Below are 56179 nucleotides of genomic sequence, written 5' to 3' on the forward strand. Positions count from 1 at the left end.
ACGGAACCGCTGACGACACCCTGCTCAAGGGGCTGGGACACCTGGAGGGCACCTCACTGCCGGTCGGGGGAGAGGGGACCCGCTCGGTCATCACCGGGCACCGCGGCCTGGCCGAGGCCACCATGTTCACCAACCTGGACAAGGTGAAGAACGGCGACAGCCTCATCATCGAGGTTTTCGGTGAGGTCCTCACCTACCGAGTCATCAGCACTAAGGTCGTTGAGCCCGAGGAGACCGAGGCACTGCGCGCCGAGGACGGCAAGGACCTGCTCACCCTGGTGACCTGCACGCCGCTGGGTATCAACACCCACCGCATCCTGCTGACCGGCGAGCGCATCTACCCGACCCCGGCCAAGGACATCGCGGCAGCGGGCAAACGCCCCGACGTTCCCCATTTCCCCTGGTGGGCCGTCGCGCTGGCGGGTGGCCTCATCGTCGTGGGGCTGTACCTGTGGCGCTCGGGCTATGCGGCTGCCCGGGCCAAGGAGCGCAAGGAACGAGCGTTGGCCCGCAAGCGGGACGAGGAGCAGGAGCCGCGCCCCCAGACCTGGGAGGAACAGATGCAGAAATGGATGGACGACGACGCCGGCGTCGAGCCCCGGCGCTGGTTCACCGACCTGCCGATCCCGCCGCAGCCCTCCGAGGCGGAGAACCTGGAGCTTCTGGAGGAGATCGCGTCTCTGTCGAAGCCGTCGGGTAGGTCGGATGTTCAGGAGCTCATCGACACCACGGAGATCCCGGTGATAGGTGCGACACGCCCGAGCGCGGGTGCCAGTGGGCGGACTCACAGGCCCTAGGCCCCTTCTTGGGTTCCGCTGCCGGTGCGGGCCCTGATAGCGTAATGCGGCCGGCTACGGGCGTGCTCCTGCATGCTCCCGAGCTGTGCCACCCCGGGGGTCACCCGGGATTCATTCTGACGGACCCGTTCCTCCTGAACGGGTTTCCGTGTGTCCAGACCGGTCACCGCCTCCCGCCAACGGGAGAGGTGCGCGTCGCCCTGCGACACGCCCGAGCGCGTGGACCGGCCAGAAGCAAGTACAAGAGAGGTTAGGCGCCATGGCGGGACAGAAGATCCGCATCCGGCTCAAGTCCTACGACCACGAGGTCATCGACTCCTCGGCGCGCAAGATCGTCGACGTCGTGACCCGCGCTGGTGCGACGGTCGTGGGCCCGGTGCCGTTGCCGACCGAGAAGAACGTGTTCTGCGTGATCCGGTCGCCGCACAAGTACAAGGACAGCCGCGAGCACTTCGAGATGCGCACGCACAAGCGGCTGATCGACATCGTCGACCCGACGCCCAAGGCCGTCGACTCGCTCATGCGTCTCGACCTGCCCGCTGACGTCAACATCGAGATCAAGCTCTGAGGACTGCCATGACAACGCTTAACACGCCGGCTGCCGCCGCGCCTGCCAAGGCGCTGCTCGGCACCAAGCTCGGCATGACGCAGATCTGGGACGAGAACGGGGTCCTGCGCCCGGTGACCGTCGTCCGGGTCGACACCAACGTCGTGACCCAGGTCCGCACCATCGAGACCGATGGCTACGAGGCCGTTCAGCTCGCCTTCGGCGACATCGACGCCCGCAAGGTCACCAAGCCGCTCGCCGGCCACTTCGCCAAGGCCGGGGTTGCCCCCCGTCGCCACGTGGCCGAGGTGCGCACCTCCCTGGCGTCGGAGTTCACCCCCGGCCAGGAGCTGGCCGCAGACACCTTCGAGGTCGGCCAGCTGGTCGACGTCACCGGAACCTCCAAGGGCAAGGGGTTCGCCGGTGTCATGAAGCGCCACGGCTTCGCCGGTGTGGGCGCCTCCCACGGTGCTCACCGCAACCACCGCAAGCCCGGCTCCATCGGCGCCTGCGCCACCCCCGGCCGCATCTTCAAGGGGCTGCGCATGGCCGGCCGCATGGGCCACGCGCGCCGCACCGTCCAGAACCTCAAGATCCGCGGCATCGACGTTGACAAGGGCGTTCTGCTCGTCAACGGCGCGATCCCCGGCCCCAAGGGCTCGGTCGTCGTCGTCCGCACCGCCGTGAAGGGAGCCTGAGACCATGACTGAGGCACTCACCGTCGACGTCGTCGACTCCGCGGGCAAGAAGACCGGCAGCGTCGAGCTGCCCGCCGAGGTCTTCGACGCCCCCCTCAACATTCCGCTCATGCACCAGGTGGTCGTCGGCCAGCTCGCCGCGGCCCGGCAGGGCACCCACGCCACCAAGACCCGCGGCGATGTCCGCGGCGGCGGCCGCAAGCCCTACCGCCAGAAGGGCACCGGTCGTGCCCGTCAGGGCTCGACCCGCGCCCCGCAGTTCGTCGGAGGCGGCACCGTCCACGGCCCCCAGCCACGCGACTACACCCAGCGGACCCCCAAGAAGATGAAGGCCGCCGCCCTGCGCAGCGCCCTGTCCGACCGCGCCCGCAATGGCCGCGTCCACGTCATCACCGAGTTCGTCACCACCGCAGTGCCCTCCACCAAGAACGCCCTGGTCGCGCTGCGCAACCTCACCGACCGCAAGGCCCTGGTGATCGTGGACCGTCAGGACGACCTGTCCAGGCTCAGCCTGCGCAACGCCCCCGAGGCGCACGTCCTGTGGGCCGACCAGCTCAACACCTACGACGTTCTCAAGTCCGACGACGTTGTCTTCACGGCCTCTGGCCTGGACGCGTTCCTGGGCAAGGGTGAGGAGGAGTCCAAGTGAGCCTCGAGAAGTCCAAGAACCCCCGCGACGTCATCATCGCGCCGGTGGTCTCCGAGAAGTCCTACGCCTGCATGGACCGTGGCCAGTACACGTTCATCGTGGCGCCGGGCTCCAACAAGACCGAGATCAAGCAGGCCGTCGAGGCCATCTTCAACGTCAAGGTCTCCTCGGTGAACACCATCAACCGCAAGGGCAAGACGCACCGCACCCGCACCGGGATCGGCAAGTCCAAGGACACCCGCCGTGCGATCGTCACCCTGCGCGAGGGGACCATCGACATCTTCGGTGATGTGGCCTAGTGCGCCACGGAAGGTAAAGGACCGATATGGGAATCCGTAAGTACAAGCCCACGACCCCGGGTCGTCGCGGCGCCTCCGTGGCCGACTTCGTGGAGATCACGCGCAGCACGCCCGAGAAGTCGCTGGTGCGCCCGCTGAGCAAGTCCGGTGGACGTAACTCCTCCGGCCGCATCACCACCCGCCACAAGGGCGGTGGCCACAAGCGCGCCTACCGTCTCATCGACTTCCGTCGTCACGACAAGGACGGCGTGCCCGCCAAGGTCGCTCACATCGAGTACGACCCCAACCGCACCGCGCGCATCGCCCTGCTGCACTACGTCGACGGCGAGAAGCGCTACATCATCGCCCCGAACAAGCTCCGTCAGGGCGACGTCGTCGAGGCCGGTCCGGGCGCGGACATCAAGCCCGGCAACAACCTGCAGCTGCGTCACATCCCCACCGGTACGGTCGTCCACGCGGTCGAGCTGCGTCCTGGCGGCGGAGCCAAGATCGCCCGCAGCGCCGGCACCTCCGTCCAGCTGGTTGCCAAGGAGGGCAAGTACGCGCAGCTGCGCATGCCCTCCGGCGAGATCCGTAACGTGGAGGCCGCCTGCCGCGCCACCATCGGCGAGGTCGGCAACGCCGAGCAGTCCAACATCAACTGGGGTAAGGCCGGCCGCATGCGCTGGAAGGGCGTGCGCCCGACTGTCCGCGGTGTCGTCATGAACCCGGTGGACCACCCGCACGGTGGTGGTGAGGGCAAGACCTCCGGTGGTCGTCACCCCGTCTCGCCGTGGGGCAAGCCCGAGGGCCGCACCCGTCGTCCCAACAAGTCCAGCGACCGCCTCATCGTGCGTCGTCGTCGGACCGGCAAGAAGCGCTGATAGGAGCCTGAATCATGCCGCGTAGTCTGAAGAAGGGTCCCTTCGTCGACGACCACCTCCTCAAGAAGGTGGACGCTCAGAACGAGAAGGGCACCAAGAACGTTATTAAGACCTGGTCCCGCCGTTCGGTCATCACGCCGGACTTCCTGGGGCACACCTTCGCCGTCCACGACGGTCGCAAGCACGTGCCGGTCTTCGTTACCGAGTCCATGGTGGGCCACAAGCTCGGTGAGTTCGCTCCGACCCGCACCTTCCGCGGGCACGTCAAGGACGACCGCAAGTCGCGTCGCTGACGGACGTCGGAAAGTTTGAGAGGCAGAGAACATGGAAGCCAAGGCGCAGGCCAAGTACGTGCGCTGCACGCCGATGAAGGCGCGCCGGGTCGTGGACGTCGTCCGCGGCAAGCGCGCCGTCGAGGCCGTCAACGTGCTCCGTTTCGCCCCGCAGGCCGCTGCGGTGCCGGTGCGCAAGGTCCTCGAGTCCGCAATCGCCAATGCCCGGTTCAAGGCTGAGCGTGACGGTGAGCGTTTCGATGAGAACGACCTGTTCATCATCGAGGCGTTCGCCGACGAGGGTCCCACCCTCAAGCGGTTCCGTCCCCGGGCACAGGGCCGGGCCAGCAGGATCCTCAAGCGCACCAGCCACATCACCGTCATCGTCGGGGACAAATCCGACGCCGCAACGAAGGAAGGAGCCCGGTAATGGGGCAGAAGGTCAACCCGACCGGGTTCCGCCTGGGCATCACCACGGACCACCGCTCGCGCTGGTTCGCCGACTCCACCAAGCCCGGTCAGCGTTACCGCGACTTCGTGGAGGAGGATGTCAAAATCCGCCGCCTCATGGAGGACGGCATGGAGCGGGCCGGTATCTCCAAGGTCGACATCGAGCGCACCCGTGACCGCGTGCGCGTCGACCTGCACACCGCCCGCCCCGGTATCGTCATCGGTCGCCGCGGAGCCGAGGCCGAGCGCCTGCGCGGTCAGCTCGAGAAGCTGACCGGCAAGCAGGTCCAGCTCAACATCCTCGAGGTCAAGAGCCCCGACCTGGACGCCCAGCTGGTCGCCCAGGGCATCGCCGAGCAGCTCGCTTCGCGCGTGTCCTTCCGCCGCGCGATGCGCAAGGGCATGCAGTCCGCGATGCGCGCCGGCGCCAAGGGCATCCGGGTCCAGTGCTCCGGCCGCCTGGGCGGCGCCGAGATGAGCCGCAGCGAGTTCTACCGCGAGGGGCGCGTGCCGCTGCACACCCTGCGCGCGAACATCGACTACGGCTTCTACGAGGCCAAGACCACCTTCGGCCGCCTCGGCGTCAAGGTGTGGATCTACAAGGGCGACATCACCGAGCGCGAGTTCGCCCGCCAGCAGGCCGAGTCCGGCTCCCGTGGCCGGGGCCGGGGCGAGCGCCGCGGCGGCCGTCGTGGCGACCGCGGTGAGCGCGGTTCGCGTCAGAACACCGAGCAGCAGCAGGCAGCCGAGCAGACGCCGGCCGCCGAGACCGCTGCCGCAGACCAGGGAACGGAGGCCTGAGCCGTGCTCATCCCCCGCCGGACCAAGTTCCGCAAGCAGCACCGCCCGCACCGCACGGGCCTTTCCAAGGGCGGCAACCAGATCGCCTTCGGTGAGTACGGCATCCAGGCTCTCGAGCCCGCCTACATCACCAACCGCCAGATCGAGGCGGCCCGTATCGCCATGACCCGCCACATCAAGCGTGGCGGCAAGGTGTGGATCAACATCTTCCCGGACCGCCCCCTGACCAAGAAGCCCGCCGAGACCCGTATGGGTTCCGGTAAGGGTGCACCCGAGTGGTGGATCGCCAACGTCAAGCCCGGACGCATCCTGTTCGAGCTCGGCGGCGTCGACGAGGCCCTCGCCCGCGAGGCCATGCGCCGCGCACAGCACAAGCTTCCGATGAAGACCCGTTTCGTGACTCGTGAGGGTGGTGACGTCTGATGGCAATCGGTTCCAAGGGCCTGACCCCCGCCGACCTCGACGGCATGGACAACGAGCGCCTCGCCGAGGAGCTCTCCAAGGCCAAGGCCGAGCTGTTCAACCTCCGGTTCGCCTCGGCGACCGGCCAGCTCGAGGACCACGGACGTCTCAAGGCTGTGCGTCGCGACATCGCCCGTATCTACACGATCGTGCGCGAGCGTGAGCTCGGTATCCGCACCGCCCCGAGCACGGAGGAGTCCAAGTGAGCGAGCAGACCAGCACCGAGAACGTCGAGCAGGCCACCGAGCGCCCCCAGCGCAAGGTGCGTCGCGGCTACGTCGTCTCCGACAAGATGGACAAGACGGTTGTCGTCCTCGTCGAGGAGCGCTACAAGCACTCCCTGTACGGCAAGGTCCTCCGTCGTTCCAAGAAGGTCAAGGTCCACGACGAGCACAACGAGGCCGGCGTCGGCGACCTCGTCTCCATCATGGAGACCCGTCCGCTGAGCGCCACCAAGCACTTCCGCCTCCTGGAAATCCTCGAGCGCGCCAAGTGACCCTCGGCTGAACGCCGCTCTCGACGACATCGGGACGGCTTCCGACGCCGCAGCATCCCACCCGGGAGGCTGCGGCGTCGGCGTTGTTGCCGTGTGTGCCTAGCGTCTTCCCTCCTGTTCGTAGGAGGGGCTCTGGGCACGTACCTTGGAGGGATCGCTTCAGTAGGTGGGGTGGGCGCGAGCGACTCGGGACGCGAACACCCCCGTGCAGTCGCGCTCAGCCTCGGCTGGGAGCGCTCTGCAGCGTTGCTCTGCTTGGAAGTCGCTGGGTCTGCGACGCCGTCGGCCGGCATCTTCGGGAACCGGACCTGGAGCGTGCCGCTCCTGGCTGGTCCCGGCCGTGGTGCAAGGCTGCTAGTCAGGCGGATCGGGAACTGCGTTCTCCGGCCAGAACGTACTTCTCCCGCAAACGATGGTGCTGGTACCCCAGTTGTCTGCAGGAAAGCGCAGTCCTCGATGGAAAGGTAAGTTGCCGATCAGGGCCGGCCCGGGGCATCAATGCCGGAAGGCCGGGAAAAGCCGGTGAGCAAAGGCACAGGGCGGGGTGTCGGTCTCAGGTACCGCTCGATGCGGCGGCTGGACTAGGCTAATGGAGTTGTGCGCGTCCTCGGTGCGCCCGGCAGAGACCTCGTGCAGTCTGCGCCTGTGTCTGCCGGGAGAGCGTACCGCGGACATCCCCTATCCCTGGGTCGGCCTCGTGCGGCCTGCGGCCGGGGGAGACGTGTGCAAGACCAGAAGAACGTTCGGCCAGGCTCGGGAGCTTCCTGAGAACCGGCTCGACGACAGGAGAACACTCAATGATCCAGCAGGAGTCGCGACTGAAGGTCGCCGACAACACCGGTGCCAAGGAGATCCTTTGCATCCGTGTTCTCGGTGGATCGGGTCGGCGCTATGCGGGTATCGGCGACACCATCGTCGCCACCGTCAAGGACGCCATTCCCGGCGGCAACGTGAAGAAGGGCGAGGTCGTCAAGGCCGTCGTCGTGCGCGCCCGCAAGGAGCGTCGTCGTCCTGACGGCTCGTACATCCGCTTCGACGAGAACGCCGCCGTCATCCTCAAGAACGATGGGGAGCCGCGCGGTACGCGCATCTTCGGCCCCGTCGGCCGTGAGCTTCGCGAGAAGAAGTTCATGCGCATCGTCTCGCTCGCCCCGGAGGTGATCTGAACATGGCACGCATCAAGAAGGGCGACCAGGTCATCGTCATCGCCGGTAAGGACAAGGGCAAGACCGGCCGCGTCCTGGAAGTCCTCAAGGACGCTGACCGCGTCATCGTCGAGGGCGTCCAGCGCGTTACCAAGCACACCAAGGTGGGGCAGTCCCAGCAGGGAGCCCGCACCGGCGGTATCGAGACCGTTGAGGCGCCGATCCACGCCTCCAACGTCATGCCCGTCGACCCCAAGACCAAGAAGCGCACCCGCGTGGGCTTCCGCGTCGAGGAGGGCGTGCGTCCCGACGGCCGCAAGCGCACCGTCCGCGTGCGCTACGCCAAGAAGAGCGGGGAGGACCTGTGACCATGGCCGATAAGATCACCCCCCGTCTCAAGACGAAGTACACCGAGGAGGTGCGCCCCGCCCTGCTTAAGGAGTTCCACCACGAGAACGTGATGGAGGTTGGGCGCGTCGTCAAGGTCGTCGTCAACATGGGTGTGGGCGAGGCCGCCCACGACTCCAAGATGATCGAGGGCGCCGTGCGCGACCTCGCTGCCATCACGGGTCAGAAGCCCCAGGTCACCCGGGCCCGCAAGTCCATCGCGCAGTTCAAGCTGCGTGAGGGCATGCCGATCGGCGCGCACTCGACGCTGCGCGGCGACCGCATGTGGGAGTTCCTGGACCGCCTGGTGTCCATCTCCCTGCCCCGCATCCGCGACTTCCGCGGTCTGAGCCCCAAGCAGTTCGACGGGAACGGCAACTACACCTTCGGGCTGACCGAGCAGGCCGTCTTCCACGAAATCGACCAGGACCAGATCGACCGCGTCCGCGGCATGGACATCACCGTGGTGACCACGGCCAAGACCGATGAGGAGGCCCGCTCGCTGCTCAAGCAGCTCGGCTTCCCCTTCAAGGAGAAGTGACATGGCGAAGACCGCTCTGATTGAGAAGGCGAACCGCAAGCCCAAGTTCGGTGTCCGTGCCTACACGCGCTGCCAGCGCTGCGGCCGCCCGCACTCGGTGTACCGCAAGTTCGGCCTGTGCCGTATCTGCCTGCGCGAGATGGCCCTTCGTGGCGAGCTCCCGGGCGTGAGCAAGTCCAGCTGGTAAGAACTTACGTCGCAGGTCCGGTAAGGAAACCACGACGAGGAAGGGCCAAGGCCCACTCATGACAATGACAGACCCCATCGCAGACATGCTGACCCGTCTGCGCAACGCAAACAGCGCCTACCACGACACCGTGTCGATGCCGTCGAGCAAGCTCAAGGTGAACATCGCTGAGATGCTCAAGGCCGAGGGCTACATCGCCGGCTACGAGGTCACGGACGCCGAGGTCGGCAAGACGCTCACGCTGAGCCTCAAGTACGGAGCCAACCGCCAGCGGGCCATTCAGGGCCTGCGCCGGATCTCCAAGCCCGGCCTGCGCGTCTACGCCAAGTCCACCAACCTGCCCAAGGTCCTCGGCGGCCTGGGAGTGGCGATCCTGTCCACCTCCTCCGGCCTCCTGACCGACAAGCAGGCCGAGTCGCGCGGCGTGGGCGGCGAAGTCCTCGCCTACGTCTGGTAAGAGAAGGAACGGAGGAAAACCATGTCTCGTATTGGACGGCTCCCCGTTCCGGTCCCTGCCGGAGTGGACGTCACCATCGACGGCCAGGATGTGACGGTCAAGGGCCCCAAGGGCACCCTGTCCCGCACGATCAGCGAGCCCCTGAGCGTCACCCGCCAGGAGGACGGCTCCATCCTGGTCACGCGTCCCGACGACGAGCGCCGCTCGCGCTCGCTCCACGGACTGTCGCGCACCCTCATCAACAATATGGTGATCGGCGTCACCGAGGGCTACTCCAAGAAGCTCGAGATCGTCGGCACCGGTTACCGCGTCGCCGCAAAGGGCCAGGGCATCGAGCTCTCCCTCGGCTTCTCCCACACCGTGACCGTCGAGCCCCCCGAGGGCATCACCTTCACGGTCGACGGCAACTTGAAGATCACCGTCTCCGGTATCTCCAAGGAGCAGGTCGGCGAGGTCGCGGCGAACATCCGCAAGATCCGTCCGCCGGAGCCCTACAAGGGCAAGGGCGTGCGCTACGCCGGCGAGAACGTGCGCCGCAAGGTCGGAAAGGCTGGTAAGTGACCATGGCTTACTCGATCAAGAGGGGCAAGGGCAATTCACGCGCCATCGCCCGCAAGATCCGCCACCAGCGCGTGCGCAAGCACATCTCCGGTACGCCCGAGCGCCCCCGCCTGGTGGTCACCCGGTCAAACCGTCACATGGTGGCTCAGGTCGTGGACGACACCATCGGCCACACCCTGTGCGCCGCCTCCACCCTGGAGGAGGCCGCCAAGGGCGTCGAGGGCCACAAGGTGGGCGCCGCCCGCAAGGTCGGCGAGCTCATCGCCGAGCGCGCCAAGGCGCTGGGCATCGAGGCAGTCGTGTTCGACCGCGGCGGCAACAAGTACCACGGCCGTGTCGCGGCCGTCGCCGAGGGCGCCCGTGAGGGCGGCCTGAAGCTGTGAGCACTAAGACGACGAGAAAGCAGAGGAACATCTGATGGCTGCACCGCAGCGAGACAGGTCCGCGTCGTCCGACGGCTCGGCCCAGCGCGAGAACGACGAGCGCCGGGGCGAGGGCCGCGGCCGCCGCGACCGCAACAACGACCGCCGCGACCGTGGTCGCGGCAACGACGACAAGTACATCGAGCGCGTCGTCACCATCAACCGCGTGTCCAAGGTCGTCAAGGGCGGCCGCCGCTTCACTTTCACGGCCCTCGTGGTCGTCGGTGACGGCGAGGGCACCGTCGGCGTGGGCTACGGCAAGGCGAAGGAAGTCCCCGCCGCCATCGCCAAGGCCGTCGAGATCGCGAAGAAGAACTTCTTCCACGTCCCGATGATCCGCCGCACCATCCCGCACCTGGTTCAGGGCGAGGACTCCGCCGGAGTCGTCCTTCTGCGCCCGGCGTCCCCCGGTACCGGTGTTATCGCCGGCGGCCCGGTGCGCGCCGTGCTGGACTGCGCCGGTGTCCACGACATCCTGTCCAAGTCGCTGGGCTCCTCCAACGCGATCAACATCGTGCACGCCACGGTGGACGCCCTCAAGCAGCTCGAGCAGCCCGAGGCCGTCGCGGCCCGCCGCGGCCTGCCCCTGGAGGACGTCGCCCCGCAGTCCATGCTGCGGGCCCGCGCCGAGGGCGAGGCCGACAAGCGCGCTCAGGCCGAGAAGCAGGAGGCCGAGAAGGCCGCTGAAGGAGTGGGTGCGTGATGGCTGAGTCCGCATCGAAGCAGATGACCAAGCAGCTCAAGGTCACTCAGATTCGTTCCGGCATCGGGGGCACCCGCCGCCAGCGCGAATCCCTCAAGACCCTTGGCCTGCGCAAGATCCGCCAGTCCGTCGTGCGCGAGGACACCCCCAGCGTGCGCGGTCTGATTGCCACGGTGCACCACCTGGTCGCCGTTGAGGAGGTCTGAGATGGCTGACACCGAGAACACGCAGGAGGAGAAGGTGCGCATCGTCAAGCTGCACCACCTGCGTCCCGCCCCCGGCGCCAAGAAGGCCAAGACCCGCGTGGGTCGTGGTGAGGCGTCCAAGGGTAAGACCGCCGGCCGTGGTACCAAGGGAACCAAGGCCCGCTACCAGGTCCGTCCCGGTTTCGAGGGTGGCCAGATGCCGCTGCACATGCGTCTTCCCAAGCTGCGCGGCTTCCGCAACCCCAACCGGGTCGAGTACCAGCCGGTGAACGTCGGCCGCATCGCCGAGCTGTTCCCCGAGGGCGGCACGGTGACCGTGGAGGACCTCGTCGCCAAGGGCGCGGTTCGCAAGAACCAGCTCGTCAAGGTCCTCGGCGGCGGTGACGTCACCGTGGCCCTGACGCTCACGGTCGACGCCTGGTCCGGCTCCGCCAAGGAGAAGATCGAGGCCGCCGGCGGCACCATCACCGCGCGCTGAATGTCCGGACGTACCTCGGCGGTGCAATGACCCCCGCTGAGGAACGGCGATGACGAGCAGCGATACGCTGTTGACCCCGGCGGCCCAGGGAAACCTGGGCCGCCGGGGTCTTTCGCGCTCCGACGTCGAGCGGCATGAGCGGCTAAATGGTGGCCGGAAGCAGATTGCGGTGGTCTGTGGCGGCCTGCGGGAGCCTGTAGATGCCCTAAGGGGCTCATAGTGGGGTGCGCTGGATCACCCGATGGTGCAGAACAGGGGAGGGACGTGACAAAACCCGCACCCCATCGGCGTTGCGGGGCTGTCTCAGCGCCCAGGCCGGGGCATCGGCGGGGTAGTCTGGGGCGAGCGCAGCTCCCCTGCGCTCGACCTTGCTGCCTGCAGGGCGAAACCCAACCCCGAGTCCACAGGAGATCGAGTGCTCAGCGCGTTCACCCAGGCGTTCAGAACGCCAGACCTCAGGGCGAAGCTGCTCTTCACCCTTGGCATCATGGCCCTGTTCCGGCTCGGGTCGATCCTGCCGGCGCCCGGTGTCAACCTGGCCAACGTCAAGACATGTATCGGTCAGACCCAGGACCAGGGCTTGCTCAGCCTCGTCAACGTCTTCTCCGGTGGTGCGCTGCTCCAGCTGAGCGTCTTCGCGCTGGGCATCATGCCCTACATCACCGCCTCCATCATCATCCAGCTTCTGCGGGTGGTCATCCCCCGCTTCGAGGAGCTCCACAAGGAGGGCCAGGCGGGCACCGCCAAGCTCACCGAGTACACCCGCTACCTCACCATCGGACTGGGGCTGCTCCAGTCGAGCACCATCGTGGCCACCGCCTCCAGCGGCCGCCTCTTCCCGGGCTGCACCGCTGAGATCATCCCCGGCGGCTCGGTCATCACCATGCTGCTCATGATCATCACCATGACCGCCGGCACCGGCCTCATCATGTGGCTGGGCGAGCTCATCACCGAGCGCGGCATCGGCAACGGTATGTCCCTGCTGATCTTCACCTCCATCGTGGCTCAGTTCCCCTCCAACATGTTCTCCATCGCCGGCGGCAACGGGGGTACGGCCAAGTTCCTCATCGTCGTGGGCGTCGTCCTGGTCGCCACCCTCGCCGTCGTGTACATCGAGCAGGCCCAGCGACGCATTCCCGTGCAGTACGCCAAGCGGATGATCGGGCGTCGCCAGTACGGCGGTTCGACCACCTATATCCCGGTCAAGATCAACACCGCAGGCGTCATCCCCGTCATCTTTGCCTCCTCGATCCTGGCCATGCCCCAGCTCATCGCCGGCTTCGGCGATCAAAGGAGCAAGTGGGTGCAGTGGATTATGACGCACCTGCAGCAGACCCACCCGGTCTACCTGACCGCCTACGGCTTCCTCATCCTTTTCTTCGCCTTCTTCTACACGGCCATCACCTTCGACGCCGAGGAGATCGCGGACAACATGAAGCGCTACGGCGGCTTCATCCCCGGCATTCGCGCCGGCGAGCCCACCGTGCGTTACCTGTCCTACGTCATTAACCGCATCACGACGGCGGGCTCCATCTACCTGGTGGTCCTCGCCCTCATCCCGACGCTTGCCGTGATCTGGCTGGACCTGTCCCAGCACCTGCCCTTCGGTGGAACCACTATCCTCATTATGGTGGGTGTGGGCCTCCAGACGGTCAAGGAAGTCAACTCCCAGCTGCAGCAGCGTCACTATGAAGGGTTCTTGTCATGAGCGCACGCATGGTTCTTCTCGGTCCCCCCGGAGCGGGCAAGGGCACCCAGGCCGCCCGGATCGCCGAGCGCCTGGGCATCCCGGCCATCTCCACCGGAGACATCTTCCGCGCCAACGTCGCCGGCGCCACCGAGCTTGGCACTCGGGCCAAGGCCTACATGGACAAGGGCGAGTACGTGCCCGACTCCATCACCAACGCCATGGTCGCCGACCGCATCGCCCAGGCCGACTGCGAGGGCGGCTTCCTGTTGGACGGCTACCCACGCACCACCGCCCAGGTCGGCGAGCTCGACTCCATGCTGAAGGACTCGGGCCTCGCTCTCGACGTCGTCATGGAGATCACCGCCGACGCCGAGGCCGTCGTCGCCCGCCTGCTCAAACGGGCCGGCGAGCAGGGACGCGCCGACGACACCGAGCCCGTCATCCGCCGCCGCCTCGAGGTCTACGCCGAGTCCACCGCGCCGCTGGCGGGCATCTACGCCGAGCGCGGCCTGCTTGTCCAGGTCGACGGCATGGGCGAGATCGACACCGTCACCGGCCGCATCATGGAGGCCCTCGCCGCCCGCGGCATCACAGCCTGAAGCCCGGCCTCTCCGGCGGGCCGTCCGCTCACGCGGACGGCCCGCTCGCGCATGTCCCGGCCCGTTCCGGCGACTCCGGAGCGCCCCGGCAGTCCCTTCCCGCCACCACAGGAGGCAGCGTGCTCTCACGCGAGCAGATCCAGATCAAGACCCCCCAGCAGATCCGTCTCATGCGCCGGGCCGGGCTCGTCGTCGCCGACATCCACACAGCCCTGCGCGAGGCGGTGCGCGCCGGGATCACGACCGCCGAGCTCGATGCCGTCTCGGCCGGCGTCATCGAGGCCGCCGGCGCCCATTCGAACTTCCTGGGCTACCATGACTACCCGGCCACCGTGTGTATCTCCGTCAACGACGAGGTTGTCCACGGCATCCCCGGCGAGCGGGTCCTCGACGACGGCGATCTCGTCACCTTCGACTGCGGCGCCTACATCCTCGACGACAATGGCACCCAGTGGCACGGCGACGCCGCCTTCACCACCGTCGTCGGCGGTCACTACCGCAGCGGGACCGACCGGCTCGTGGACACCACCACGCGCCGGGCCCTGTGGGAGGCCATCGCCGCCGTCGCCCGCGCCGCGGCGGGGGAGGGGAACGGACGCGAGCTGCGCCTCAACGCCGTCGGTGACGCCGTCGAGGCCGTGGTGGCGGATGTGGCCGAGCGCGAGGGCCACGAGCTGGGGATCCTCCAGGAGTACGTTGGCCACGGCATCGGCACGAGCATGCACATGCCCCCCGACGTCCTCAACTACTCGGTCAAGCAGCGCGGGCCGCGGCTGCGCCCCGGCATGGTCCTGGCCATCGAGCCCATGCTCACCGCCGGCAGCCCGGAGACGCGAGAGCTCGACGACGGCTGGACCGTCGTCACCCGGGACGGTTCCCACGCCGCCCAGTGGGAGCACACCGTGGCCATCGTGCCCGGCGGCGTGTGGGTCCTCACCGCGCCCGATGGCGGCGCCGAGGGGCTGGCCCCCCACGGTATCGAGCCCAGGCCGCTGAACTAGCCAGACGCGCTGCGTTCGGTCGCCGGTCGCCGTCGGGCGGATTACCGCTTTATCGGGGCTATTGCGGTCACGTCGGCAACCGCGGCGGTGTGTCGGGAAACACCGCGTCATCTCGCCATCTAGCATGGTGGAGCCCGGGCCGTCTGCCGTAAAGTTATCCGCTGGACGCGCGTCCGTCGATAACTCATGCCCTCATACCGCATCCGAGGCCCTGGAAACTTGGGCCCGCCCGTGGTAGGGCCTCTGCAGCGGCGACCGCGACTGCCCGGCGACGTCGTCGTCGGGGTGAACTCGAGCGAGAAAGCACCGATGGAGGAACATGGCTAAGAAGGACGGAGTCATCGAGGTCGAGGGATCGGTCGTCGAGGCCCTTCCGAACGCGATGTTCCGGGTGGAGCTGAGCAATGGGCACGTCGTGCTCGCGCACATCTCCGGAAAGATGCGGCAGCACTACATCCGCATCCTCCCCGAGGACCGGGTGGTCGTGGAGCTGAGCCCCTACGACCTCTCCCGCGGCCGAATCGTCTACCGGTACAAGTGACATGTCGGCTCTCAGAGCCGGCGGAGGAACATCATGAAGGTCAAGCCGAGCGTCAAGAAGATCTGTGACAGCTGCAAGGTGATTCGTCGCCACGGCCGCGTCATGGTCATCTGCGAGAACCCGCGGCACAAGCAGCGTCAGGGCTGAAGTCCCGGCGTCGGGCCGCCCAGAGACCTGGACGGCCCTTTCCAGCACCCATCCCAGCGCACCCGTTCGGCGGGTCCGCAACCCCCGGTTCTCGGAGGCCGGGGCCACCAGGCGAGGTGGGGGAGGTGGGTGACGACCTCCGGGAGCACACAGGAGAACCACACCGTGGCACGCATTTCCGGTGTCGACCTGCCTCGCGAGAAGCGAGTCGAGGTCGCACTCACCTACATCTTCGGGATCGGACGCACCCGCGCGGACGAGACCCTGAAGGCGACGGGCGTCAACCCCGACACCCGCGTCAAGGACCTCACCGAGGAGGAGCTGGTCAAGCTCCGCACCCACATCGACGGCAGCTACCGCGTCGAGGGCGACCTGCGTCGTGAGGTCCAGGCGGACATCCGCCGCAAGATCGAGATCGGCTGCTACCAGGGCCTGCGCCACCGCCGCCACCTGCCGGTGCACGGTCAGCGCACCAAGACCAACGCGCGTACCCGCAAGGGCCCCAAGCGCACCGTGGCCGGTAAGAAGAAGGCCAAGTAAGCAGCAGCTCGCGCCCCGCCCACCTCGGGGCGCAGTGACGACCTCATCACGAAGAAGGAAGAATGCCTCCCAAGACCCGCGCCGCCGCGCGCAAGACGCGCCGCAAGGACCGCAAGAACGTTACCCACGGTCACGCCTACATCAAGTCCACCTTCAACAACACCATCGTCTCCCTGACGGACCCGCAGGGCGCCGTCATCGCCTGGTGCTCCTCCGGCCAGGTCGGCTTCAAGGGCTCGCGCAAGTCGACCCCCTACGCCGCCCAGCTCGCCGCCGAGGCCGCCGCCCGGCGCGCCCAGGAGCACGGCATGAAGAAGGTCGACGTCTTCGTCAAGGGCCCCGGCTCTGGCCGCGAGACCGCGATCCGCTCCCTTCAGGCCGCCGGCCTCGAGGTCGGCTCGATCACCGACGTCACCCCTCAGGCCTTCAACGGCTGCCGCCCGCCCAAGCGCCGCCGCGTTTGAGGCTTCACGGGGACGACGGCGCAGCCGGTGCTGCGTCGTCGTCTCACCACGTCCCGCCCGACCGGCGGGGCACGGAGTAGGACCGGCCGGGCGGGCCGGCGGCTCCACCCATGAGGAACGGCGTCATATAGCGGGCGCCGCGACGAAAGGAAACCACGTGCTCATTGCACAGCGACCCACGCTCACCGAGGAGGTCGTGGTCGAGGACCGCCGCTCGCGCTTCGTGCTCGAGCCCCTCGAGCCCGGCTTCGGCTACACGCTCGGCAACTCCCTGCGCCGCACACTGCTGTCCTCCATCCCGGGGGCGGCCGTGACCAGCGTCCGCATCGACGGGGTGCCCCATGAGTTCCGCACGATCCCCGGGGTTAAGGAGGATGTCGCCCAGATCATCCTCAACATCAAGGAGATCGTCCTGTCCTCGGAGAACGACGAGCCGGTCGTCATGTACCTGCGAAAGTCCGGCCCGAGCGAGGTCACCGCCGGTGACATCACCCCGCCGGCCGGCGTCGAGATCCACAACCCCGAGCTGGTCATCGCCACTCTCAACGAGAAGGGCAAACTGGAGATCGAGCTAACGGTCGAGCGCGGCCGCGGCTATGTCTCCGCCAACCAGAACAAGGACCCCAACGCGGAGATCTCCCGCATCCCGGTGGACTCGATCTACTCGCCGGTCAAGAAGGTCTCCTACGCCGTCGAGGCCACCCGTGTTGAGCAGCGCACCGACTTCGACCGTCTCATCGTCGACGTCGAGACCAAGGCCTCCATCACCCCGCGCGACGCCCTGGCCTCCGCCGGCAAGACGCTCGTGGAGCTCTTCGGCCTGGCCCGTGAGCTCAATGTCGAGGCCGAGGGCATCGAGGTCGGCCCCTCGCCGATCGATGAGGCCTTCCAGCAGGACCTCGCCCTCATGATCGACGAGCTCGACCTGCAGGCCCGTTCCTCCAACGCCCTCAAGCGGGAGGGCATCCACACCGTCGGTGAGCTCGTCTCGCGCAGCGAGGCCGACCTGCTCGACATCCGTAACTTCGGTGCCAAGTCCATCTCCGAGATCAAGGACAAGCTGGCCGAGCTGGGGCTCTCCCTCAAGGGCTCCCCGGTTGACTACGTCTCGGACGACGACTACGCCAACCCCACCTTCAGCGACGAGACCCAGGCCTGAGCCGGCTCGTTATTCACCTAGGAGACAACCATGCCTCGCCCCACTAAGGGTCCCCGCCTGGGCGGCAGCGCCCAGCACGAGCGCCACCTGCTCGCCAACCTGGCCACGCAGCTCATCGTCCACGAGTCGATCAAGACCACGGAGGCGCGTGCTCGCCGCCTGCGCCCCTACGTCGAGAAGCTCATCACCAAGGGCAAGCGCGGCGACCTGCACGCCCGCCGTACCGTGCTGAAGAAGGTGACGGACAAGTACGCCGTCTACCGCCTCTTCGAGGAGCTCGCTCCCCAGTTCGAGGGCCGCGAGGGCGGCTACACCCGCATCATCAAGACGACCCCCCGCAAGGGCGACAACGCCCCCATGGCGGTCATCTCCCTGGTGCTGGAGCCGGTTGCCCGCAAGGAGATCGTGGATGACGCGATCACCACTGCCAAGAAGGCCGCCCAGAAGGCCGTCGCCGACGAGGACAAGGCTGCCAAGGCCGACCGCGAGAAGGCCGGGGAGAAGACGGACGAGGCTGAGAAGGTCGAGTACGCCGGCGCGGTTCGTCTCGAGGAGAGCTCCACGGACGCTCCCGACGACGATCACCTGGTCAAGGGCAACGAGGACTCCATGAAGTACCACGTTCCCGGTTCGCGCTGGTACGACGCCACGGTCGCCGAGGTCTGGTTCGCCAGCGCCGAGGACGCCGAGGCCGCGGGCTTCGCCCCCGCCGGCGGTGCCGCCGCCCAGAAGGTCGAGAAGTGAGCCAGAGCTGACGTTCTGAGTTAATGCTCTGGGGAGGGTCGGTCACCCGATGGTGACCGACCCTCCCTGTGTTTGCGTGAGGGGCGACCGGTGCTGACCCAGATGAGTTAGTCGTTGCCCGTCTCCATCTCCTCAATCTGTTTGAGGACGCCCGCTCGTTCCTGGCGAATGCGAGTGGCCTACTCCGGCTCGTCGAAGTGTTCCAGAATACTAGCGCGGGTGTTGAGACAACGAATGAAGTCTCGGCTGAAAGTGTGTGGCTCGCTGCGGACCAAACCGTGGTATATATCAACGGCTTCCTGCACGGTTTTGAGAGCTTCGTCGTGCTGCCCGTCCTCGTCCAGGCGGAGGGCGAGGTTGCTGAGAGACTTGGCGAGTTCGGGAATGTAGGTGGCTGGGCTATGATCAGCGAGGCGCCGGTAAAGGCTGATGGATTCCCAAATGGTGGTAAGGGCCTCGCTACGCTGGCCGACCTGAGATAAGTAGATGGCCAGGTTGTTAAGGGACATGGCGAGGTCGGGGGCGTAGATGGCCGGGTTCTGATCAGCGAGGCGCCGGCGGATACTAACAGCTTTTCGTGCGGTTGTGAGAGCTTCGTCGCGCTGCCCGTCCTCGGCCAGGTACTTGGCGAGATTGTTCAGGGATGTGGCGTAGTTAGGGTCGTATACTTTCCGATCCTCGCGAGCTAGGTTGTGGTAGTAGTCGGTGGCTTCTTGTGCGGCCTCCAGAGCTTTGCCCCGTTGCCCGTCCTCGGCTAGGCGGAGGGCGAGATTGTCGAGGGATATAGCGAGCTTAGGGTTGTAGGCGGTTGGGTTGTGCTCGGCCAGGGTCCTGCGGATGGAGACTGCTTCCTGGGCGGTCTGGAGGGCCTCGTGCCGCTGCCCGTTGCTGGCCAGGTAACTGGCGAGGTTGTTGAGGGAGCCGGCGAGGTCGGGGGTGTAGGCGGCTGGGTTGTGCTCGGCCAGGGTCCGGTAGAGCTTGGTGGCTTCCTGGGCGGTTTCGAGGGCCTCATCGCGTCTCCCTGAGGCAGCCAAGCATCTGCTGAGTGACAATCTCCGTGAAGCGTAGGTCGCTCGATCGGTTTCAGAGGCGTCCTCTGTCGGTCGGCTGATATCGGCCGCGCGCTGGGCCAATTCACATTCTAAGAAGGCGGTTAGGTATCCACCTTTGGATAGGGCCTGTTCCGCCTTATGGGCCTTGTCTGGCTCGACGTGAGAGCGCACAGCGCTGAAGAGCTTGGCGAAGCCTGTGGCGAGATCGGGGCTCTGGGAGTCGACGACCTGCGCCTGAACTGCCTGAGTGACCTCCACCAGCACGTCGTTGAGAATCTGTCCGACGTTCTCCTTGAGTCGAGGAGCTACTGAGGAGCGCTCCAAAACGGTCCAGGTTCGTAGGGATGACGTTCCTACTCTGCTCGGGGACAAAAGCTCTCGGAGAAGAGATGCTAGGTTGTTAGCTTCGGAGACAACGAGGTGCTCACCGATGCGGTCCGGCTCAAGGTGTTCGCACCACAAGGCTGAGTGCCCGTTACTGTTCATGTGGGGTGGGTAGCAGTCTCTCAGCCACTTGGCCAGGTCCTTGATGTTCTCGCCGGGATTGGTCGGAAGAAGTTGGAGAAGGCTGATGGCGTCCTCCCCATCCTGAATATCGGTGAGCGTAGCGGCGGCCACTGCCTGGCGCGCCAGTTCCCGATTGAGGGATTTTCGCTTCTCATCCTGAGCGTCGGTGGGAGTTGCTGCAGCTTTTCTCTGTTGATCTCGGTCGGTATTGACGGCGAGGTTTGACGGCCAGTGTTCGGCCCAGTAGCGCTCCTCATGGCGAAGAACTTCCTCGAACAACTCACCCGGGGAACAGCCATTCCGAGAATTCGGCAAGGGGCGTGCGTTCAGGAAGGCGTCGACTGTGACGAGAAGGGGCTGCGAATACATAGGATCACTGAGCCGCCCAGTAAGGTCGGCCGAAGGTAGTGAATCAGGAGAGTTGGTGAATGACCTGTACGCCTGAGTAAACAGTTCTCTTCGTTCTGTGTCCGATAATTCTTCATCGTTGAGTATGATTGTTGAGGCTTCGTCAAGAAGGCGATTGAGTCCTTCATTCTGGGATTCCTGTGGGCGAAGAGTGTCAAGCCACTCATTGGAACTTCGATGGGTGACAGGAAGTGGCGACGGCCGGCGGACCAGGAAGACAATCCGAACTCGCTGCCACTTCAAATCATTGGATGCGCGGAGAACGGCGTTGATGACCTCCTCCACTCTGTTCCGTCGGGCCTCGGCGTAGTCGACCACGAGCAACAGTGACGAAGTGTCGTCGTTGGACGAAGTGTTGTCGGACTTCTCGATTCTCCGGAGGAATCCGGCTTTCCAAGCGCTAGTACCTCGATGGCGAGCGTCCGGGTGAGTGAGACGTCGGCAGAGTTCCACGCCGAGGCGAGTCTTCCCAGATCCGCCGTCGCCGCCCAGAACGTGGATCGCAAGTTGCTCCTTGCTTCGTGCCCACGTCTCCAGGCGAGTGAGTGCCTCTGCGCGGTCGAGGAAGGGGACTGGGGTGGAGTTAGCGCTCAGAAGTCGTTTAATGCTCATAACTTTTGGTGCGTTCTCATGTTGTGGCTGGGCGGGCTCCAGAGTCAGTAGATGATCCCCGACCTCCGTTGTGAAAGGAAGTGTGATCGGCGGAAGTTTTTGACGTCGCTTGGATGTGCGCAGTTCCTGGAATTTTTGTTGTAGTTTGCTTCGAGACCTTCTCCAAAGGAGACAGACGAGTGGGACAATTGTCAGGATCAGTGCAGGTAACCATGTCAAGGAAGGGTGGGTGATCCCGAGGTTATCGAGGGGACTGAGGAGCCAGTCGATCCACGACTGACCTGAGGACGTCGTTGGTATGGGCGAGGGGGACGGCTCTGTCACGGTACGGACCTCAGGGATGGGAGGGAGGATTGCTGACCTGAGAGTCTACCGAGCAGCCACTCGGTTTCTCATGGACCTCCCGCTGCTGATATCGCAGAGGGCCCCGTCGCCCATCGCATGCGGCCGCTTTGCACGCCGATCAGTCGCGGTCGTTCCCCTCAGCCTCGATCTGGCTGGCGACGGCGTCGAGCTCCTGGCGAATGCGGGCCGCCTGCTCCGGCTGCCCGCACCAGTCGAGGATGGCCGCGCAGACGTCCAGGGAACGGGCGAGGTCGATGGTGAAGGAGCCCAGGTCGCGGTGTGCCAGCTCCCGCCGGATCTCGGTGGCCTCCCGGATCGTTGCCAGCGCCTCGGGCCGGTTGCCGGTCGGCGGCAGGTAGGTGGCGAGGTCATGCAGGGACTCAGCTAGATCCGGTAAGTAGTCTCCGTCCGTGCGGGCCAGGTACCGATAGATGCTCACGACCTCCCGCGCCGCGGAGACCGCCTCATCATCTCGTTTGAGGTCGTTCATGCCAACGGACAGGGTGCGCAGGGTCATCGCGAGCTCGGATGCGTACCTGGAGGGATCGTCGTCGGCCAGCGGGCGGTACAGGCCGATGGCCTCCTGCGCGGCGGCCAGGACCTCGTGTTGCCTCCCGGTCTCCCCGAGCTCGACGGCGAGGACACCCAAGGACTTCGCCAACCCGGGTGTGAAGACATCCGGGTTCATCCGGGCGAGATAGCGGTACACCTCGGTGGCCTCCCGAGTGGCGGTCAGAGCCTCCTCCGAGCGTCCGGCCGCGTTCAGACGGATGGCCAGGTCGCTCAAGGACTTGGCCAACCCCGGTGCGAAGGCGTCGGACTCGCGGTGAACGAGCTTCCGGTCGACGTCCACAGCCTGGAACGCGGCGGCAATGGCCTCATCCCGGCGCCCGGCGGCCGACAGGTGAATGGCGAGGTTGTGCAGGGCCACGGCGAGGTTGTACAGGTCGGCCGTGGAATCGCTCTGCGCCAGCTTGCGACGCACTCGGACCACCTCCTGCACGACATTCGCCGCCTCATCGCGTTGTCCGACCGCATACAAGCGCGAGGAGAGGTTGACGAGAGAGCCGATAAGATCGGAGTAGTGAGTATCGGGGTCCTCGTCGGCCAGCCTGTGAAACAGGCCGACGGCCTCCTCGCTCATGGCCAGGGCGTCGTAGCTGCGCCCCTCGTGGGACAGACAGCTGGAGAGCGTGTCCAGGCAGCCCGCAAGGCGGGAGGTGTAGGAGGCCGGATCCTCCCGGGTCAGCTCCCGGTAGAGGCTCGCGGCCTCCTGCGCGTTCGCCAGGGCCTCACCGCCCTGCCCGACGTCGATCAGACTGAGGGTGAGGGTCATCAGGGCCCAACCGAACCAGGGACGGTAGGCGGCGGGATCCTTCTGCATCATCCGCCTGAGGATGTCGGTCCCCTCGCGGGCGGCATCCAGAGCCTCCTGCGGTTTCCCCGACTTCTGCAGAGCCCCGCTCAGGTCCAGTAGTTGAGAGGCGCGGTCCAACTGGGCGTCGTCGTCGGATACAGGGGGAGCGGAGCCGGACATGCCATCGGTCCTTCAGGGAGGGGATCGGGTGTGCTTATAAGTTTAGCGAGGCTCGTCGGCTCGGATGCGGGTGGTGCCTGCTGGCTCGGGGAGGGGATACGGCACGCGGGGGCCGTCGCAGCGGGCTGGCTCTGATCGGGAACGTACTTTTCCCGCGAGAACTGCGTTGTCCCGCAGACGACTGGGGTCGGGCTCCAGTCGTCTGCGGGAGAAGTACGTTCTGGATGGAGAACGCAGTTCCCGATCCGCTCGGCTTCGCGTTCCACACCTGCGCCCGCGCCGCCGGTCCGGCAGCGCCCCTCAGAAGCTCCCGCCGGAGGCCTCTATCTCCATCTGCAGGGTCACGTCCTTGATCTCCTGGCGGATGCGGGCGGCCTCGGCCTCCTTACCGCTCCACTGGAGTATCGAGGCGTAGGTGCCGAGGGTGTCGGCGAGGCCCTGGTTGAAGGTCTCCGGCCGTTTGCGAGCCAGGCTCCGGTAGAGGCTCGCGGCCTCCCGTGCGGTCTCCAGGGCCTCATTGCGATGACCGGCCTCCGCCAGGCGCTTGGCGAGCCGGTGCAGACACGGCGCCAGCGCCGGGGCGTGAGTCGCGGGATCCCGCCCGGCCAGCTCCCGGCGGATCGTTGCCGTCTCCCGGATCGCGGCCAGAGCGGCGGAGCGATGCCCGGTGTCTCCCAGGCACTTGGCGACGTTGTGCAGGGAGGCCGCCAGGTCCGGTTTGTAGGCGGCCGGATCGATCTGCACCAGGCTGCGGTAGATGGTGACCGCCTCCTGGACGGCGGCCAGGGCCTCGTGCGTGCGCCCGGCCCGGTTGAGGTTCAGGGTGAGGATGTTGAGGGACCGCGCCAGGTCGGCAGTGTAGGAGGCCGGATTGGCCCGGACTAGGCGCCGGTAGATGTCGATGGACTCCCGGGCCGCCGTGAAGGACTCGTGCAGCTGCCTGGCCGTGTACAGGCCGACGGCGAGGATGTACAGGGACCCGGCGAGATCCGGTGTGTAGGTGGTGGGGCTGCTCTGGACCAGGGTGCGGCGGATGCTGACCACCTCGCGGGCCGCAGCCAGGGCGCCGTCCAAACGGTCGGCGTCGCGCAGGCAGGCGGCATGCGCCTCGAGGGCACCTGCCAGATCGGGCAGATGGGTGTCGGGGGCGCCGTGCGCCAGGGCCCTGCCGACACTGACCGCCTCCTGAGTCGCGGCGAGTGCTTCATGATGCCGCCCCACGTCGCTCAGTCTCCGAGCCAGGGTCCCCAAGGAGCCGATGACCTCGGGGGAGTAGATGGCGGGCGTGCGGCGGGCCAGCCCCCGGTAGAGCGCGGCGGCCTCCTCGGCCGCTTCCAGGGCCTCCTCGCGTCGCCCGACGGCGGCCCCGCAGGAGGCCAGGACATCCAGTGCCCTGGCGAGCTCACTGGTGCAGGAACCGGGTTCGTCCTTATCGAGGCGGCGGTAGAGGCTGACGGCCTCCAGAGCCTGGTCGAGGCCCTCATCGACGTAGCCCACCGCGCGCAGGCGCGGTGCCAAACTGCTCAGGGCCGCGGCCAGCTCGGGGATCTGCCCGGCCGGATCGGACTGGGCCAGGCGCCGTCGCACACTGATGGCCTGCTGAGCGGTAACGAAGGTGCTGCTCTGTCGCCCGGACTCGCTCAGGCGGCAAGCGAGTGTGGTCAGGGCCTCAGCCAGTCCGGTGTTGTAGGCGGAGGGCTGATCCTCGTTCAGGCTCCGGTAGAGGTCGACCGACTCCTGGGCGGTGGCCAGGGCGTCGCGTAGCTCGCCCGCCGCGCTCAGGTCGACGGCGAGGCGGCGCAGGGAGTCGGCCAGGCCGGGAGCATGGGGGGTGTAGTCCTGCTGAGTCAGGCGCCGTCGGATCCGCACCGTCTCCCGCGAGACGGCGAGCCCCTCACGGGGCCGGCGGGCCTCGCTCAGACGGACGGCCAGAACCGACAGGCCCTTGGCGAGGTCAGACAGGTAGAGATCCGGGTTGACCCGGGCCAGGTTCCGGAGGACTTCACTGGCCTCCCGCGCGGCGTCCAGGGCCTCGCCGCGGCGCCCCGAGGCAGCTAGGCGCTTACTGAGCTTCAGCAGCCGGGCGGCGTGGCCGACTCCTTCAGGGCTGACATAGGGAGGGAGCGTCACGTCTGAAGGCCTCGTGATCGGGGAATCGCTGGTGAGTACACGTTAGTCGCTACGGGCGGGCGTCGCGATGGGGAATCATCACCGGTGACGCGCCCCGGTAGCCCCTCCTTTAGAATCGGTGGGAGGACCGATACCGGGGTCGCCGAGGAAGGGAGCCGGTGTGGGCGCACTATTCAGCCTGAACCACGTGGGGGCCCAGGTCGTCGCGATGACGGCGACCTTCATCCTGTGCCTGACCCTGGGCGCCGAGCGCCATGTGCGCCACAAGGACGCCGGTGTCAAGACGCACGTCCTGGTGGGACTGGGTTCGTGCTTGTTCACCCTCGTGTCCGCCTACGGGTTCGCCCCGGTCACCGGCGCCGACGTCTCCGTGGACCCCAGCCGTGTGGCCGCGCAGATCGTCTCCGGTATCGGCTTCCTGGGCGCCGGGGTCATCTTCGTCAACAACGACACCGTCCGCGGCCTGACCACCGCCGCCACCGTCTGGCTCAGTGCCGCCATCGGCATGGCCTGCGGGGCGGGCATGATTCCACTGGCGGCCACCGCCGTCGCGCTCGACTACGTCGTCGTGCTGCTGCTGGGGCCCCTTACCTCGCGCCTGCAGCGCCGCCGCGGCGAGGTGACCGTGCGCATCGACTACCAGGTCGGCCGCGCCATCATGCCCGAGATCCTCCAGGCCGCCACGGCCTCCGGCTTCACCGCCACTTTGGAGGAGACCGAGATGACCCGCGGCGAGCACGGGCGCATCATGAACGCCGTCATGCGCTTCCACGGTAAGCGGCCCACCGCCCACCTCATCGAGGCCCTCTCGGGGCTCGACGGCGTTGACGGCGTCGAGTGCCTTGAGGGCGGTCGGCTCGACTGAGCCCGGCCGGGCCTCGGCCCCTCCTACTCCAGGGCCCGGATGATGTCCTCGACGGTGTCCTTGGCATCGCCGAAGAGCATTGAGGTGTTCTCCCGGAAGAACAGCGGGTTGTCCACCCCGGCGTAGCCGGTGGCCATGGACCGCTTGAAGACGATGACCCGACTCGCCTCCCACACGTGCAGCACCGGCATGCCCGCGATCGGCGAGCCCGGCTCCTGGGCGGCCGGGTTGACGGTGTCGTTCGCGCCGATGATGAGGACGACGTCGACGTCGTCGAAGGAGTCGTTGACCTCGTCCATCTCCAGGACGATGTCGTAGGGGACCTTCGCCTCGGCCAGCAGCACGTTCATGTGCCCGGGCAGGCGGCCCGCCACTGGATGGATGCCGAAGGTGACCTCCACTCCCTCCGAGCGCAGCATCTCGGTGAGGGTGGCCACCGGGTACTGGGCCTGGGCGACCGCCATCCCGTAGCCGGGGGTGATGACCACTCGCCGGGCGGACTGCAGCAGGTGAGCCACCTGGCCGGCGCTGGTCTCGTCCACCGATCCCTCCTGCCCGGACCCGCCCGAGGCCGCAGAGGTGGAGTCGGTTCCATAGCCGCCTAGCAGCACCGAGGCGAAGGAGCGGTTCATGGCCTGGCACATGAGGTAGGACAGGTACGCCCCCGAGGAGCCCACCAGCGCTCCGGTGATGATGAGCAGGTCGTTGTCTACCATGAAACCGGTGAAGGCCGATGCCCAACCCGAGTAGGAGTTCATGATCGAGACGACCACCGGCATGTCGCCGCCGCCGATCGCCAGCACCAGGTGGGCTCCCAGCACCAGGGAGATGAGCGTCATCACCGCCAGGAAGGCCCAGCCTGTGCCGGAGCCGGCCGGTACGCTCATGAACCCCACCATGAGGAGCAGGGAGGCGAGGAGGGCCGCCAGGTTGAGCAGGTTGCGGCCCGGTAGCGTCAGCGGGCGCCCCGGCACACGACCGGCCAGCTTGAGGGCCGCCAGGATTGAGCCGGTGAAGGTCACCCCGCCGACGAACACGCCCAGGAAGACCTCGCCCAGGTGAAAGGCCCCCAGCGAGGCGGACAGGACGTCGGGGGAGACATAGGAGTTGTATCCCACCAGGACGGCCGCCAGCCCCACCAGGCCGTTGAGCACGGCGATGAGCTGGGGCATCCCGGTCATCGCCACGCGTCTGGCCACCACCAGCCCGATGACCGAGCCCAGGGCCAGGCCCATGGCGATGAGCAGCAGAGTGGGCAGCACGCCCCGCGCGGGCTGGCTGCTCAAGGTCAGGCCGATGGCCGCGAGCACCGCCACCCCCATGCCGACGGCGCCCGCCACATTACCGGCCACCGCAGTCTCGTGGCGGGACAGGCCGGCCGCCGCCAGGATGAACAGGATCGCGGCCGCTATGTAGGCCAGGACCACCGGCGAGGGCAGCGATGGCACGGCGGCGATCAGCGTGTCCGACGACGCAGTCGGCATCAGAGTCGGCATGTGAATCATCATCTGCTCCCCACCTCAGTCCTTCGTGAACATGGCGAGCATGCGGTGGGTGACCGCGAAGCCGCCGACGATGTTGATCGTGGCCAGGACCACCGCCGCCAGGCTGATGGCGCTGATGACGGGATGGGGATGACCCACCTGCGAGATCGCCCCGACCAGGATGATCCCGGAGATCGCGTTGGTGACTGACATGAGCGGCGTGTGCAGGGCGGGGGTCACGTTGGAGATGACGTGGAAGCCCAGGATCACCGAGAGCATGAGCACGATGTAGTGGCTCGTCGCGGCCGACGGCGTCACCAGGATCAGGGCGGCGGCCACCAGGCTCGCCGCGGCCAGCCCCAGCCACTGCCGGGAGCGGGAGCGCGCCTGCGCCGCCCGGGCGGCCTCCCGGGAGGCCTCGTCGTCGGCCGCCTTCGCTGGGCTCCCCGGGGCGGGAGAGGCCGAGACCCGGATCGGGGGCGGGGGCCACAGCAGCTCGCCGTCGTGGGTCACCGTGATGGTTCGGACCACCTCATCGTCCAGGTCCAGGGCGAGTTCCCCGTCTTTGGCGGGGGTGAGGAGAGCCAGCAGATTGACGATGTTGCGCCCGTAGAGCTGGGAGGCCTGCGAGGGCAGCAGCCCGGCCAGGTCCGTGTGCCCCACGATGGTGACGCCGCCCTCGGTGGTGACGACCTCGCCGGGCACCGTCAGCTCAGTGTTGCCGCCGGTGGCCGCCGCCATGTCGATGATGACCGAGCCGGGGCGCATGGCCTCGATCGCGGCCCGGTCCAGGAGCACCGGTGCGCGGCGACCAGGGATGCTCGCGGTGGTGATGACGACGTCGGATTCGGTGGCCTGCCGGGCGTAGAGCGCGTTGGCCTCGGCTGCCTGATCGGCGCTCATCTCCTTGGCGTAGCCGTCGGAGGAGACCTCCTGGGCGCTGGGCAGTGGCACGAACTGCGCCCCCATGGAGCGGACCTGGTCGGCGACCTCGGGACGCACGTCGGAGCCGCGCACCAGCGCGCCCAGGGAGCAGGCGGTGCCGATCGCGGAGAGGCCCGCCACGCCCGCGCCGATGACGTAGACGGCCGCCGGCGGGAACTTCCCGGCAGCGGTCACCTGCCCGCTGAACAGCCTGCCGAAGTGCGACGCTGCCTCGATGACGGCCCGGTAGCCGGCGAGGTTCGCCTGAGAGGAGAGTACGTCCAGGGACTGCGCCCGCGAGATCCTCGGGACCACGTCCAGGGCCAGGCAGGTGATGCCCCGCTCCCGCAGCGTCTCGAGGAGCTCTGGCTGGCGCGTCGGGTCCAGCCGGCAGATGAGGACCGCGCCCCGGCTCATGAGCGCCAGCTGCTCCTCGGCCGGGGATGAGGCGCTCACCACGACTTCGCAGCCCCAGACCCGGGCTCCGCCTGCGGTCTGGGCCCCGGCGGCCTCGTAGGCGTCATCGGGGAACTGCGCCCGCCCGCCGGCGCCGTGCTCGACCAGGACCTCGTAGCCCAGACGGATCATCCGCTCCACCGTCTGCGGACTCGCAGCGGCGCGCGGCTGATCCGCAGGCTCCCGGGGGACTCCGATGCGCATAGTGCCTCCTCGCACGATACGGCTGCCGTCGTCGGCAGGTCGCAAGAAACTATCGGCAAGATAGAAGGTTCCGCAGTTTACGGCAAGGGGGCGTCGGTGTCGCCCCGGCGACCGACGATGCTGTCGGAAGGCCGGGGCAGGGAGCTCAGGGACGGGCCATGTCCCAGCAGCGGGCGCCGCCGGTCATACCTGCCTCGTTGGGGACTACGACGACGTCGTCGCCGATCCTGGCCAGCTGGGCCGCCGTGATCCGGCGCGAATTGCCACCGCCCAGGTAGAGGCGGTCCCACAGGTACATGGGGCGCAGCGCGTCGACGACGCGGCGCACCCGGCGTGACCAGTGGGCGTCGCCCAGGCGCAGGCGCTCATGCTCGCCGATGTAGTCGTCGTAGGTCAGGCCCCAGCGCACCGGCCCCTGGGAGACCTCCACGTGCGGGGCCAGGCCCCCGTTGTCGAAGACGGCGTTGCCCAGACCCGTACCCAGCGTCACGATCATCTCCAGGCCGCGGCCGGTGACGACGCCGGCGCCGGCGACCTCGGCGTCGTTGAGGACCAGGGAAGGGATGCCCAGGGCGTGCGAAACGCTGGTGCCCATGTTGAAACGGGCCCAAGCCTCCACCAGGTCGGGCAGCACTTTGGAACGGGGTCCGTCCTTGGTGATGTAGTGGGGCGTGGCGATGACGACCCCGTGGCGGATCATGCCCGGCATCCCCACCGTCACCCGATCCGCGCCCGGCAGCTGGGAGGCCAGCGAGGCGATGGTTTCCACCAGCTTCATCGGTGGCAGCGGGTAAGGGGTCGGGGTGCGCACGGCGCGGGAGATGATGTTGCCCTCGGCGTCCAGCACCGAGGCCTTGATGCCGCCGCCGCCGCAGTCCACGGACAGAGTCGTTGTGCTCACGGCTGCGAGCCTAGTGGAAGCGCCGGGCCGGTAGGGTTCAATGGGACCATGCCACGCATCCGCCTCGACCTGGCCTACGACGGTACCTTCTTCTCCGGGTGGGCCGCCCAGCCCGGGCTTCGCACCGTCGAGGGGGTCCTGGCCGCGGCCCTGGCCACCGTTCTGCGCGAGCCTGTCCGCCTCACGGTGGCCGGCCGTACCGACGCCGGCGTCCACGCCGCCGCACAGGTGGTCCACCTCGATGTGAGTCCCGAGGCCTGGATCGCGCTGCCCGGGCGCTCTGAGCGTCGCCCCGAGACCGCCCTGCTCACCAGGCTCGCCGGCGTTCTGGCGCGCGAGGCGCAAGAGAGCCTGCCGCTGACCCCGCGCGGAGCCGGCGACGTCGTCGTCACCGGGGCGCGCATCGTGCCGGACGCCTTCGACGCCCGCTTCGGCGCGCTCAGTCGCCGCTACACCTACCGGATCGCCGACGCCGACGCCCCGCGCGACCCCGCCCGGCGCGCCACCGTCCTGTGGCTGCCGGACCGGCTCGACGTTCAGGCCATGGAGGCCTCGACCGCGCCCCTGCTGGGCGAGCACGACTTCCTGTCCTACTGCAAGCCCCGCCAGGGCGCCACGACCATCCGCACCCTGCGCACCCTGGACTGGCAACGGGCTTCCACCGGGGCGGATGCCGGGCTCGTCGTCCTGTCCGTCGTCGCCGACGCCTTCTGCCACTCCATGGTCCGTTCCCTGGTGGGAGCCGGTCTCGCCGTCGGACAGGGGCGAAAGCCGGTCTCCTGGCCGGGCGAGCTCCTGGCGGCCCGCACGCGCAATGGCGCCGCCCCCGTCGCTCCGCCGCACGGGCTGACCCTGGAGGAGGTCGTCTACCCGGACGACGACGATCTCGCCGCTCGGGCCGAGCGCGCCCGCGCCACCCGTCGCCTGACCTGCTGACCGCATTACCTCTCCGACTCCCACCGCCCCAGAACCGCCCGAGCCGCGCTCCCCGATCCGCCTCTGCGGGCCGCGTGGTGCGATTCACGCAACTGGAAAGCCGCACCTTTTGACCCTCCCGCGGGGCGGCCGGTACTGTTGGCAATCGTCGTGCAGCACGCGTGCGCGTGTCCGCGGTGCCGTCCCACTCGCCCCGGATCGCCTGTGCTCCGACCACTCACCTGACCATGGTGGTCTCGCCGAACCGCGAACGCTTCGCAGCGCTTCGGCGTGCCCACTCGCCAAGAGAAACGAAGGCAACGCCCGTGCGCACGTATACACCGAAGCCCGGCGACGTCGAGAAGAGCTGGTACGTCATCGACGCCACCGACGTCGTCCTGGGTCGACTCGCGGCCCAGGCCGCCACCCTGCTCCGTGGGAAGCACAAGCCCCAGTTCGCGCCTAACGAGGACTGCGGCGACTACGTCGTCATCATCAACGCCGACAAGGTGGCCCTCACCAACGGCAAGGCCGACAAGAAGTTCGCCTACCGCCACTCCGGTCACCCAGGCGGTCTGACCGCCGTCTCCTACCGCGACCTGCTGGCCACCCGCCCCGAGCGCGCCGTCGAGAAGGCCGTCAAGGGCATGGTGCCCCACACCAAGCTCGGTCGCGCCCAGCTCAAGAAGCTCAGGGTCTACGCGGGTGCCGAGCATCCGCACGCTTCCCAGAACCCGAAGACGTTCGAGATCACCCAGGTCGCCCAGTAAGCGCTTCAGCGCTCGGCACCTCGCGACAAGCAAAGGACACATCGTGGCTGAGACCACTGTCGACATCGACGCGCTGGACGAGGAGAACGCCCCCTCCAGCTACACCACCGAGACCGAGGAGTCCGCTCCGGGTCGCGGCCAGTCCATCACCGCCCCCGGCTCGGGTCTGGGACGCCGCAAGGAGGCAATCGCCCGCGTGCGCCTCGTGCCCGGCACCGGTCAGTGGACGCTGAACGGCCGCTCCCTGGAGGACTACTTCCCCAACAAGCTGCACCAGCAGCTCGTGCGCGCGCCCTTCGCCATCCTGGACCTCGAAGGCCGCTTCGACGTCGTCGCCCGCATCAACGGCGGCGGCGTCTCCGGCCAGGCCGGTGCCCTGCGTCTGGGGATCGCCCGCGCCCTCAACGAGATCGACCGCGAGGCCAACCGCGCCACCCTCAAGAAGGCCGGTTTCCTCTCCCGTGACTCGCGCATCGTGGAGCGCAAGAAGGCCGGTCTGCACAAGGCCCGTCGCGCCCCCCAGTACTCCAAGCGCTGATTCGGCGCGGTACCGGCCGGGCAGGTCGGAACCGCCCGTCCGCCTCGTACGACGGCGGCCGTCCCCGCACCGGGACGGCCGCCATCGTCGTTCCGTCAGGGGTCGCCGCGATCGGTTCCGTTCTCGATGGAGGGAATCGGCCGGTGGCGCGATTGGGCGCAACGACGGCGTAGAGCTGAAGCGGAGCCGCCCCCGAGGACATCAGACCTTGCTCGCCCTGCGGTCGTCATGTCCCCGTAGCGGGCGGCCCGTGGCAGGATGGTGCTGTTTCGTCATCCATCAGGAGGATTTCCATGGCTCGTCTCTTCGGAACCGACGGCGTACGCGGCCTGGCCAACGACCTGCTCACGCCTACCCTGGCCGTACAGCTCGGTGAGGCCGCGGCCCGCGTCCTGACCAAGGACTCGCCCGCCACCCGGCGCTCGCGCAGCGTCCGCCCCCGTGCCATCGTGGGTCGCGACACCCGCGCCTCCGGAGAGTTTCTCGACCACGCCATCAGCGCGGGCCTGGCCTCCTCCGGGATCGATGTCACCCGCGTGGGCGTCCTGCCCACCCCGGCGATCGCCCACCTGACGGCCACCCAGGACATCGAGCTGGGCGTCATGATCTCCGCCTCCCACAACCCCTTCCCGGACAACGGCATCAAGTTCATCGCCCGCGGCGGCTACAAGCTCGCCGACTCCGTCGAGGACGAGATCGAGGCGCTCTTGGGCAAGGTCAGCGACCGCCCCACCGGCTCCGACGTCGGCCGTGTCATCAAGGGCGAGACCGTTGCCGACCAGAACTACATCAACCACCTCGTCGACTCCGCCGCCACCGACCTGTCCGGGCTGCGCATCGTCGTCGACGCCTCCAACGGGGCCGCCTCCGTCGTCGGGCCGGCCGCGCTGCGAGCCTCCGGCGCCGAGGTCATCGTCATCAACGCCTCCCCGGACGGCCTCAACATCAACGACAACTGCGGCTCCACCCATCCCGAGCAGCTGCAGAACTACGTCAAGGCCGTCGGCGCCGACATGGGCGTGGCCTACGACGGCGACGCCGATCGCTGCCTGGCTGTGGACGCCGACGGACAGCTCGTCGACGGCGACCAGATCATGGGCATGCTCGCCATCGGCATGAAGGCCGATGGCACCCTCGGCTCCGACACTCTCGTCGTCACCGTCATGAGCAACCTCGGCCTCATCCTGGCCATGCGCGAGCACGGCATCCGCACCGTCCAGACCGGCGTGGGCGACCGCTACGTGCTCGAGCGCATGCTCCAGGGCGGCTACACCCTGGGCGGCGAGCAGTCCGGGCACGTCATCGACACCCTCCACGCCACCACCGGCGACGGCGTGCTCACCTCCCTGCGCGTGGCCGCGCGCGTCAAGCGCACCGGCAAGACTCTGGCCGAGCTCGCCAGTGTCGTGACCCGCCTGCCCCAGACGCTCATCAACGTCAAGAACGTGGACAAGGCCGCCGCCAGCACCAACCAGTCTGTGCAGGATGCTGTCGCCTCCGCGGAGAAGGAGCTGGGCGAGACCGGCCGCGTCCTGCTGCGGCCCTCGGGCACCGAGCCTCTCGTGCGCGTCATGGTCGAGGCTGCGTCTCAGGAGGAGGCCGACCGCGTGGCCCGATCCCTGGCCGACACCGTCAAGAACAACCTCAGTCTGTGAGCTGACGGAAGGTTTCTCGTCGGCCTTCAGAAGAAGGCCATTATGTCCAACCTATGTGCCCCGCCCAGAACCTATGGGCGGGGCACAAGGTATTGAACCTTCTGGGACTGCTGGCACACGTCGTAGCCGTGTAGTGGTCGACGGCTATGCCTCAGCCTCAATGTTATTGCCGATCTACTTCTGATATAACTTTTGGGATAAAGCGTCTATCAAATCGAGCGGAGCGAGCATGGAGTTGCCCGATGGCGGATACCGTCCTCCGCCGATCCACGTATGTGAGGACGAAACCTACCCGATCGATGTTGGCCCGATCTCCGGGCCAGGGTGCCACCGAATAGTCATACGGCTGAGGACCTACAGAGGGCGAGTGGTTGACTATGCGCTCCAGCACGAGTGGCGCTCCGGCCCGGATGATGACTGGCAGCCTGTGTTTCGGATTGACACACGTCATGGTTGCATCCACTCTCACCAATACCATCGGGACCGAGACCGTGAGACCCGTCCCATCCAAGAAGTACTAGGGAGGAACGACCATGCCATACTGGGGGCGTCTTACGACGAGTTATACAAGCAGGTAATCGATTGGATGGAACAGCACTTCAGGAGCTGGCAGAGATGAGTGACACCAAGACGACGCGGCGTGACGCGGCGCGCGCTGTGGGGCTCTTCCTCGGTACGACTCAGGGGCGGGAGTTGTTCAGGCGCAACCACTATCTCAATGACACCAGGATCCTTGCGGTCCCTGAGTCCGAGCCCATCGACTCCGTGATCGCCGATCACCTCGACCACGGTGCTGACACGATAGTCGCCGTGTTCTTCCCCGACCGTCAGGGCAGCAAGCGCTTCGGCTTTTTCAGGTGGGAGATGCCTTCAAGGCAGGCCCCCGAAGGGTGGGGCACTGCCGATGGGGTGACGCTGGGTACCGGGCCTCAGGGCCACACATCGTCCATCGGCGCTGTGATGGATACGATGAAGGCTCAACGTTTTACTCTTTCTGACGATGGTCATCACGATGACGTCCCGGACGTGTCTGCCCTGCTCAAGCGCATGTCATCCAAAGCGTTTGCTGCTTCCTAACACCTGAGTCTCACTTGAAGCTCTCGACGTCGGCGCGCTGTCATGATGGTGGTGGGCCTCGCGGCCTATCTTGACCGCTGGAACACCGCCTCACGGCGATGGGGGAGAATAGGCCCGTGACCTCCCCGTACCGCTTGGCTCTCTTGACAGATCCGCCGACCTGGCGCGGCATGGTCCTGAGCGGGAAGACCCTCGATCTGCTTGCCGTGTTGGCCGCGAGCCCGCAAGCCCGGGTGAGCGACGGCTCCCTCATTGAGGCCCTGTGGCCCGACGACGTCCCGGCCCGGCCCCTACGGGCGCTGCACGTCGTCGTCTCCCGGGTTCGGGCGGCGGTGGGGGAGGACGTCGTCGAGCGCATCGGCGACGGGTACCGGCTGGCACTGCCGACGGCGCAGATCGATGCCTGCGACCTGGCGGACCGGGCGGAGCGGGCCCGCACCCGTGCCGTTGAGGGGCAGTGGGACCAGGTTTTGGACCTCACCGGTTCCTTGCCCCATGTGCCCGCTCACTGCGAGGCCGACGATGCCGTCGGAGTCGGACCCTCTCCTCTATCCCGCCTGCGGGAGCGAGCCGTTGCCCTGGCCGAGGCGGCCCGCTGCGACCGGGGGCTCGCCCTGGAGGCAACTGGTGAGCACGAGCGGGCCGCGGAGCTGTTGCGCGAGGCCGCCGGGCGCGATGCTGGTGACGAGACCGTCCTGGCTGCTCTCATGCGCGCCGAGTCATGGTCTCGCTCACCTGCGGTCGCCCTGGAGATCTATGAGCAGTACCGTCGCCGGCTGCGCGATCGGGGAGCTGTGCCGGGACCCGCCCTGCGCGCCGCCCACGAGGCCGTTCTAGCCGCTGAAAGCCCTGTACGCCGCGGCCTGGAGCCCGAGCCTGAGCATTTCCTGGGGCGGGAGGCGGATGTGACCGGTGTTCTCAAGGCCCTGAGCACCCGCCGGCTGGTGACGCTCACCGGTCCCGGCGGGGTCGGCAAGACGACCCTGGCCCAGGTGGTGGCGGCCCGCTGCCGCCGCCCCGCCGTCTACGTCGTCGCCCTCGCCGAGGTATCCCCCGGAGCCGATCTGATCAGAGTCCTGCTCGACGCCGTCGGAGGCCCCGGAGCGGCCGACGGTGACCCGCGCCGCGCCCTGGCCGCCGCCCTCGCCCAGCCCGGAACCGTCCTGGTCCTGGACAACTGCGAGCACCTGGCCGACCAGGTCGCCGACCTCGTCGGGCCGCTCCTGGGCGCCTGCCCCGACCTGCGCGTCCTGGCGACCTCGCGCCGCCCCCTCGACCTGGCCGCGGAGCACGTCCACCGCCTCGAACCGCTCGATTCCGTCTCGGCGGCCGAGCTCTTCCGCGCCCGCGCTCTGGCCGCCCGTCCCGGTCAAGTCATCGACGATGAGGACCTGGACGACCTTCTCTCCCGGCTGGACGGCATTCCCCTGGCCATCGAGCTGGCCGCCGCGCGCACCCGCAGCCTGTCGGTCGGCCAGATCGCCGAGCGGCTGCCCGGCAGACCCGATCTGCTCACCGCCGCACGTGACGTGCCGGCCCGTCAGCGCACCCTGAGAGCGGTCATCGAGTGGTCCTGGAACCTACTCGACCCCGCCGAGCGCCGCGCCATGGCGCGCCTGGCCCTGCTCGCCGACGGCTTCACCCTCGCCGCCGTGGAGGCGCTCGTCGGTGCGCAGGCCGCCGACCTCCTCGATGCCCTGGTCTCCCACTCCCTGCTCGTGGTGCGCGACCGCGGCCTGCCCCGTTTCCACATGCTCGTCACCGTCCGCGACTTCGCCCTGGAACAGCTATCCGCCTCCGGCGACGAGGCCGCGGCCCGGGCGGCCCTGCACGAGTGGGCAGTGGACGTGTGTTCCCAGATCCGCTTCCCCATCGACGCCGGCGACTTCGGCGACGCCAGTCACCCTGAGTCGCGCCACCACGACCGCCTCTTCCAGGAGATCGCCCACAATGAGGCCGCCATCCTTCAGCAGCTCGACCGGCTTCTGGCACAGGCCGATGATTACGGCTCGGATCGCCTGCCGGCGGACCTGCGTGACGCGATCTGCCTCATCGGCGCCGCACTCATGCGACTGTGGAGCGTCACCTGGAGCTATGAGCGCATCGCCGACTACGGAACGCGCCTCATCGGTCCCGCCGCGCAACCGGCCCAGGACCCGCGTGGGAACGAGGCCGGCCTGAGCGTCCTGGCCCTGTGCGTCACCCTCTTCGGACTCCTGAGCCACGTGCCCGCACAAGTCCGCTCACTCCTGCCGGCCTCCTTCGACGGCGAGGGGCCGTTCTCCCGAGTGAGGCGCTTCCTGCGCGCGAGCGACGCGCAGTGGCCCGAACTGATAGACGACGCCGACCCCTGGGTCGCTTGGGCGGCGACCCGCTGCCTGGCCGCCCAGCAGGAGGACGACGGCGACCCCCAGGCCTCACTGAGAACCATCGAGACCCTTCTGGACCGGCTCCGCAGGACGGACCTGGCCGGCATTCACCTGCTCGAGCTCCACCTCCACCGGCTGCAGGTTCTCATGTCACTGGGGCGCTACAACCAGGTCATTGACGCCTGTTCGCGCGCCCAGGTGCTCCTGGACCGGGTTCTGCCCAGCTGGGGCGAGTTCTTCCACACAACACTGCACATGGAGGGGGCCTACTGCGCGGTCTATCTCGATCCGCGTCCCGAGACTGCGGACAGGTTGTTGGAGAGCCTGGAGCCCGTCGACCTGCCGGGAACCATGCGCTTCATCGCCCGTTCTGTGCGCGGCGAGCTGGAGCTCACCCGTGGGAACGCGCGCACCGCCGCCCTCATCCAGCGCGTGAGCCTGCGTTATGCCGGGAACTGGCGCTCTATCCTGGGATCCGGCTCCCAGTGGGAGCTCTACATCCTGAGCATGTGCCTGGTCACCGACGTCGAGCTCAGCCCCGACGACGCCGTCGAGCTCGATGCCCGAGCCATCCGTGCCCGAGCCACCTCCCTGCTGCGTGAGATCCTCTCCGACCCGGCTCCACGGCAGCGCGACATTCCTACGATCATGGCCTTCGCCGCGGCCGTCGGCCTGTCCATCGTGGCTGCTGAGGACGTGGGCTCCGACCGGCGGGCAGTGGGGGCCGAGCTGGTCGCCACCGCCCTGGCCGTGGGCACCAACCAGACCTGCCGCCTGCTTTCCCACGACTACCTGCGCAGCCGCACCGAGCGGCTCGACGCCCGGGCGCTGGCTCAGGCCGAGGAGAGGATCCGGCCCCTGGGCTGCAGCGAGCTTGTGGCTCACGCCGCCGACCTCGCCGGCCGTCTGGCGGGCGAGGTCGGCTGAGTCCTCAACATGCGGCTCAGGCGTTGCGCCGCTGGTAGCGAAAGACCGTCAGGGGCGCCATGACGGCCAGGACCAGGAGCGAGCCGATGATCGCGGCACGTACGTCCCCGGCCGAGCCCGCTGTTCCGTCCAGCAGGTAGCGGCCGCCGTCGACGATGTGTGAGACCGGGTTGTGGCGTACGAAGGTCTTGAGCCAGCCCGGCAGCGTCGAGGTGGGCACCATGGCGTTGGACAGGAAGGTCAGCGGGAACAGGACGATTACCGTGAAGGAGGTGACCGCCTGGGCTGAGGAGAAGATCGTCCCCAGCAGCAGGAAGATCCAGGCGATGGCCCAGGCGCAGCCCGCCGCCAGGGCGATGGCGCCGACCGTCCCCGACCAGCCGTTCTCAGGCCGGTAGCCCAGGACGTAGCCGGTGAGCACGGTCAGCGAGGTGCAGATGAGGTAGCGCAGCACGTCGGAGACCATCGGGCCCAGGACCGGCGCGATACGGGACATCGGCATGGTGCGGAAGCGGTCGAAGACGCCCTTGTCCATGTCCTCGCGCAGGTCCACGCCCACGCTCTGGCTCGTGGTCAGGGCATTCATGATGATGAGCCCCGGGACGATCGTGGGCAGATAGGCCTTGACGTCGCCGGCGATGGCGCCGCCGAAGAGCTCGCCGAACAGGACGGTGAACATCACCGGCTGGATGAGGATGTCGTAGAACTCCCCGGGGTTGCGCACCATGGTGATCAGCGAGCGCCAGGCCATGGCGAGGGTGTCCGGGACGAGCCGTGCCTCGCTGAAACGGGAGACGGCGGGGGAGAGGGCGGTACTGGTCGAGGTGGTTGCGGCTGCTGCTGGGGCGGTCATGACTGCTCCTTGACGTCTGAAGGACGGGCGGATGGGGAAGTGGGCGAGGGCGCCTCGTTGTCTCGGGGACGGTCGGTCAGGGCCATGAAGACCGAGTCCATGCTGGGGCGGTCCACCGAGACGGTTCTGGGGGACAGGTCGGCGTCGCGCAGGGCTACGAGCACCTCGGTGGCCACCGACGCCTCGCTCAGCGGTGTCTGCAGATGAGTACCTTGGTCGACGACCGCCGGAGCGTGACCGGTCACCCGCTCGATGATCGCGGCGGTGGCGGCCTGGTCCTCGGGGGTCGTCGGGGTCAGGACGAGTGAGCTGTTGCCCACCCGGTCCTTGAGTTCATCGGGAGTGCCCTCGGCGATGAGCCGTCCGGTGTCGATGATGCCGACCCGATGGGCCAGGCGGTCGGCCTCCTCCAGGTACTGGGTGGTCAACAGGATCGTCGAGCCGCCCTCCACCAGGGAGCGGATGACGTCCCACATCTGCTCACGCGTGCGCGGGTCCAGGCCGGTGGTGGGCTCATCCAGGAAGATGAGCGGGGGCTGGGCGATGAGGGAGACGGCCAGGTCCAGCCGACGCCGCATCCCACCGGAGTAACTGTTCACCCGCTTGCCGCCCGCCTCGGTCAGGCTGAAGGCGGCCAGCAGCTCGTCGGCCCGTTCACGCGCCCGACGTCGGCCAAGTCCCAGCAGACGCCCGAAGAGCCGCAGGTTCTCCACCCCGGTGAGCATCTCATCGACGCTTGCGTACTGGCCCGTGACCCCGATGAGGCTGCGTACGGCATGGCGCTCGCGGACGACGTCGTGCCCCAGGACCGTCGCCCGACCGCGGGTGGGCGCCAGCAGGGTGGTGATCATGCGCAGCGCCGTCGACTTGCCGGCTCCGTTGGGGCCGAGCAGGCCGTAGACGATGCCGGCGGGAATCTCCAGATTCAGGGAGTCGACGGCGGTGAAGGAGCCGAAGGTCCGCGTCAGGCCATCGGTCTTGATCGCCGGGGACTGGGATGGTGAAGGTGCTCTGGTTGCTGTTCGCGATGTCATGCCGGCAAGGCTGGCCCCCGGCGGTTTCACAGCGGCTTCATCTCGACGCCGTCGGGTTTCACGGCCTGAGACGGGGCTGCGTCCGTGCTCGGTTTGATGACGCTGTCGGGTCGGGCGGTAGGGCTAATATCCTCATGAGTCACTCCACAGCACCCCGAGGAGTCCCGATGACAACGTTCTCGTCGCGAGTGTGGTCACGATGACCGCCCTTCTCCACCACAAGGTCTACGGCTACGGGGCTCGTTCGTGTCGTTGTGGTGGGTACTGGAAGAACGCTGTCGATAACCGTGGGCGCCCCTATCTGACCAAGGAAATGAGTGAGCTACGGGCACGCAACATCAGTGAAGACGAGTGGCAGATGCTCCTGGCCGAGGTCCAGCAGCTGCTCCGGGATGCAGAAGCCGGCCGTCTCAACTTCGACACCACCTATAGCAAGGGCATCGTCTGCAAGGCTCAGAGCGCGCATGACGTACTCGAGGCGCGCCTGGAACTGACCGTCAACCTCGACGGAGAGCAGCGCCATCTACGGCTGTACTTCACTGAACCGGATGATGAGGATCGTCTGCTGCTCTCGCTCAGCTTCCGCCACAAGCGAGGCGGAAAGCGCGGATTGGAGGAGCAGGACGAGCACATTGCCGAAGCTCAGAGGCGTTTCGAGTCCTGGGCGCAGACGCCGTGAATGAGGTGGTGTGAGATGCAACGATGCGCTCCCCGCAGGATCGAAGCAGAGACTAGTATGTCGCTACTGATATATCCCACAAGGCGGTGAGAGACATGGACATCTACGAGCTTCTCGGCGAGGACCCAGACGCCCCTGGACACAAGCATGCGCGCAGCCTGGTCGCTGCCGACCATGCGTTGGTCCGTGATCTCGTCGCCGTGCGCGACCGCAGCGGTATGACTCAGGCTGACGTTGCGCGCACTATGGGCACCAGTCAGGCATCCGTCTCCCGGTTCGAGTCAGGCCACTCGGATGCTCACCTGTCCACAGTGCGTCGCTATGCCAAGGCAGTGGGCGCGCTCATCCGCCACGAGGTGATTGCTGTCGGTGAGCATGACGTTCGTCGTGCCGCCTGCAACGCAGGTATGCCTGAATACAGGTGGGCCTCGTCCTCTACGGAAGCGGCGCGACGAGTATCCACGGGCAAGCTGGTGGGGGCATGATGTCCGCGCCGAGTTCTGACGAGACGAGCGATCAACGCTTCTCGCTGCGATCGGCCACCGTCCTGCAGCTTCAGACCTTCCGTGTCATCTGTCAGCCACAGGACATAGAGGAGGACTTTGTTCAGTGGCGCATCAGCCCGATTGAAGTGCAGATGGCGCCGGAGGAAACTGCTCCGATCCACGCTCTCGTCGGTGATCTTGCCGTCGGCGCTGGTGAATGGTTCGTCGGCGCTACCGCCAGTATGGTGTTCGCTGCTTCTGACGATGAAGTTGACGAGACCGCGATGCGAGAAGATCTCACTGCTGTCGCGCAGCGCTACGGCCCTTGGGCTGCACGTGTCCTGTGGGATCATGTCTCAGCGGCTGCACGTACAGTGTCGGCACTTTGTCCTGGGAGCGCGGGGTGCATCGATATCCCTGGGGACATGCCGGATGTCACCTATCCGTCTCCTGCTGGGCAGACCGGTCGTACCACGAACGATGAGTAGTGATTTGATGAGTGAGCGATTGCGTCATTAGGCGGCTACCCCATCCGGCGAGGCACCCGTTTCGGACGACGGCCTTTCAAAGTCGGGCGATGTCGGTGGTGCCGGAGCCGCGGCGGGCGGCCTTGTCGCGGGCCGCCTCGTAGCTCTCGTAGAAGACGGGGGCGGGAATCCTGCTGGCCCGACCCTGCTCATAAACAGTTCTGCAGACGAACAGCAGGTCGTCGGTATTGCCGTGCAGCGTCATGATCCGGCGCGTGAGGAGATTCCTGGCAAACATGCGTTTCATGAGGGGCGCGGAGACGGCCGTCGGCAGCCGGTAGGCGAGCAGCTCGCCGCGGTAGCGCCTCAGATCAACACCGCGCGAAGCCACGATCCTCGAGGTCTCCCGGATTGCTTTAACCACCCGGGCGAGCATTCTGGAAGAGCCCATGAGCTGCTCGGCGGTGCGCGTCGTGTCCTCGACGTCGCCGTACATCCCCGCGACGGCGCCGACGCCGGCGTTGATCGCCATATGCAGCCAGATCCACTCGAGCATGTCATGGGGGCGCTCGAGGCTGATGCCGCAGGAGCTGAACAGCGCCTCCACCCTCTCGTAGCCCGGGAAACGGGCTTTGTCGCGCCGCTCCAGCATGGCGTGGTCGAAGACGCAGCAGGCGAGTCGGTTCCTCGTGATGCTCCCGCCCGCCACCGGGTACCCCAGAAGGACACCGCGGCCGGCCATTAAACGGTCGAGCTCCTCGCGTTCTCCCCAGAACCCGCAGAACAGAAGCACAGGTCCCTCGATCCCACCCGTATGGAGGTCGGCCATTGCCTCGGCGATCCTGCCCTGCGGCACCGAGACCACGATGAGGTCGTAGCTCGTGTGTCCCCGGTGGTGAACGGTGTACTGGTCCTGGGACAGCGAGCCTTTCGGGTCACGCCTGCCATCGAGGATCTCGACCTCGAGCGAGCTGACTGAGGCCCTCGTACTGCTTTGTCGCACCAGGTGCTCGACGTGGTGACCGGCCTTCTGAAAAAGGTATCCGTAGGTTGTCCCGATGACTCCGAGGCCGACGACGAGGATGCTCATCGGAGCCGTGCGTGTCTCCTGTGCTGTCATGACCTTGAGTCTGCTGCCCTCCGGTTTCAGACCGCCTTCACGGTGGCTTCAGGGAGGGGCGCTCAGGACTTGCGCAGCAGGACCCGGCTCATGCGGTGCTCGGAGTCCTTGGTCAGGACCAGGGTGGCTCGGCCCCGGGTGGGGGCGATGTTCTCACGCAGGTTAACCAGGTTGACGCTCTCCCAGATCTCGTTCGCCCCAGCCAGGGCCACGTCGTCGGGGATCTCGGCGAAGCGCCGGAAGTAGGAGCCCGGCTGGGTGAAGGCCGTGTGCTTGAGGGTGAGGAACCGGTCCAGGTACCAGCGGCGGATGTCGCCCGGGTCGGCGTCGACGTAGATCGAGAAGTCGATGAAGTCGCTCACCGCCAGGGCCGAGGCCCCCAGCCGCGTCCCCCGCGGGGCGGGTTGGAGGACGTTGAGCCCTTCCAGGACCAGGACGTCGGGGCGCTCCACCGTGACGTGCCGTCCCGGCACGATGTCGTAGACCGTGTGGGAGTAGACCGGCGCCTGGACGCGCTCGCTGCCGGACTTCACGGCGGCTACGAAGTCCAGCAGCGAACGGCGGTCGTAGGACTCGGGGAAGCCCTTGCGGGCCATGAGGCCACGCTTCTCGAGGACCCGATTGGGCAGCAGGAAGCCGTCGGTGGTCACCAGGTCCACGTGAGGTGTGTCCGGAAAACGGCTAAGCAGGTGGGCGATGAGGCGCGCCGTCGTCGACTTGCCGACGGCGACCGATCCGGCCACCGCGATGACGAAGGGTGTGGGGGGCTCGTCCACGCCCAGGAAGGTGCCGGTGCGGTGCGCGCGCTCGCGGGAGGTGGCGATGTAGTCCTCCAGCAGGGCGGTCAGGGGACGATAGACGGCGTCCACCTCGGCCAGGTCGATGGGGTCGCCCAACCCCCGCAGCTTCTCGACATCGGCCTGGGTCAGTGGCAGCGGTGCCGAGGATGCCAGAGCGGACCACTGGTCGCGGTCCAGCTTGATATAGGGCGAGGCGTCCGGGATACCCGGGTCGCTCGGGTCACTCAGCTCGGAGGTCACCGACACAGTGTCGCAAAAAGAGGTGCTTGTCGGATAATCCCCGGGAGACGAAGAGGACTCGGAGACATATCAATCGAGACGTCGATCGGGATACCGGCTGAGGAATTGGGACCTGGTGGAGGTCGTGATGGGCGATTCCGAGCGAGCACCGACATCACACTGAGATCACACCGACGTGGTCCTGCGCTCGTTGTCAACGTCGCGTCAGCATGATTCGATCGGAGCATGTGTGGAATTGTCGGCCACGTCGGCCCTCTGACTGAAACTGGTTCCTCCCGTTCCCTGACTGTTCTGTTGGACGGCCTCGGCCGTCTGGAGTACCGCGGCTATGACTCCGCGGGCGTCGCCCTGGTGGGTCCCTCGGGCCTGGACGTCGTCAAGGAGGCTGGCAAACTCTCCGGCCTGCGCGAGCTGCTGGAGGCCACTCCGCCAGCCCCTGCCACCGCCGGCATCGGCCACACCCGCTGGGCCACCCACGGCGGCCCGACAACGGTCAACGCCCACCCCCACCGCGCCGGCCACCTCGCCGTGGTCCACAACGGCATTATCGAGAACTTCCGCCCGCTGCGCGAGGAGGTTGAGGCCGCCGGACGCGAGCTCCTCTCCGACACCGACACCGAGGTCGTCGCCCACGTCCTGGACATCGACTTCACCCAGCGCCTGCGCCAGGACCCAGCCGCCGCCTCCGACCCGGCCCGGGTCGCCGAGATCCTGGTCGCCTCCATGCAGGCCGTCACCGCTCGCCTCGAGGGCACCTTCGCCCTTCTGGCCGTCAGCGACCTGGCCCCCGCGGCCATCGTCGCCGCCCGCCGCTCCAGCCCGCTGGTCATCGGCCTGGGCGAGGGTGAGAACTTCCTGGGCAGCGATGTCGCCGCTTTCGTCGCCTTCACCAAGAGGGCCGCCGAGGTCGACGACGATCAGGTCCTTCTCCTTACCGCCGACGCCGTCCGCGTCTGGGACAAGGACGGCAACGACGTCGAGCCCAAGACCTGGGAGGTCACCTGGGACGCCTCCGCCGCCGTCAAGGGCGGCTACGACACCTTCATGGACAAGGAAATCCACGAGCAGCCCACCGCCGTGGCCGACACTCTGCGCGGCCGCGTCGACGAGCGCGGTGAGCTCCAGCTTGACGAGATGCGCATCGACCCGGCCGTCCTGCGCAGCGTCGACAAGATCATCGTCATCGCCTGCGGCACCGCCGCCTATGCCGGGCATGTCGCCAAGTACGCCATCGAGCACTGGTGCCGCATCCCCGTGGAGGTCGAGCTCGCCCACGAGTTCCGCTACCGAGACCCGGTCGTCAGCGAGAAGACCCTGACCGTCGCCATCTCCCAGTCCGGCGAGACCATGGACACCATCCAGGCCGTGCGCCACGCCCGCGAACAGGGCAGCAAGGTCCTGGCCATCGTCAACACCTATGGCTCGACCATCGCCCGCGAAGCCGACGCCGTCCTCTATACCCATGCCGGCCCCGAGGTGGCCGTGGCCTCCACCAAGGCCTTCCTCGCCCAGATCACCGCCTGCTACCTGCTGGGCCTCTACCTGGCCCAGCTGCGCGGCAACAAGTGGCCCGATGAGGTCGCCGAGTACCTGGACAATCTGGAGGCCATGCCGGAACGGATCCAGCACGTCCTGGACAGCCAGGAGGCCAGCGTGCGCGACCTGGGCGCCGAGCTGGCGGACAAGTCCTCCTTCCTGTTCCTGGGCCGTCACGTCGGCTTCCCGGTGGCGCTGGAGGGCGCGCTCAAGCTCAAGGAGCTCGCCTACGTCCACGCCGAGGGCTTCGCCGCCGGCGAGCTCAAGCACGGCCCGATCGCACTCATCGAGGAGGGCCTGCCGGTCTTCGTCATCGTGCCCACCCCGCGCCGCCCCGTCCTGCACGACAAGGTCATCTCCAACATCCAGGAGATCCGGGCCCGCGGTGCGCGCACCATCGTCATCGCCGAGGAAGGTGATGCCGACGTCGAGCCCTTCGCCGACCACATCATCCGGGTGCCCGCCACCCCCACGATCCTGTGGCCGCTGCTGACCGTGGTGCCGTTGCAGGTCTTCGCCGCCGCCCTGGCCGGGGCCAAGGGGCTGGACATCGACCAGCCGCGCAACCTGGCCAAGTCCGTCACCGTCGAGTAGCTCCGACGGCGATTCATCGTCCCGCCTCTGCCCCGCCTTTCAAGACACCGGGCCCCGGACTTTCCGGGGCCCGGTGACTACAGGGCGGGGCGCAGGGATTTGATCTGCGGCTTGGTGCGCGCCTCGGAGCGCTGGGAGGAAAGGGCCCAGTCGTCGTCATTGTCGACGTGGTCGGCCTGGGCGACCACGAAGGCCTGCGCCATGCCGCCGTCGTGGGCCAGTGAGAGGTGCCAGTGGCCGATACCCGCCTGGCGCGCCGCCATTGCCGCCGCCCCGGTCAGGCGCAGGCGAGGCGGTGCGCCGGGCGTCGAGGTCACCTCGATATCCTTGTAGGCCCATCCCTCGGGCGCGTCCAGCCCCAGCTCGGCGTAGGCCGACCCCAGGGCCTTGAGAACCGCCTCCTTGGCGGCCAGGCGTGCCCCCAGGGAGGCCGCGCGCTTCTGACAGACGGCCAGCTCGACGGAGGTGAAGAGGCGCTCGCGCAGGCCGGGCACTCGGTCCATATAGCCTTCGAGGCGGGTGACGTCGACCAGGTCAGTCCCTACTGCGCGGATCACTCGGCTATTGTGCCGGGTGGAAGGGAGCGGAAAGGGGTGAACGCGCCGCATGTTCTGGAAAAGACAACTTTCTGTAACGACGAAGGCGGACCCACTCACAGCACGTCTCATATTGTGGGACTAACTGTCTCAGAACTTCGTTGGGGAAGCGAGCCGTTGTGAGCGGAGGACAATGGGAGGGGTGAGTGACCTCAACGACTTCCCACGTTCCGACGACGTCACCGACCCCACCATCTGCGCTTGGCCCGTCCAGGAGATCTCGGCGGCGGAAGCCCCTTTGACCGCGGGCACCGACCGCTACATGAGAGCCGCCGCCCATGCGGTGGCAAGGGCCGCTCTGCGCGAGCTGCGTCAGGGGCCCATTGTTCCCGGGGCCGCGGCGCCCCCCGCCGGGTCCGCCTATGCGTCCCTCGCCCCGGCGAGCCCCGCCGGGCCACCGGTGCTTCCCGTTTCACCGAGCTCACCGGTGACGCCGACGGGAACGCCGGCCGACAGGGGAGGGGCGTACGTCAGCCCGGGATGGATCGCGGGGGCGCCGGTGCTCCTCCTGGTCGGTGGCGGGCACAACGGAGCCGATACCCTCCTGGCCGGAGGTCTGCTCGCCCGCAGCGGCTGCGCGGTCAGCGCCGTGCTCGCCACCGAGCACCCCCATCCCGTCGCACTGGAGGAGGCCCGCAGCCACGGCGTGACCGTCTACGGCGCCGGCTACCGCAGCGACAGCGCAGACGATCGGAGCGGGACCGAGGCCATCGTCGCCGTCGAGGCCTTCCTCGCCCGTGGCGGACTCGTCCTCGACGGACTCACCGGCATCGGCGCCGATGGGCCGCTGCGTCCCGACGCCGCGGCCCTCATCGCCCCGCTCGTTGCGGCCGGAGAGCCAGGGCGGCGCCCACTTCGCGTCATCGCCGTCGACCTGCCCAGCGGGACCGGCGTCGACGACGGCACCATCGGGGGCCCCGTCCTGGCCGCAGACCGCACCATCACCTTCACCTGCCTCAAAGGGTGCCTGTGTCTACCTCCGGCCCGGCACCTGTGCGGCGCCGTCGAGGTCGTCCCCCTCGGGCTGCCCGCGCCCGCGAGCCGGCCCATTGCCCGCCGACCCGTCGACGGGGGCCTGGGCGACTACCTGATACGGGCCCTTCCCGAGCCGGGCACCGACGACCACAAGTACACCCGCGGCGTCGTCGGCCTGTGGGCCGGCAGCGAGACCTACCCCGGTGCGGCCGTCCTGACCGCCAGCGGCGCGGTACGCGCCGGAGCCGGCATGGTGCGCCTGGCTGCCCCCAGACGTGTGGAGGACCTCGTCCTGGCGGCCCGCCCCGAGGTCGTCCCCACTGCCGGACGCAGCCAGGCACTCGTTCTGGGACCGGGGATCGACCCCGCCGACGCCGCCAGGGCCGATGAACTGCGAGCCGTCCTGCGCCCCACGCTCATCCGCGCCCCTGGACGCGGGACCGAGGACGCCGATGGCACTGACGGCGGCAACTCGGCCGCCGGTACGACGTCGGGTGGGCCGCCCGCCGTCGTCGACGCCGGGGCCCTGAGCATCCTCGCCGAGCTCCTGGCCCAGGGCCTGACCTGCACCCCGCTCCACGTCCTGACCCCGCATGCCGGAGAGGCCGCCGCCCTCCTGACGGCGCTGGCGGTCCCGGAGACATCGGCGGAGGCGGCCCATGGGTGGAATCGCGAGCGCGTCGAGGCCCACCCCGCCCGTGCCGTTCGCGAGCTCTCCCGCCTCACTGGCGGCACCGTCCTGCTCAAGGGCGCCACAACACTCATCGCAGCCCCCGACCGCCCCCTGGTCAGCGTGGACTGCGGACCCGGCTGGATGGCGACTGCGGGGAGCGGGGACGTGCTGGCCGGGGTCATCGGCGCCGTCCTGGCCGGAGCGGTCGCGCGTCGGGAACGGGAGGCGGCGGGCGCAGTCGCCGGTAAGGGCGCGTTGGTGGCGTCGGGAGTCGGCCCCGCGCCTGATTCCGTCCTCGACTCGGTGGCCGCCGGGGTCAGGCTGCACGCGCTCGCGGGCTCCTATGCCGCCGCGATTCCCCAGGCAGCCAGCGGCGCCGGAGGCCACCCGATCGCAGCTCTCGACATCGCCTCTGCCCTCGGCCCGGCCCGCCTCGGGCTCAACTGGTTTCAGGCGACCCCGCATCACTGAGACGCGTCGGCCGATCGATGCCAACCTGGCCGGGGAGTGTGCCAGCGAACAGCCTCGCCACTGGCTGCCCAGTGCGACAATCGCGCCGTGACCACTTCCGCGGACTCAACAGCAATGACGGCAGCGGCAACCACGACGCCGCCGACTCCGCCCACCGTCGCCCCGACAACCTCAACGGCCCGGTCCCCTCTGCCCGGCGCGGCCACATCCCGCGCCGTCATCGATCTGGGAGCGATCGCCCACAACGGCAGTCTTCTGGCGCAGGCGGCCGGCGTGCCGTGGATGGCCGTGGTCAAGGCCGATGCCTATGGCCATGGCCTGGGACCCGTCGCCCTGACAGCCCTGTCGGCGGGGGCCTCCTGGCTGGGGGTGGCCCAACTCGCCGAGGCCCTGACCCTGCGATCCCTCCTGGATGAGGCCGGCGTTCCCCGCCCCGCGGGGGAGCCCTCCGGCCGGGCGCCCCGGGTTCTCACCTGGCTCCTGCCCGTGATGGATCCGGCTCGGGCGGCCGCGCAGGACTCGCCCCTGCGCGCCGCCCTGGCCGCTGACCTGGACCTGTCGGTCTCCAGCCTGTCCCAGCTCGATGCCCTGCTGGCCGCGGTCCGGGCGCAGGGGATACCGGCGCGCCTCCACCTCAAGGTCGACACCGGCATGTCGCGCGGCGGCGCCATGGAGGAGGACCTGCCGGCCCTGGCCGCCGCGCTGAAACGGGCCGTGGATGAGGGGACGGTCGACGTCGTCGGCCTGTGGTCCCACCTCTCCCGGGCTGACGAGCCCACCAGCGGCTCCACCGAGGAGCACCTCGGGCGATACCGGGGCGCCGAGCGGATCGTGCGGGAGGCGGGCCTGAACCCGCCGATCCACCACCTTGCCGCTACCGGCGGGCTCCTGTGGCACCCGGGGGCCCGTATGGACCTGGTACGGGTGGGGATCGGCCTGTACGGGCTGAGCCCCGACCCGTGCGTGGCCACCAGTGCCGAGCTTGGGCTGCGGCCCGCTATGCGCGTGGAGTCCGCCCTGGTGCAGGTCAAGCGCATCGATGCCGGGCAGGCCGTCTCCTACGGGGGCACCTGGAGCGCACCCGCCGACCGCTGGGTCGGCCTCGTCCCCCTGGGCTACTCCGACGGCGTCCCGCGCGCCGCAAGCTCGGCGGGGCCCGTGGGCGTGGGCGGCCTGAGGACCTCCATCGTGGGCCGGGTGTGCATGGACCAGGTGGTCATCGACCTCGGCCCGGCCCGGGACGAGACCGGTGCGCCCCTTCCGGCGCCTGCCGCTGTTGGGGACACCGTCGTGCTCTGGGGCGCCCCTGGCTCCTCTGAGCAGGAGGCCATCCCCACTGCGGATGAGTGGGCGCAGGCCTGTGGCACCATCAACTACGAGATCGTGACCCGGCTTGGCGCCCGCATCCCGCGCTGCTACGTCGGAGCGGACTCCGGCGGCGACTACGCTCTGCCCTAGAGAACAGCAGACGTCGGATATCCCCGGCCCGGCACCCGCAGGGGCCGGCGGCCGGCTCCACGAACGGATGAGGAGGACACGTGAGCGGTGCGCCCCAGACACCTGAGACTGTCTCCGAGATCACCGTCGCAACCGGTGATGCCGATGAGACCCGGGCGCTTGGCGCCGACCTGGCCCGCCTGCTGCGTGCAGGCGACCTCGTCATGCTCTCCGGTGGGTTGGGCGCCGGTAAAACCACGCTGGCCCAGGGCATCGGCGCGGCCCTGGGGGTGCGCGGCCGCGTCTCCTCGCCCACCTTCATCATCGCCCGCGTGCACCCATCACTGGTCGACGGCCCCGACCTCATCCACGTCGACGCCTACCGCATCACCTCCCTGGAGGAGATCGACGCCCTCGACCTGGACTCCTCCCTGGAACGCTCGGTTACCCTGGTCGAGTGGGGCGAGGACAAGGTGGAGGCCTTGAGCCCCGATCGCCTGGAGATCGAGGTCTCACGTCCTCACGGCGCCATCCACGCCGGCGCCCCGCAGGCCGACGGCGCCCCGACCGTTCTCGGGCAGCAGGACGCCTCGGCGGCGCAGGATTCCGTCGTCGACCTGGCCGAGGTCGACGACGGTCACCGGCGCGTATCCGTGCGCGCCCTCGGCCCGCGATGGGCCGACGTCGATCTAAGCCCTCTGGCGGCCGATACCCCTTACCAGTCCGGAGCACCGCTGTGAACACTCCTTCTCCCATTGCTCCCGTCCGCGACGCCATCCCCATCCGGCGCGCCCTAAGTCGCGGGCGCCTGCCAGGCCCGGCCCTCCTTCTCGCCCTCGCCATTGTCCTTCTGGCCGCCTCCCTCCTGGCCGCGGCGGCGGCCCGAGCCGCTACCAACCCGCCGACGGCCGGTGCAGGCGACTCAGCCGCCCCGGACAGCTCGGACAGCGCAGTCGGCGCGACGGACACCCCGGCGGATGCGGACTCGCGCAGCGCGGCCAAGTCGCTCATGGAGAGCGACTGTATTGCCCAGGTGCGCCAGAGCACCGGAGAGCAGGGCGAGATCACGGTCGGAGACTTGAGGAGCGTCTACACCTGGGCCCCCGGCTTCCTCGACGGCTCCCAGCCTTCCGCCCAGCCCGTCGACACTGGAGACTGGGCCGCGACCGCCACCGCCGCCGGCAAGCCCGTCGGCCTTCTCGAGGTGGTCACGGACAAGGGGCGCACCACCTGTACCCCCATGTTCGACGACGACCTGGCCACCGACGTCGACCAGATGGGCGCTGCCCACCTTATTCACGACCGCAACGCCAACGCCTGGTACTCGCTGAACGGCACCACGGTGACGGCTCTCGGGGAGGCTGCCACCCGGCGCCTGGCCGGCCCCATCGAACTGAACGACTACGGCGAGATTCTGCGCGAGCGCGCCGGCTCCAAGCCCAAGACCTCCGCCACCCAGAGCGAGACACGCTCCACCGCTGGGGGCTGGGCGATCTGGGGACCTGTCCTGGCGGTCGTCGTCGTCGGAGTCATCACCGTCATCATCACGGTCCGTCACGAGCGCAAGGTGACAGCGCCGCTGCGCCAGGCCCGAAACCGCGCCGATATGGCCGAGCGCGCTGACCGGCAGAGCCGGGACCAGCCCGAGATCGAGGGCGTCGCGGTGCGCCGGGGCATCCCGCGGGCGGCCATCGACCTGTCCCTCCTGGGCGATGGCGCCGAGGACGCCGCGGGCGCGACCGGCGGCGAGACCCTGGGCGACACGATCCCGGAGAGCCGCGCCGACTACCCCCGGGACCCGAGGGCATAGGCTGGCCCGGTGCGAATCCTCTCGATCGACTCCTCCCTGGGGACACAGCTCGCGGTCGTCGAAACCGCTGGAGCAGCCGAGGCCGCCGTCCTCCCCGGCAGACGCGATACGGACGCCGGCGATCGTGCTCTGCGAGTGCTGAGCCGGACCGAACAGACCGACACCCGGCGTCACGCCGAATCCCTGGGGCAGATGCTCTCCGAGGCCCTGTCTACCCCCGATGCGGCGGACCGTCCGCTGGACGCCGTGGTCGCCGCCACGGGGCCGGCCCCCTTCACCGGGCTGCGGGCCGGACTGGTGACAGCCAGGGTCGTGGGGCGCACTCGGGGCGTACCCGTCCACGGCGTTTCCAGTCTCGACGCCGTCGCCCGCCGGGCTCTGGACGAGTCGGCCGCCCAGGGCGGTGAGCCGGACCCCGTGGTCCTGGTCGCCACCGACGCCCGCAGGCGCGAGGTCTACGCAGCACTCTTCCGCGCCAACGGGCCCGACGACGTCACCCGCCTGACCGAGATCGACGTCTGCCCTCCGACCCTGGTCGTAGAGCGGATCAGCGAGCAGGCGGGCGGGATCGGAACCGTCGATCTCGTGGCCGGCTCCGGCGCCGCCCTCTACCCCGAGCTGGTGGAGCAGACCCGGTCCCGCGAGGCGCTCGCCCCTGTCTCCGGCGATGCCCTGACCCAGGTGCGCATCGCCCTGGCTCGCCTAGGCCGCGGCGAGGAGCTGGGGACGGAGCCGCTCTACCTGCGCCACGCCGACGTGCAGATGCCCGCCGCGCGCAAACGCGTGCACTGATCGGGTATCCCTCTTCAGATGACCGGGGTGGCGGGACCACACAGAGCCCTCGGAGTGCGGGAGATGGCCGAGGAGGATCTGGACGAGATCGCCCGTCTCGAAGGCGAGCTGTTCGGGGCCGAGGCCTGGAGTCGGGACCTGCTGGCGGCCGAGCTGGAGGCCTCCCGGGGATCCCGGGCTGATCGCCGCTATATCGTCGTCGAGGGTCCCGACGATCCAGACGGCGACACGGGGCTCCGGGCAGGACTCCTGGGTTACGCCGGCCTCTACCACGCCGACGGCCTGACCAGCGCCGATCTGCTGACCATCGCCACGGTCCCGGCGGCACGAGGGCGCGGTCTGGCCTCCCGCATGCTCACCGAGCTCGTGGGCACAGCCCGGCGGGCAGGCTGTCCCGACGTCCTGCTGGAGGTGCGCCAGTCCAACGAGGTCGCCCAGCGGCTCTACACCAGACACGGATTCGTCCCCATCGGGCGGCGCCGCCGCTACTACCAGGCGCCGCCCGAGGATGCGGTGGTCATGAGGCTGACGCTGAGTCCGCGCCTGGGCCCGATCGGGGCGAACGAGATCAGCAGGGCGAGTTCGAACTGAGGTGAGCGGCGCGCCCTCCCGGCCCGGACGGGCAATCACTCCCGACCGGGAGGATTGCGCCGGGGACGAAGAGGCAGATAGCCGCGGCAGGCGCCAGCCTTAAACACGGTCACCGGCTTCGCGTGGCCCCGTTGTTTGAGACCTCACAGATTTGTCTGACACCTCCATGACGAAAAGGTGGTCCCTGACAAGGTCGTCAGCATATTCAGCAGCGTTGAATCCGCAGTGGAGGACTTGCGAAATCCGCACGTTTCTGCGGATTCTCGGCACAGCGGAGCTGCTGGCGACGCGGAGGGGACCAATGGGAGTCCGAGCCCGGCTAGCCTTCTGCCGTGGCCAAAACATCTGCTCCTTCCCTGAAGAGGCGGACCGCCTTCTCCACGACCGTCTTCATGAAGCGCATGATGGCGATCTCGGGGCTGGTGTTCCTGTTCTTCGTCCTCTTCCACGCCTACGGCAACCTTCACTACTTCGAGGGTGAGATTGCTTACGATCACTACGCGCACTTCCTGCGTACGCTCCTCCAGCCGATCCTTCCCTACAGCGGCGTCCTGTGGATCCTGCGCGTGACCCTTATGGTCTGCCTCCTGGCTCACGCCGGCAGCGCCTTCCACCTGTGGGTGCGCAACAAGCGGGCCCGCGGCAACGACAAGTACGCAGTCAAGAAGCCCGGCGCGGACTACTTCGCCTCCCGCTACGCCATGCGCACCATGCGCTGGGGCGGTGTCATCCTGCTGCTGTTCATCATCTGGCACATCCTGCAGTTCACCACCCTGACACTGACGCCCGGGGGGCACTACGAGCATGGACGTGCCTACATGAACATGTGGTACGGCTTCCAGCTGTGGTGGGTGTGGCTCATCTACGCAATCGCGCTGGCGGCCCTGTGCCTGCACGTCTGGCACGGCGTGTGGTCGGCCCTGCAGACGCTGGGCGCGGTGCGGGGAAGCACCATCCCCTTCATCCGGCTGATCGCGTTCGTGGTGGCCTTCGGTCTGTTCGCCGCCTTCATGATCGTTCCGACGGCGATCCTCTTCAATGTGGTGCCCGAGCCCATGACCGGCGCCCAGTACGCGATCGAGGCTGCCAAGGCCGGCATCCTTTCCCACTGAGAGTGAACGACTATGACTGAACTCATCGACGGCCTGTACTACGAGGGCGAGAAGATCGCCGACACCAAGGCCCCCCACTCCGTCCCAATCGACCGGCGCTGGGAGCAGCGCAAGTTCGAGGCCAAGCTCGTCAACCCCGCCAATCGCCGCAAGCTGGACATCATCGTCGTTGGCTCCGGCCTGGCAGGCGGTGCTGCTGCCGCCTCCCTGGGCGAACAGGGCTACAACGTCAAGGTCTTCTTCTACCAGGATTCGGCCCGCCGGGCGCACTCCATCGCCGCCCAGGGCGGTATCAACGCCGCGAAGAACTACCGCAACGACGGCGACTCCACCTACCGGCTCTTCTACGACACGGTCAAGGGCGGCGACTACCGCGCCCGCGAGGACAACGTCTACCGCCTGGCCGAGGTCTCGGCCAACATCATCGACCAGTGCGTGGCTCAGGGCGTCCCCTTCGCCCGCGAGTACGGCGGCTTGCTGGACAACCGTTCCTTCGGCGGTGTTCAGGTCTCCCGTACCTTCTACGCCCGCGGCCAGACCGGTCAGCAGCTCCTCATCGGCGCCTACCAGGCTCTGGAGCGCCAGGTCCACGCCGGGACGGTCAAGGAGTTCCGCCGCCACGAGATGGTCGAGCTCATCATCGTCGACGGCCGCGCCCGCGGCATCGTCACCCGAGACATGGTCTCCGGGGAGATCGAGACCCACCTGGCCGACGCCGTCGTCCTGGCCAGCGGCGGATACGGCAACGTGTTCTTCCTGTCCACCAACGCCATGGGCTGCAACGCCACCGCCATCTGGCGCGCGCACCGCAAGGGCGCCTACTTCGCCAACCCCTGCTACACGCAGATCCACCCCACCTGCATCCCGCAGTCCGGGGACTTCCAGTCCAAGCTCACCCTCATGAGTGAGTCCCTGCGCAACGACGGGCGCATCTGGGTGCCCAAGAAGGCCGAAGACTGCGACAAGGACCCGCGCGACATCCCCGAGGAGGCTCGCGACTACTACCTCGAACGCATCTACCCGGCCTTCGGAAACCTCGTGCCGCGTGACATCGCCTCGCGCCAGGCCAAGAACATGTGCGACGAGGGCCGCGGCGTGGGCCCAGCCATCAAAGAGCGCGACGCCAACGGCAACGAGCGGATGATGCGCCGCGGCGTCTACCTGGACTTCTCCGAGGCCATTGGCCGTCTGGGCAAGGATGCCGTCTCCGCCCGCTACGGCAACCTGTTCGAGATGTACCAGCGCATCACCGGGGATGACCCCTACGAGGTGCCCATGCGCATCTACCCCGCCGTGCACTACACGATGGGCGGCCTGTGGGTGGACTACGACCTAGAGTCCAACGTCCCGGGCCTCTACATCGCCGGAGAGGCCAACTTCTCCGACCACGGCGCCAACCGCCTGGGCGCCTCCGCCCTCATGCAGGGCCTGGCCGACGGCTACTTCGTCCTGCCCGACACCATGAACGACTACCTGGCGGACATGCTGCGCCTGGGCAAGGTCGACCCCAAAGCCCCGGAGATCGCCGAGGCCAAGCGCTCCGTCGAGGAACGCGTCGCCCGCCTCATGGCGCTGCGCGGCACCCGCAGCGTGGACGACTTCCACATGGCCCTGGGCCGCATCATGTGGGAGTACTGCGGCATGGAACGGCGCGATGCCGGTCTGCGCGACGCCATCGAACAGATCCGTGCCCTCAAGGAGGAGTTCTGGCGCGACGCCCGTATCACGGGCCAGGCCGACGAGCTCAACCAGGCCCTGGAGAAGGCCGGCCGGCTGCTGGACTTCTTCGAGCTGGCCGAGCTCATGTGCATCGACGCCCTGCACCGGCGCGAGTCCTGCGGTGGCCACTTCCGGGCGGAGTCCCAGACACCCGAGGGTGAGGCCATGCGGCACGATGACGAGTTCCTCTACGTCGCCGCCTGGGAGTGGGGC

General features: G+C 68.1%; 62 protein-coding genes (2 of these 62 cut by a window edge). 51 read left to right on the forward strand and 11 right to left on the reverse strand.

Annotation, left to right across the window (positions count from 1 at the left end; all coding sequences use genetic code 11):
• From FK256_RS11000 to rplQ, 31 genes are all read left to right on the forward strand, one after another.
• A protein-coding gene (locus tag FK256_RS11000) for a class C sortase (RefSeq protein ID WP_141424795.1) crosses the window boundary here: on the forward strand, positions 1–797 show its 3' portion. Its footprint begins 451 nt before the window's first position; only the last 797 of its 1248 coding nucleotides appear in the window; the start codon falls outside the window, past its left edge; the stop codon is at positions 795–797.
• Between the two features lie 259 nt (positions 798–1056).
• Entirely contained in the window at positions 1057–1365 is a 309-nt protein-coding gene (gene rpsJ / locus FK256_RS11005; RefSeq protein WP_003786051.1) for a 30S ribosomal protein S10, read from the forward strand.
• Positions 1366–1373: 8 nt separating this feature from the next.
• Positions 1374–2042: a 50S ribosomal protein L3 gene (rplC, locus tag FK256_RS11010; protein WP_009233258.1), complete on the forward strand. Its 669-nt coding sequence runs from the start codon at positions 1374–1376 to the stop codon at positions 2040–2042.
• Positions 2043–2046: 4 nt separating this feature from the next.
• A complete protein-coding gene (gene rplD, locus FK256_RS11015) occupies positions 2047–2691 on the forward strand; it encodes a 50S ribosomal protein L4 (protein ID WP_003786068.1) in 645 nt (214 codons plus the stop codon).
• Positions 2688–2990, forward strand: a complete 303-nt coding sequence (gene rplW, locus FK256_RS11020) for a 50S ribosomal protein L23 (RefSeq protein WP_009233259.1) — start codon at positions 2688–2690, stop codon at positions 2988–2990. Before rplD ends, rplW begins: the two co-directional genes overlap by 4 nt.
• A 26-nt stretch (positions 2991–3016) precedes the next feature.
• A complete protein-coding gene (rplB, locus tag FK256_RS11025) occupies positions 3017–3853 on the forward strand; it encodes a 50S ribosomal protein L2 (RefSeq protein ID WP_009233260.1) in 837 nt (278 codons plus the stop codon).
• A gap of 14 nt (positions 3854–3867) precedes the next feature.
• Positions 3868–4146, forward strand: coding sequence for a 30S ribosomal protein S19 (rpsS, locus tag FK256_RS11030; protein ID WP_003786073.1), 279 nt, complete (start codon positions 3868–3870; stop codon positions 4144–4146).
• A gap of 31 nt (positions 4147–4177) precedes the next feature.
• Entirely contained in the window at positions 4178–4555 is a 378-nt protein-coding gene (rplV, locus tag FK256_RS11035) for a 50S ribosomal protein L22 (RefSeq protein ID WP_003789298.1), read from the forward strand.
• Positions 4555–5376, forward strand: coding sequence for a 30S ribosomal protein S3 (gene rpsC, locus FK256_RS11040; RefSeq protein WP_003789299.1), 822 nt, complete (start codon positions 4555–4557; stop codon positions 5374–5376). Before rplV ends, rpsC begins: the two co-directional genes overlap by 1 nt.
• A gap of 3 nt (positions 5377–5379) precedes the next feature.
• Positions 5380–5799, forward strand: coding sequence for a 50S ribosomal protein L16 (rplP, locus tag FK256_RS11045; protein ID WP_003781881.1), 420 nt, complete (start codon positions 5380–5382; stop codon positions 5797–5799).
• Positions 5799–6044 (forward strand): 50S ribosomal protein L29, encoded by a 246-nt coding sequence (gene rpmC / locus FK256_RS11050; protein WP_009233261.1) that lies wholly within the window; start codon positions 5799–5801, stop codon positions 6042–6044. Before rplP ends, rpmC begins: the two co-directional genes overlap by 1 nt.
• Complete coding sequence (rpsQ, locus tag FK256_RS11055; RefSeq protein ID WP_009233262.1) at positions 6041–6334, forward strand: 30S ribosomal protein S17; 294 nt, start codon at positions 6041–6043, stop codon at positions 6332–6334. The genes rpmC and rpsQ overlap by 4 nt, the downstream gene beginning before the upstream one ends.
• A gap of 797 nt (positions 6335–7131) precedes the next feature.
• A complete protein-coding gene (gene rplN / locus FK256_RS11060) occupies positions 7132–7500 on the forward strand; it encodes a 50S ribosomal protein L14 (protein ID WP_003781898.1) in 369 nt (122 codons plus the stop codon).
• A 2-nt stretch (positions 7501–7502) separates the two neighbouring features.
• Complete coding sequence (gene rplX, locus FK256_RS11065) at positions 7503–7847, forward strand: 50S ribosomal protein L24 (protein WP_009233263.1); 345 nt, start codon at positions 7503–7505, stop codon at positions 7845–7847.
• A 2-nt stretch (positions 7848–7849) separates the two neighbouring features.
• Positions 7850–8407, forward strand: a complete 558-nt coding sequence (gene rplE / locus FK256_RS11070; protein ID WP_009233264.1) for a 50S ribosomal protein L5 — start codon at positions 7850–7852, stop codon at positions 8405–8407.
• Between the two features lies 1 nt (position 8408).
• A complete protein-coding gene (locus FK256_RS11075) occupies positions 8409–8594 on the forward strand; it encodes a type Z 30S ribosomal protein S14 (protein WP_003781856.1) in 186 nt (61 codons plus the stop codon).
• A 58-nt stretch (positions 8595–8652) separates the two neighbouring features.
• On the forward strand, positions 8653–9051 hold the full coding sequence (rpsH, locus tag FK256_RS11080; RefSeq protein WP_003789305.1) for a 30S ribosomal protein S8: 399 nt from the start codon (positions 8653–8655) through the stop codon (positions 9049–9051).
• A 21-nt stretch (positions 9052–9072) separates the two neighbouring features.
• Positions 9073–9612: a 50S ribosomal protein L6 gene (gene rplF, locus FK256_RS11085; RefSeq protein WP_009233265.1), complete on the forward strand. Its 540-nt coding sequence runs from the start codon at positions 9073–9075 to the stop codon at positions 9610–9612.
• A gap of 2 nt (positions 9613–9614) precedes the next feature.
• A complete protein-coding gene (gene rplR, locus FK256_RS11090) occupies positions 9615–9995 on the forward strand; it encodes a 50S ribosomal protein L18 (RefSeq protein ID WP_009233266.1) in 381 nt (126 codons plus the stop codon).
• Between the two features lie 34 nt (positions 9996–10029).
• A complete protein-coding gene (gene rpsE / locus FK256_RS11095) occupies positions 10030–10737 on the forward strand; it encodes a 30S ribosomal protein S5 (RefSeq protein WP_003781868.1) in 708 nt (235 codons plus the stop codon).
• A complete protein-coding gene (gene rpmD / locus FK256_RS11100) occupies positions 10737–10943 on the forward strand; it encodes a 50S ribosomal protein L30 (protein ID WP_009233267.1) in 207 nt (68 codons plus the stop codon). Before rpsE ends, rpmD begins: the two co-directional genes overlap by 1 nt.
• A gap of 1 nt (position 10944) precedes the next feature.
• Positions 10945–11421, forward strand: coding sequence for a 50S ribosomal protein L15 (gene rplO, locus FK256_RS11105; RefSeq protein WP_021607692.1), 477 nt, complete (start codon positions 10945–10947; stop codon positions 11419–11421).
• A 415-nt stretch (positions 11422–11836) separates the two neighbouring features.
• Positions 11837–13129 (forward strand): preprotein translocase subunit SecY, encoded by a 1293-nt coding sequence (secY, locus tag FK256_RS11110; RefSeq protein ID WP_009233270.1) that lies wholly within the window; start codon positions 11837–11839, stop codon positions 13127–13129.
• A complete protein-coding gene (locus tag FK256_RS11115) occupies positions 13126–13710 on the forward strand; it encodes an adenylate kinase (protein ID WP_211343569.1) in 585 nt (194 codons plus the stop codon). Before secY ends, FK256_RS11115 begins: the two co-directional genes overlap by 4 nt.
• Before the next feature lie 119 nt (positions 13711–13829).
• Positions 13830–14711, forward strand: a complete 882-nt coding sequence (map, locus tag FK256_RS11120) for a type I methionyl aminopeptidase (protein ID WP_141424796.1) — start codon at positions 13830–13832, stop codon at positions 14709–14711.
• A 319-nt stretch (positions 14712–15030) separates the two neighbouring features.
• Positions 15031–15252, forward strand: a complete 222-nt coding sequence (infA, locus tag FK256_RS11125; RefSeq protein ID WP_003781847.1) for a translation initiation factor IF-1 — start codon at positions 15031–15033, stop codon at positions 15250–15252.
• Between the two features lie 33 nt (positions 15253–15285).
• Complete coding sequence (gene rpmJ / locus FK256_RS11130) at positions 15286–15399, forward strand: 50S ribosomal protein L36 (RefSeq protein WP_003781903.1); 114 nt, start codon at positions 15286–15288, stop codon at positions 15397–15399.
• Between the two features lie 165 nt (positions 15400–15564).
• On the forward strand, positions 15565–15939 hold the full coding sequence (gene rpsM / locus FK256_RS11135) for a 30S ribosomal protein S13 (RefSeq protein ID WP_009233273.1): 375 nt from the start codon (positions 15565–15567) through the stop codon (positions 15937–15939).
• A 62-nt stretch (positions 15940–16001) separates the two neighbouring features.
• Positions 16002–16403, forward strand: a complete 402-nt coding sequence (gene rpsK / locus FK256_RS11140) for a 30S ribosomal protein S11 (protein WP_003781888.1) — start codon at positions 16002–16004, stop codon at positions 16401–16403.
• Between the two features lie 157 nt (positions 16404–16560).
• Positions 16561–17562, forward strand: coding sequence for a DNA-directed RNA polymerase subunit alpha (locus FK256_RS11145; protein ID WP_009233274.1), 1002 nt, complete (start codon positions 16561–16563; stop codon positions 17560–17562).
• 30 nt (positions 17563–17592) lie between these two features.
• Entirely contained in the window at positions 17593–18306 is a 714-nt protein-coding gene (gene rplQ / locus FK256_RS11150; protein WP_141424797.1) for a 50S ribosomal protein L17, sunset domain variant, read from the forward strand.
• A 179-nt stretch (positions 18307–18485) separates the two neighbouring features.
• On the opposite strand, the gene FK256_RS11155 is transcribed toward rplQ, so the two are convergent.
• The 3 genes from FK256_RS11155 to FK256_RS11165 all read right to left on the reverse strand — a co-directional run bounded on the left by FK256_RS11155 (position 18486) and on the right by FK256_RS11165 (position 24897).
• Positions 18486–20591: a tetratricopeptide repeat protein gene (locus FK256_RS11155; RefSeq protein WP_244936388.1), complete on the reverse strand. Its 2106-nt coding sequence runs from the start codon at positions 20589–20591 to the stop codon at positions 18486–18488.
• A gap of 757 nt (positions 20592–21348) precedes the next feature.
• A complete protein-coding gene (locus FK256_RS11160; RefSeq protein ID WP_141424799.1) occupies positions 21349–22767 on the reverse strand; it encodes a tetratricopeptide repeat protein in 1419 nt (472 codons plus the stop codon).
• Between the two features lie 300 nt (positions 22768–23067).
• Positions 23068–24897, reverse strand: a complete 1830-nt coding sequence (locus tag FK256_RS11165; RefSeq protein WP_141424800.1) for a tetratricopeptide repeat protein — start codon at positions 24895–24897, stop codon at positions 23068–23070.
• Positions 24898–25057: 160 nt separating this feature from the next.
• Here FK256_RS11165 and FK256_RS11170 point away from each other — a divergent pair, with 160 nt between their 5' ends.
• The gene (locus tag FK256_RS11170; protein WP_009233279.1) at positions 25058–25762 is read left to right on the forward strand and encodes an MgtC/SapB family protein; all 705 of its coding nucleotides are present in this window, start codon (positions 25058–25060) and stop codon (positions 25760–25762) included.
• A gap of 23 nt (positions 25763–25785) precedes the next feature.
• On the opposite strand, the gene FK256_RS11175 is transcribed toward FK256_RS11170, so the two are convergent.
• The 3 genes from FK256_RS11175 to FK256_RS11185 all read right to left on the reverse strand — a co-directional run bounded on the left by FK256_RS11175 (position 25786) and on the right by FK256_RS11185 (position 29731).
• Entirely contained in the window at positions 25786–27270 is a 1485-nt protein-coding gene (locus tag FK256_RS11175; RefSeq protein ID WP_141424801.1) for an NAD(P)(+) transhydrogenase (Re/Si-specific) subunit beta, read from the reverse strand.
• Positions 27271–27282: 12 nt separating this feature from the next.
• Complete coding sequence (locus FK256_RS11180) at positions 27283–28830, reverse strand: Re/Si-specific NAD(P)(+) transhydrogenase subunit alpha (RefSeq protein WP_141424802.1); 1548 nt, start codon at positions 28828–28830, stop codon at positions 27283–27285.
• A 145-nt stretch (positions 28831–28975) separates the two neighbouring features.
• Complete coding sequence (locus FK256_RS11185) at positions 28976–29731, reverse strand: ROK family protein (RefSeq protein ID WP_141424803.1); 756 nt, start codon at positions 29729–29731, stop codon at positions 28976–28978.
• A gap of 48 nt (positions 29732–29779) precedes the next feature.
• On the opposite strand from FK256_RS11185, the gene truA reads away from it, so the two are divergent.
• The 7 genes from truA to FK256_RS11215 all read left to right on the forward strand — a co-directional run bounded on the left by truA (position 29780) and on the right by FK256_RS11215 (position 37982).
• Entirely contained in the window at positions 29780–30667 is an 888-nt protein-coding gene (gene truA, locus FK256_RS11190; RefSeq protein ID WP_141424804.1) for a tRNA pseudouridine(38-40) synthase TruA, read from the forward strand.
• A 305-nt stretch (positions 30668–30972) separates the two neighbouring features.
• Positions 30973–31416 carry a 50S ribosomal protein L13 gene (gene rplM / locus FK256_RS11195; RefSeq protein WP_009233286.1) on the forward strand — a complete coding sequence of 148 codons (444 nt, stop codon included), beginning with the start codon at positions 30973–30975 and terminating at the stop codon, positions 31414–31416.
• Positions 31417–31459: 43 nt separating this feature from the next.
• Positions 31460–31954, forward strand: a complete 495-nt coding sequence (rpsI, locus tag FK256_RS11200; protein WP_009233287.1) for a 30S ribosomal protein S9 — start codon at positions 31460–31462, stop codon at positions 31952–31954.
• Between the two features lie 293 nt (positions 31955–32247).
• Complete coding sequence (glmM, locus tag FK256_RS11205; RefSeq protein ID WP_021607674.1) at positions 32248–33609, forward strand: phosphoglucosamine mutase; 1362 nt, start codon at positions 32248–32250, stop codon at positions 33607–33609.
• Positions 33610–33838: 229 nt separating this feature from the next.
• Entirely contained in the window at positions 33839–34228 is a 390-nt protein-coding gene (locus FK256_RS14890) for a DUF7718 family protein (protein ID WP_425321591.1), read from the forward strand.
• Complete coding sequence (locus FK256_RS11210; RefSeq protein ID WP_075412819.1) at positions 34225–34686, forward strand: hypothetical protein; 462 nt, start codon at positions 34225–34227, stop codon at positions 34684–34686. The genes FK256_RS14890 and FK256_RS11210 overlap by 4 nt, the downstream gene beginning before the upstream one ends.
• A gap of 98 nt (positions 34687–34784) precedes the next feature.
• Positions 34785–37982, forward strand: a complete 3198-nt coding sequence (locus FK256_RS11215) for an ATP-binding protein (protein WP_141424805.1) — start codon at positions 34785–34787, stop codon at positions 37980–37982.
• Between the two features lie 16 nt (positions 37983–37998).
• Here the strand turns inward: FK256_RS11215 and FK256_RS11220 are convergent, their stop codons facing one another.
• Both FK256_RS11220 and FK256_RS11225 read right to left on the reverse strand, forming a co-directional pair.
• Positions 37999–38835 (reverse strand): ABC transporter permease, encoded by an 837-nt coding sequence (locus FK256_RS11220; protein WP_009233292.1) that lies wholly within the window; start codon positions 38833–38835, stop codon positions 37999–38001.
• Positions 38832–39869: a daunorubicin/doxorubicin resistance ABC transporter ATP-binding protein DrrA gene (locus tag FK256_RS11225; RefSeq protein ID WP_009233293.1), complete on the reverse strand. Its 1038-nt coding sequence runs from the start codon at positions 39867–39869 to the stop codon at positions 38832–38834. Before FK256_RS11225 ends, FK256_RS11220 begins: the two co-directional genes overlap by 4 nt.
• A gap of 199 nt (positions 39870–40068) precedes the next feature.
• Between FK256_RS11225 and FK256_RS11230 the strand changes: the two genes are divergently transcribed.
• The 3 genes from FK256_RS11230 (at position 40069) to FK256_RS11240 (ending at position 41521) form a co-directional block, all read left to right on the forward strand.
• Positions 40069–40548, forward strand: a complete 480-nt coding sequence (locus FK256_RS11230; protein WP_141424806.1) for a hypothetical protein — start codon at positions 40069–40071, stop codon at positions 40546–40548.
• A gap of 95 nt (positions 40549–40643) precedes the next feature.
• Entirely contained in the window at positions 40644–41033 is a 390-nt protein-coding gene (locus FK256_RS11235) for a helix-turn-helix domain-containing protein (RefSeq protein WP_009233295.1), read from the forward strand.
• Entirely contained in the window at positions 41030–41521 is a 492-nt protein-coding gene (locus FK256_RS11240) for a hypothetical protein (RefSeq protein WP_049939528.1), read from the forward strand. Before FK256_RS11235 ends, FK256_RS11240 begins: the two co-directional genes overlap by 4 nt.
• A gap of 76 nt (positions 41522–41597) precedes the next feature.
• On the opposite strand, the gene FK256_RS11245 is transcribed toward FK256_RS11240, so the two are convergent.
• Positions 41598–42620: a ketopantoate reductase family protein gene (locus tag FK256_RS11245; protein WP_244936390.1), complete on the reverse strand. Its 1023-nt coding sequence runs from the start codon at positions 42618–42620 to the stop codon at positions 41598–41600.
• A gap of 62 nt (positions 42621–42682) precedes the next feature.
• Complete coding sequence (gene coaA / locus FK256_RS11250) at positions 42683–43666, reverse strand: type I pantothenate kinase (protein WP_141424807.1); 984 nt, start codon at positions 43664–43666, stop codon at positions 42683–42685.
• A gap of 219 nt (positions 43667–43885) precedes the next feature.
• On the opposite strand from coaA, the gene glmS reads away from it, so the two are divergent.
• A complete protein-coding gene (gene glmS / locus FK256_RS11255) occupies positions 43886–45790 on the forward strand; it encodes a glutamine--fructose-6-phosphate transaminase (isomerizing) (RefSeq protein ID WP_009233300.1) in 1905 nt (634 codons plus the stop codon).
• 77 nt (positions 45791–45867) lie between these two features.
• On the opposite strand, the gene FK256_RS11260 is transcribed toward glmS, so the two are convergent.
• Positions 45868–46347, reverse strand: a complete 480-nt coding sequence (locus FK256_RS11260; RefSeq protein ID WP_021605787.1) for a holo-ACP synthase — start codon at positions 46345–46347, stop codon at positions 45868–45870.
• Between the two features lie 172 nt (positions 46348–46519).
• Between FK256_RS11260 and FK256_RS11265 the strand changes: the two genes are divergently transcribed.
• The 8 genes from FK256_RS11265 to FK256_RS11300 form a co-directional block, all read left to right on the forward strand.
• Positions 46520–48505, forward strand: a complete 1986-nt coding sequence (locus FK256_RS11265) for a bifunctional ADP-dependent NAD(P)H-hydrate dehydratase/NAD(P)H-hydrate epimerase (protein WP_141424808.1) — start codon at positions 46520–46522, stop codon at positions 48503–48505.
• Between the two features lie 114 nt (positions 48506–48619).
• The gene (gene alr / locus FK256_RS11270) at positions 48620–49963 is read left to right on the forward strand and encodes an alanine racemase (protein WP_141424873.1); all 1344 of its coding nucleotides are present in this window, start codon (positions 48620–48622) and stop codon (positions 49961–49963) included.
• An 80-nt stretch (positions 49964–50043) separates the two neighbouring features.
• Positions 50044–50682 carry a tRNA (adenosine(37)-N6)-threonylcarbamoyltransferase complex ATPase subunit type 1 TsaE gene (gene tsaE, locus FK256_RS11275; protein ID WP_141424809.1) on the forward strand — a complete coding sequence of 213 codons (639 nt, stop codon included), beginning with the start codon at positions 50044–50046 and terminating at the stop codon, positions 50680–50682.
• Positions 50679–51752 carry a hypothetical protein gene (locus FK256_RS11280; RefSeq protein WP_021605790.1) on the forward strand — a complete coding sequence of 358 codons (1074 nt, stop codon included), beginning with the start codon at positions 50679–50681 and terminating at the stop codon, positions 51750–51752. The genes tsaE and FK256_RS11280 overlap by 4 nt, the downstream gene beginning before the upstream one ends.
• 9 nt (positions 51753–51761) lie before the next feature.
• The gene (gene tsaB, locus FK256_RS11285) at positions 51762–52544 is read left to right on the forward strand and encodes a tRNA (adenosine(37)-N6)-threonylcarbamoyltransferase complex dimerization subunit type 1 TsaB (RefSeq protein WP_141424810.1); all 783 of its coding nucleotides are present in this window, start codon (positions 51762–51764) and stop codon (positions 52542–52544) included.
• An 18-nt stretch (positions 52545–52562) separates the two neighbouring features.
• Positions 52563–53135: a GNAT family N-acetyltransferase gene (locus tag FK256_RS11290; RefSeq protein ID WP_141424811.1), complete on the forward strand. Its 573-nt coding sequence runs from the start codon at positions 52563–52565 to the stop codon at positions 53133–53135.
• Positions 53136–53527: 392 nt separating this feature from the next.
• Positions 53528–54247: a succinate dehydrogenase cytochrome b subunit gene (locus FK256_RS11295; protein ID WP_021609955.1), complete on the forward strand. Its 720-nt coding sequence runs from the start codon at positions 53528–53530 to the stop codon at positions 54245–54247.
• A gap of 12 nt (positions 54248–54259) precedes the next feature.
• Positions 54260–56179, forward strand: partial view of a fumarate reductase/succinate dehydrogenase flavoprotein subunit gene (locus FK256_RS11300; protein WP_021605794.1) — the 5' portion only. It continues 81 nt past the right edge of the window; only the first 1920 of its 2001 coding nucleotides appear in the window; it begins with the start codon at positions 54260–54262; the stop codon falls past the right edge of the window.

Source organism: Actinomyces johnsonii, assembly GCF_006546835.1.
GTDB lineage: Bacteria > Actinomycetota > Actinomycetes > Actinomycetales > Actinomycetaceae > Actinomyces > Actinomyces johnsonii.

Bases quoted from the DNA above. Each gene is read 5' to 3' on its own strand.
- FK256_RS11180 (WP_141424802.1), bottom strand. From the start codon at position 28,830: ATGCGCATCGGAGTCCCCCGGGAGCCTGCGGATCAGCCGCGCGCCGCT.
- FK256_RS11220 (WP_009233292.1), bottom strand. From the start codon at position 38,835: ATGACCGCCCCAGCAGCAGCCGCAACCACCTCGACCAGTACCGCCCTC.
- FK256_RS11235 (WP_009233295.1), top strand. From the start codon at position 40,644: ATGGACATCTACGAGCTTCTCGGCGAGGACCCAGACGCCCCTGGACAC.
- FK256_RS11240 (WP_049939528.1), top strand. From the start codon at position 41,030: ATGATGTCCGCGCCGAGTTCTGACGAGACGAGCGATCAACGCTTCTCG.
- FK256_RS14890 (WP_425321591.1), top strand. From the start codon at position 33,839: ATGGAGTTGCCCGATGGCGGATACCGTCCTCCGCCGATCCACGTATGT.
- FK256_RS11215 (WP_141424805.1), top strand. From the start codon at position 34,785: ATGGGGGAGAATAGGCCCGTGACCTCCCCGTACCGCTTGGCTCTCTTG.
- rpsE (WP_003781868.1), top strand. From the start codon at position 10,030: ATGGCTGCACCGCAGCGAGACAGGTCCGCGTCGTCCGACGGCTCGGCC.
- rpsS (WP_003786073.1), top strand. From the start codon at position 3,868: ATGCCGCGTAGTCTGAAGAAGGGTCCCTTCGTCGACGACCACCTCCTC.
- FK256_RS11245 (WP_244936390.1), bottom strand. From the start codon at position 42,620: ATGACAGCACAGGAGACACGCACGGCTCCGATGAGCATCCTCGTCGTC.
- FK256_RS11265 (WP_141424808.1), top strand. From the start codon at position 46,520: ATGGGAGGGGTGAGTGACCTCAACGACTTCCCACGTTCCGACGACGTC.
- rplD (WP_003786068.1), top strand. From the start codon at position 2,047: ATGACTGAGGCACTCACCGTCGACGTCGTCGACTCCGCGGGCAAGAAG.
- FK256_RS11115 (WP_211343569.1), top strand. From the start codon at position 13,126: ATGAGCGCACGCATGGTTCTTCTCGGTCCCCCCGGAGCGGGCAAGGGC.
- FK256_RS11290 (WP_141424811.1), top strand. From the start codon at position 52,563: ATGACCGGGGTGGCGGGACCACACAGAGCCCTCGGAGTGCGGGAGATG.
- truA (WP_141424804.1), top strand. From the start codon at position 29,780: ATGCCACGCATCCGCCTCGACCTGGCCTACGACGGTACCTTCTTCTCC.
- rpsC (WP_003789299.1), top strand. From the start codon at position 4,555: ATGGGGCAGAAGGTCAACCCGACCGGGTTCCGCCTGGGCATCACCACG.
- infA (WP_003781847.1), top strand. From the start codon at position 15,031: ATGGCTAAGAAGGACGGAGTCATCGAGGTCGAGGGATCGGTCGTCGAG.
- rpmJ (WP_003781903.1), top strand. From the start codon at position 15,286: ATGAAGGTCAAGCCGAGCGTCAAGAAGATCTGTGACAGCTGCAAGGTG.
- FK256_RS11175 (WP_141424801.1), bottom strand. From the start codon at position 27,270: ATGATGATTCACATGCCGACTCTGATGCCGACTGCGTCGTCGGACACG.
- rplQ (WP_141424797.1), top strand. From the start codon at position 17,593: ATGCCTCGCCCCACTAAGGGTCCCCGCCTGGGCGGCAGCGCCCAGCAC.
- alr (WP_141424873.1), top strand. From the start codon at position 48,620: ATGACGGCAGCGGCAACCACGACGCCGCCGACTCCGCCCACCGTCGCC.
- glmM (WP_021607674.1), top strand. From the start codon at position 32,248: ATGGCTCGTCTCTTCGGAACCGACGGCGTACGCGGCCTGGCCAACGAC.
- rpmD (WP_009233267.1), top strand. From the start codon at position 10,737: ATGGCTGAGTCCGCATCGAAGCAGATGACCAAGCAGCTCAAGGTCACT.
- FK256_RS11160 (WP_141424799.1), bottom strand. From the start codon at position 22,767: ATGTCCGGCTCCGCTCCCCCTGTATCCGACGACGACGCCCAGTTGGAC.
- rplX (WP_009233263.1), top strand. From the start codon at position 7,503: ATGGCACGCATCAAGAAGGGCGACCAGGTCATCGTCATCGCCGGTAAG.
- rplN (WP_003781898.1), top strand. From the start codon at position 7,132: ATGATCCAGCAGGAGTCGCGACTGAAGGTCGCCGACAACACCGGTGCC.
- FK256_RS11230 (WP_141424806.1), top strand. From the start codon at position 40,069: ATGACCGCCCTTCTCCACCACAAGGTCTACGGCTACGGGGCTCGTTCG.
- FK256_RS11210 (WP_075412819.1), top strand. From the start codon at position 34,225: ATGAGTGACACCAAGACGACGCGGCGTGACGCGGCGCGCGCTGTGGGG.
- rplC (WP_009233258.1), top strand. From the start codon at position 1,374: ATGACAACGCTTAACACGCCGGCTGCCGCCGCGCCTGCCAAGGCGCTG.
- FK256_RS11075 (WP_003781856.1), top strand. From the start codon at position 8,409: ATGGCGAAGACCGCTCTGATTGAGAAGGCGAACCGCAAGCCCAAGTTC.
- FK256_RS11295 (WP_021609955.1), top strand. From the start codon at position 53,528: ATGAAGCGCATGATGGCGATCTCGGGGCTGGTGTTCCTGTTCTTCGTC.
- rplF (WP_009233265.1), top strand. From the start codon at position 9,073: ATGTCTCGTATTGGACGGCTCCCCGTTCCGGTCCCTGCCGGAGTGGAC.
- FK256_RS11225 (WP_009233293.1), bottom strand. From the start codon at position 39,869: ATGACATCGCGAACAGCAACCAGAGCACCTTCACCATCCCAGTCCCCG.
- rpsH (WP_003789305.1), top strand. From the start codon at position 8,653: ATGACAATGACAGACCCCATCGCAGACATGCTGACCCGTCTGCGCAAC.
- rplO (WP_021607692.1), top strand. From the start codon at position 10,945: ATGGCTGACACCGAGAACACGCAGGAGGAGAAGGTGCGCATCGTCAAG.
- rpsJ (WP_003786051.1), top strand. From the start codon at position 1,057: ATGGCGGGACAGAAGATCCGCATCCGGCTCAAGTCCTACGACCACGAG.
- rplE (WP_009233264.1), top strand. From the start codon at position 7,850: ATGGCCGATAAGATCACCCCCCGTCTCAAGACGAAGTACACCGAGGAG.
- rpmC (WP_009233261.1), top strand. From the start codon at position 5,799: ATGGCAATCGGTTCCAAGGGCCTGACCCCCGCCGACCTCGACGGCATG.
- rplB (WP_009233260.1), top strand. From the start codon at position 3,017: ATGGGAATCCGTAAGTACAAGCCCACGACCCCGGGTCGTCGCGGCGCC.
- rplR (WP_009233266.1), top strand. From the start codon at position 9,615: ATGGCTTACTCGATCAAGAGGGGCAAGGGCAATTCACGCGCCATCGCC.
- rplV (WP_003789298.1), top strand. From the start codon at position 4,178: ATGGAAGCCAAGGCGCAGGCCAAGTACGTGCGCTGCACGCCGATGAAG.
- rpsK (WP_003781888.1), top strand. From the start codon at position 16,002: ATGCCTCCCAAGACCCGCGCCGCCGCGCGCAAGACGCGCCGCAAGGAC.
- glmS (WP_009233300.1), top strand. From the start codon at position 43,886: ATGTGTGGAATTGTCGGCCACGTCGGCCCTCTGACTGAAACTGGTTCC.